Below are 57671 nucleotides of genomic sequence, written 5' to 3'. Positions count from 1 at the left end.
CGACTGCACGATCGAATCGAGCTTCGGCACGTTCCCAGCCCGCGGCAAGACCCAGGACCGCATCGTCGCCGAGTGGGCCCACGGTTTGCGAGGAACGATCGGCTTGGCGGGCGGCCCCACGGGCTGGGTCAATGTCGGCCCCGACGATGCGTTGCCCGACTTCGATTTCGAGCTGGTGACGCTGGGAATCGACGTGCCGATCGCCGACGCCGATCTGACGCGGTTCAACGGCCTGAGACATTTTGGCTCGCTGGGGATCAATGGATCGCCGATCAGTGATGCGGGCATCGCCAATCTTGGCAACCTGCCCGAATTGGCGGGCGTCTACATCGGCCAGAGCAACGTCGGCGATGAGGGCCTGCGAGACCTGGCCCGGCGCTTTCCGAAGATCCGCGTGCTGCACGCCGGAGCGACCAAAATCACCGATGCCGGCGTGCCGGCCATGCTGGCCTGGAAGGATTTCCTGGTACTGGGGTTGCCGAACCAGGCCATCACCGACAAGTCGATCGACACGCTGGCAAAGCTCAAGTACCTCCGCGCGGTGTGGCTCGGAGGGACAAGCATCACCCGCGCCGGCATCGAACGTCTGCACGCGGCGCGTCCCTATTGCGCGATCGTCTCCGATTTCGGGACGATCGCCGAGCCGCCCATCGAGGGTGCGGCCTCGCTGCGCTTCAACGGCATCAACGAGCACGTCGACATCCCCACGCTGCGCTACGACGCCAGCCATCCGATCACCATCGAGGCCAGCGTGCATCTCGAACCGCCATTGGAACAATACGGCGAGGTGGTATCGAATTTGATGACCGAGGAAGGCCCGCCCGGAACGGCGCTACGCTGGAATGCGGACAGCGGTTGGAACTTCGTCGTCAAGACACAAGACCACCGCTCGATCAACTTCCCGGAACCGGAGCATTCGCCGACGAAAATCGCCGGAGTATTGGACGGTCGGAAAATGTCGCTGTATTGCGACGGCAAGCGGGTTGCCGTCGCCGAGTACCAACCAGCGCCGAGCGACGCGAAGAAGGGCGGGCACTTCGTGATCGGCGCCACGCAGACCATCGACGGGCAGTTTCGGTTTTTTCACTTCCTGGGCGTGATCGACGAAGTGCGAATTTCCGACGTCGCCCGCTACGACGGCGATTACGAACCGGTTTCGCGGTTCGAGCCCGACGAGCACACGATGGCCCTCTACCACTTCGACGAAGGAGAAAGCCAGGTGCTGCACGACGCCTCCGGCCACGGTCATCACGGCAAAATCACCGGCGGGCTGTGGGTCAAGGCGCGGCCAGCATCTTCAAGTAACCTAGCTCCGACACAACCCAACGTAGCTCCGACACTCCGTGGCGGAGAAATGCCGGTCGCCCAAGGCGACCGGCTCTCGCACCCGTCCTCCCGGCGCGCCGGAACCGGGTCTATTTTGCAGCCGCCGCCGTTGGAAAAGTGGCTCGAAGGCCGCAAGCTGCTCACAGTTTCGCAGGACGGCCGCGGGCAGTTCAAAACCATTCAGGAGGCGCTCGACGCGCTTCAGCCCGGCCAGGCGGTCGAAGTGCTCGACCGCGGGCCGTATCGCGAGACGGTCGCCTTTGGAACAACCAGGAACTGCGGGCTCATCAGCCGGGCCGGCGCCGTCATCGAGCTGGCCGGCAAACGCAAACCGACCTGGGAAAAAGACGCCGCTGACAATCAGTTCTTCGATAGTCTCGACCATTTCCGGCTCAGCGGCCTGACCTTCGCCGCCCAGGACCTGAGCCAACATTTGCCCGCCAATCCCTGGTTGATGCTGGCGGCGGCGGGCGACCTGCTCGTGGAGCGCTGCCGCTTCATCGGCGGCGAGCCGAACAACGGCAATGTCGGCGTGCTCGTCTATTGGACCAACGGCGGCAGGTCCGAGGCTTCCTGCGTGGTGCGCGAGTGCCGGTTCGACACGGCCTTGAACTTCGGTTTCAACCCCTCGGCCCCGAACCGCAGGCAACGGGCGCTGATCGAACGAAATTGGTTTCGTTCGACTCCGCAGGAGGCCTGCCTGATCGTCCGCGGCGCAGGCGACACGTTGATCATTCGCCATAACCTTTCCGACGGAACACAACCGGGCGCGTTGCACCTGCTCGACACCGCGGGCATGGGTCGGTTGGAGATTTCCAACAACTCGTTTCTCAGCGGGGGGGTTCGCTTGTTCGGCAGCTTGAACGCGGCGGGCACGCGCGTTCGCAACAACTTTTTGCCGGAAGGCATCGGTGCTGAAGGTGAAGGTGCGGCCAAACTGGCCGAAGCGGCCCGTGCCTGGCAGGTGGGTGGCAACATCTACCTCGAAGGCCCCTCTGGCAGCGACGAGCTGCCGCTCGCGGCGACGGATTTCGTCGCCAAGCCGCAGTTTCTTTCTCGCGACGCGGCCAGTCCCGACTATCTGCGCCTGGCCTCCGACAGCGAGGATGCTCGTCGTGGCGCCGGCGGTGACTGGCCGAGATACGTCGGCGCCTTGCCGCCCGGCCCGGCGCCGGCCGAGGGCGACTGGCTGACGCGCTGGATCGACGCCAAATAGCCGCGAATTCGAAGTTGGCCAAACCCGACCCGGAACGGGTCGTATTCGATAGCCCAGGGTGGAGCGCAGCGGAACCCTGGGTTGCCGCCGGAAAAACCCAGTGTTGCACCCTCGTTGTTCTACACATCTCGCGAGTCAGCCGCGTAGCGGCGAGATGGTTTAGCCGTGGGGCGCAAGCCCACGGTACCAATGAGGTAGATTAGGCAAGCCGCGTAGCGGCGACAGGGGTAGGGCGCCGCGAGCTCTGTCGCCGCTACGCGGCTGCGCGATCGTTGGCGTCCATTTTCCGTGGGCCTGCGGCCACGGCTAAACTCGATCGTCCCTACGGGACTGGGGAACGCCACTTGTGTAGAACAACAAGGGTTGCACCCCGGGCTATCGAATGACGCCCGTTCCGGGCTGACGGCGGACAGGCCGGTTCGCGAAGGCGACCGGCTATCGCCCTCCGCCACGGAGTGTCGGAGCTACGTTGGTCGGCGGGCCGCCTACCCGTTTCGGAGGACCGCCTGGAACGCTTCCAGGGCCTGGCGTTCGCGGCGAAGCTTGCGGAGACGCCGTTTGCTGGATCTGGAAGCGGTTTGCGGCGCCGGCTCGCTCTTTGGAAGGCTGCCAACCGTTTCCAAGGCTGCCACGCTGGGCGGCGCGTCCCGCCGCGGTTCCACGCGCACCACGGCCGAATTTGGAAGGCTGCCAACCGTTTCCAAGGCTGCCACGCTGGGCGAGGCGTCCCGCCGCGGTTCCACCTGCGCCACGGCCGAATTTGGAAGGCTGCCAACCGTTTCCAAGGCTGCCACGGTTTCCACGCGAAAGCCCCAGAGCCACGGACCGCCCTGCCCGGCTTTGGTCGGGTGAAGTCCCAGCTCGGCGGCCGCCCGCCGCACCGTCCGTTCGGCAAGATGACAGAGACGGACTTCTTCCCACAGCCGCTGGGCCTCGATCGGACCCTCCGCGAGCAAGTCCAGGAGCCACTTGCCCGCCTGCCGCCGTTCCGGGCGATCGACGGTGCGGGCAGAGGCCGCCAGCAGGTCGTCGGCCGTCACCGGCCTTGGTTCCGTCTGCCACCGCAGGCGGTCGTCTTCGATCCGAAACGCCAGACTGTCGGCCGTGCGGCCCAAACGGTTCTGGGCGCATGCCGCCAGGCGAATCTCGGGGCGATACGGGTCGCGCGCCAGCAGCCAAACCAGCGGGGCCGCGGCCAGCAGGGACTCGAGCATCCGGTTCGTGCCCGCCCGGCCGCCTTTCTCCAGCGGCCAGACGACGACCACGGCAATCTGACGCCGTGCCGCCAGCTCGGCCAACTGGTCGAGCGCGTCGGCCGGCCCCTCGGCACGCGGGCCCGGCTGCCGCAGCCAGCCCCGCAGATCGTCGATCACCACCAGCGAGCAATCGGCGAGCTGTGCCAGCGCGCTTTCCAGCTTGGCGATCAGGGTTTCGGCGGGCGTGACGGCCTGGGGCGGTTCAGCGTCGGCATTGATGAGGGCCACTTGCCGGGGACCGGCGCCGGCCGCCATCAGCCGCCGTTTGACGACCGCGTTCAGGTGCCGGTCGGAATGGGCGACGACGACCGGGCCGGCGGGACCCTGGCCGTGCGCGTCGGGCCAGGCTGCGCCGTTCGATGCCCGCGCGGCGATGTCGGCGGCCAGCAGGCTTTTGCCGCTGCCGGCCTCGCCCGCCACGACGGTCACGTGGCCGACGGGAAGCCGGTCGGGCCAGAGCCAGCGTGTGTCGGCCCCGTCGATCTCGTCGAGCCGCAGCAGTTCGCCAGGGGCCGCGGTCAAGTCGCCGGTCACAGGCCGGCCGCCGTCGCACATGGTTTCGCATGACATGGATTTGTCTCCAAGTTTATGAATTGTTGTCGGTGTCCCGAAGTATACGGTATATATGAACATGATGTCAATAGGCGGCGGGTGACAACTTCGAAGGCGTCGGGCAAGTCGCTCCGACACTCCGTGGCGGAATAAGGTGCCCGCCTCGGTAGCCGGCTTTAGCCGGGCTTTTGACCGCTTGCCACCAGCTTTGGCTGGTGGTTGCCGGCACCAAAAGATCCCTCTGCCAGCCGGCTTCAGCCGGACTTCTCAACCCTGGCTTCAGCCGTGCCGGCGACGTAAAGCTTCGCCGAACCCGTTCCCATTTTCACACTAACCCGAAGCGCAAGCGAGGTTTTGCCTCCGTTTCACGTTCCTCGCTGGCGCTTCGGGTTGGTGTACGGCACCTGCGTACCGGGTTAGGCGAAGCTTTACCCGGCGACAGGTTTCCTCTCGGATTTCAGTGCGGTCGAGAAGCGCGGCTCAAGCCGGCCCAAGAATCCTTCGTTAGGCCCGCGAACCACCGGCTAAAGCTCGTGGCAAACGGGATGGCGGTCGCGCCACAAAACCAGCCTCGGCGTCACGGACCACTGGCAACATTTTTTTCCGCGGCGCGCAAGGTTTCGGCGGCCCGACTCGTACATGTTCATAGAAAGCGGAGAAGTAGTCCGGATTTACTTTGCTTTGCGATTTCCCGCTAGGTAAGCTCCGAAGAGCCTGCATTCGAACCTGGGAGACCAATCATGACGCGATTCACAGAATACCAGGCGGGTTTTTCTCGTCGATTCTTTTCCCGCAGGTGTACCTCGCTGCGGGCGAAGAGCGCTCGACGGCGAAATTCGCTCGGCCAAGAGCTTCGCCTGGCGCTATTTCAGCCGCTGGAGGAGCGGGTGATGCTCGATATCGGCGGGGCGAACAGCCTGCCGCCGACCATCGTGGTCGGCCGCACGCTCTCGGCCTACGACGTGCCGGACGTGCAGAACAACCAGGAAACGCTCACCTTCACGGTCTACAACCAGGCCGCCGACCCGATCACCGGCGTGTTGCTGACCGATACGCTGGAAAACGGCGTCACGTTTGCCAGCGCCAGTCAGTTGCCCGACCAGAACGGCCAAGAGCTTGCCTGGAGCCTGGGCACGATTCAGCCTTACGACCGGGCCAGCGTGACGCTCACGGTGTCGCTCGCCAGCCCCACGCCCACCACGCTCGACACGGGCGCGAGCACCTACGGCACGCTCGACGCGGGCATGGTCACCTGGACGACCGCGCCGGCCACGCTGCGAACCACGGCCATCGCCGCCGCTCTGTTGGCCAGCACGCCCGACGCCAATACGACCGATCCCTACGTGCAGGAGAAAGTGGCCGAGCTGAACTACGACCCAACGCAGATCTACAGCTTCCTGCAAACGCAGATCGGCTACAACTCTTACGTCGGCAGCTTGCGCGGCGCTCGCGGCACGCTGTGGTCGAGCGCCGGCAACTCCCTCGACGACGCCAGCCTGGGCGTTGCCCTGATGCGGGCCAGCGGCATTCCCGCACAATACGAAGTAGGGACGCTCACGACCGCTCAGGCCCAGCAGCTCATCCTCTCGATGTTCCCGGCCAGTTATCAAACGGTGGGCTACATCCCCACCGGCACGCAGACATCCGACCCGGCGAACGACCCGCAATTGCTGTCGGAGACGAAGGACCATTTCTGGTTTCAGTTCGACGCCGGCAACGGCATGAAAGACGCCGACCCCGAATTCGCGGGGCAGGCGACTGGCCAAGCAGCCACGGCCTCGACAAACAGCTTCACTGACGTGCCGCAGAGCCTGCGGCAGACGACGGAAGTGTCTTTGACGGCCGAGACCTATAACCAAGCGGTTGGTGCGTTTGCGCCGGGAGTCTCTCCGTTTACTGAAACCGTCGTCCTCGACCAGACCTTCAACGACGTTGACTTGGTCGGCGTCCCTGTCTCGTTAGGCAATTTCATTAGCGCGCAAGGGTTTACTGGTAGTCTGACCCACGCCACGTTTACCTATTCACCTTATGTTGAGCTCGGGGATGGCAGCACCCCCGGTTCCGATACGATTATTCGTGGCACCGACTATCAAGAAACGTACAATAGCTTTCCATTCGGAAGTGACGTGTTGACCGGCCTCTTTCTTAATGTCTCATTTCAATCCGCCGAGGTCAACGGACAGCGCCAGACCACGACAGAGAACAAAACGCTGTTCGACCGAATTGGATTTGCCCAGCGCCAGGCCGCTGGCCCTGTCTCTTTGAACCTGCCAAGCACGCCCGAGGCGGCTCTTTCTGCGCTCGACATCGTTACACTCGAGATTTCCGGCGAAACAGAAGACGACCACGAGGTTGGTTTTCAGATGACGCTTAGTCGACAACTCGCTACACAAAACATCGGACTCGCACAGAGTGTTGTTCAAGGCGGACCTGCCCCGGGCGGCGCATCCCTAAACCAACTAAATTCGTTGACCTCTCAAGTGGTAACGGAAACGAATGTGCTTTTGGGCCAAACCTTCCTCGCCGACTCTGATTTGGCCTCCGCAGGCATAGCATCGCCGCTCTTTACCACGGCGTATTATGATTCTCCCCGTGTCGTTGCCGTATCAAGTTCCTTATCATTCAACGAATCGGCCACTCAGGCGGCACTGAACTACAACCTCGATATTCTCGCTGACACTCCGGACGTTGTCGTTGCCCCAAACCAGTCGAACACCATGATTGTCGCGTTCCACTTCATGCATGGCATATCTGACAGCGTCATTGAGGGACACGTCATGAATGCGCTCCCGTCGAACGGCGGCGCACAATCGTTATCGGCAATGGGAGTAGTTCTTGGCTCTCTCGCGAGCGGTTCTAATTTGGTCGTGCTGAGTGGCGCGTCGGATACATCGAAGTTAAGCGCACTGCAGATTTCGGCAGAGTCAAAAGCTCGAATAAGCGCTGCGTTAAGTGCCGGACTAGCGGTCATCGTGCCCGCCTCCCCGGTGGTGATTGATGGTTCGCCGAGGACGGCATGGATTCAAGTGAATACCGTGACTGGCGACGCCGTAGCCGTGGCAGACGATGGTACGCATGGAGCTTCGGAGCAAAGCGCGGCATACGCACTTGCCGATGAGCTAGTCGATGCGGCAGTAGCCGCGGGCACGAAGGAGGCGGGCATCGAAGCCGGCCAGATAGCGGGCGATGATCTGGTGGAACTGGTCGTAAATGATGCCCGCGCGGCAAACGCGGGATTAGAAAAACAAGCGATGAAAGACGCGGTGCGTGAGGCAGTTAGCGACTTCGCCCAATACTTCGGCAAGCAGGCGGTTGCCCATTTGTCCAGTAGTTCGGACGTGATTGTTCCATTGCTCGATAGCTTTTGGAAGTATGTAGATGAATCTTTAAAGGTGGTACAAGCTGATCCACCGCTGGACGGCTTTACCGCCAACCCGACGGCGCCAATTTCTCGTATGGCAACCGTCACGTCCGATCCTACACCAGATCTCGCTGCTAGTGGTGTTGTAGAGGGGGCGGACGATGTCGTGGCCATGCAGGCGGACGGCGACCTTCGGGCGACGTGGACCGCGAGTGCGACGAGCACCGCCGATGTGCAGTCGGTTAGCGTAAGCGCCGGGGCGGTCGTGGCTGACGGTGGAGAGGCACTTGGAACCGGCACAGTCACGCTCAGCACAACCGAACCTGTTCAGGTGAGTGTGTCCGGACAAGGTCAGTACCAGATCAGCGGCAGAGGATTCCTTAGCCTCTACAGCCAAGCCGAACAAACGCTCGGCGTTGGCGGAGACTGGTCAGATTATTTGGCGACCGTCACAGGCAATCTTGTGATCACCCTGACGGTCCCAGGAGATGTTTTGAGTCTCAACGGCCAGAATCTCCCCGCCGGAACGTACAGTATTAATGCAAACTCCGCCAGTCTGTCGGGCAGCGGCACGACTACCACGCCAACTTTCGCCGGAACGGCTTCCATAACGGCGACGACCGGCGCCGTGGAGTTAGGGCCGGGCTCAGGCAATCTGAACGTTGGCGGGGACCCACTTAACACCGCTGACGAAACAACACTGACGGGCTACAACGGCACGATCAGCGTCTCTGCCAACGGGACCGACAGCGAGGCGGTGACACTCAGCGGGAACACCGCCAACTTGCTGACGCTTGCACCGAGCGTGGCGACTCTGACCACCAACCAGAATAGGGCGGTGTTGTTCAACGCGGGCGTGCAGACAAGCTTCGCGGATACGTACAATTTGACGGCCAACGCGCCGACGGGTTGGACGGTGACGATCGACGCCACGGGCAAAGTGACCGTCACGCCGACGCCGGGCACCCAGAGCGGCACGTATCCGATTCAAGTCATCGCGCAATCAACGACGAACCCCGACTTAGTTTCGCAGGCTACCGTCGAAGTGACCGTGACCTCGACGATGCCTGGCATGACGCTCGCCGTGAAGCCGGATCCACTTTTCACGGCGCCGTTTGACGGCGCTCAAGTTCCTAGCGCCTTCCAAGCCACGATCCAGAACACCGGGCCGTTGCCGGATACGTATAACGTAACGTTCGCGAACGTGCCCAGCGGTTGGACCATCGTCGACAGCGGAACGTCGGTCACCGTGCCCGCGGGAGAGACCGGAATTTTGGGAGTCTATTTGCAGCCGACGGGAACTTCGCTGCCGCCGCCGGGAACGAACCTGTCGTTCACGGTTACGGCGACCAGCGCGACGAATTCGGCGATTACGCAAACGGTCGATGTGACGTTCGTGATGCCGGCGATCGCGGCGGCGACGGTGACGAGCGATCCGGTTGAGTTGTCGACCACGCCGGGTACGGCCACGACGGCGACGATTACGATCACGAATGTCGGCAATGTGCCGTATAACGCGGCACTGGCGACGACGACGGATAGCGGATTGGCGATCAGCGGGCTGCCGTCGCCGGGCACGATTGCGGTCGGGCAGTCCGTGACCGAGACCGCCACGCTGACGCCCGATGCGAGCACGCCGCTGAATTCGACGCTGAATGCGACGGTGAATGTGGATCAGGCGGCGACGCAGAATGGGGTGTCGGTGGTCGAGGTGAATGCGAGCACAGCCGGGGCGGCTGTGCCACAGAACGGGACGGGCCAGGAGGTCCATCCTCCAGGCTTCGCCGTCGCCGGACAGAGCGTCGATGTAATGGCTGACGTGCAGAGCGAGGTGAGCCAGAGCGAACAAGGCGAGGCGTCGTTCACGGTCACGGATGCACAGGGCAACACGGTGTTTAGCTCGACGGCAGTGCCGATCACGCTCGACACGATCGGCGCGCTGGCCACGGTCGATTTGGGCACGTTTGACACGACCGGATTCGCGCCGGGAGAGTACACGATCAACGTGTCGATCGCCCAAAGCGGCAGCCCGCCCGTGCCCATCGCCGGGGCGACAGGTTCGACGACGTTGACCGTGGGCTTGCCCGTCTCGGCCAGCGTGTCGGTCGATAGTGATAATCAGACGCCGGGGCCGGTCACGAGCACCGAGACGCTGAACGTCACCAGTAACGCCGTTATGGGCAATGTGGCGATCGATAGTACGGCCACCAGCGTGGCCGTGAGTCCCGGTGCGCCGGGACTGGCCTACGTGGCCGGCACGCAAGATATCAGCGTGGTCGATATCAGCAATCCGATCAGCCCGAAGGTGCTGGGCACGTTCGGAAGCAAAGATATCAGTCAGGGCGGGTTCAACCTGGTGCAAGTGGCGAATGGCGAGCTGATTGTCGCTTCGCAACCGCCGAGCGCCGGCAGCGAGATCGCGCTGCTCGTCTATTCGCTGGCCAACCCGCAAGCGCCCGCGCTCCTGGGAAGCGCGTCGGTGCCGTACAACTATCTCAACGGTATGACGATCGAGGGCACGACGGCCTATCTCTCCACCTACGGCCAGACGTACGACGCCAACGGCGACGTGTTGAGCCAAACGGGCGAATTGGTGGCCGTCGATTTCAGCAACCCGGCCACGCCCGTCATCGGCGGCGCCCTCTATAACGACCAGCCCCAGCCCGCCGGACACGCCTCGTTCGTCAATGAATCGGCCGCGGTGAACCCGCAGACGCTGCTCGTGACAGGCTCGACTTCGACGGGAGCGAGTACGCAGACGGGTACGGGAACGGTGACGGTGGTGAATACGGGCGCCGGAGGCACTTTAAGCACGGGAGCGACGCTCACCATACCGGCCACGGTCGACGCGGTGGGCATCGCCATCGACGGCACGCACGCACTGGTGGTGGGCAGCACCGGAGGCTTGGTCAGTCCCTTTAGCGATCCGTCGCAAGTTGGGCTTTCGGGCAACGTCACGCTCACGCTGCTGGATATTACGAACCCCGCCAGCCCGACCGTCATCGGTTCAACGGTCATCACCCAAAACACGTTTCAACCGGTCGGCCAATTTCCGCTCAGCGCGCTCAATGTCATCGACCTGGGCAACGGTCAGTTCGCCATCAACGGCACGCTGTCGAATGGTTCGCCCACGTTGCTGCTGGTCGACGCCAGCAACCCAAACAGCCTGGCGACGAGCAATATGTCGACCAACGCCAACGCGGCGGGCCTGACGCTGGCCGACGGCCAACTGTTCGGCGCGGCGGCCGACGGGCTCACGATTTACCAGGCCGCGGCCCTGACCACCACGCCCACGACCGTGACCGTCACGGTGCCGACGAATGGCGTGAGCATCGTGCCCAATTCGTTCAGCCTCGCGCCGACGAGCACGTCGAACGGCACAAACAGCGAAACGTTGACGTGGACATTGAACCTGGCGCCGGGCGCCAACCAGCAGATCACCTGGCAAACGAATGTCGCTGATTTGCAGGCGGAGCAGGTGCAGCCGGTGGTGACGGCGGCGACGGTCGAGTTTACCTCGCCGGGATCTCCGCCACGGAGTGTCGGAGCTACTTTGGGCGGAGCTACTTTGAACCTCGCCGGCGTGCCGACGCCGATCAGCGTGACCATACCTGTTGAAGTGGCCGCGCCGGGCGTGCCGGCCATCGAGAACGCGGCCGTCGCGGCGCAAAACCTGAACATTCCGGGCCTTCCGCAGCAGCTCAACGATCTGGGCCTGGCGCTCACGAACCTGGTCGAGACGCCCACCAGCAACGTCTACCTGAGCCAGGCCACAGCCGCGCTGGCGAGCCTGATCACGCTGGTCACCAACGATCCGTTCCTTTCCGGCTATGCCGCCGGCTTGACGACGGCGCAAACGGAACTGTCCTCGGCGACGACGCCAACTCAGATTCAAACGGCCATCACGAACCTCGGCACGGCACTCGATTCGCTGGCGCAGGCGATCACCGACTACGCCTTGCACGGCTTCACGCTTTCGCTGGCCAGCAGCCAGGCGCTGGCCTTGCCCGGCGCGCCGACGCTCTACAACGTGCTACTGCAAAACACCGGCAGCCAAACCACGACTTACGACTTCAGCGTGAGCGGCCTGCCGACCGGCGTCACCGCCACGTTCAGCCCGACCTCGATCACGCTCGCGCCGGGTGCGTCGATTCCCCAGGGCACGACCACCGTAACGCTCAACCTCACGCAATCGGGCACTGCGCTCGTCGGCGGCAACTTCACGGTGACGGCCACCGCCGAAGGGGCCAGCGAGATCACACTCGACACGCCCGGCCAATTGACCTTGCTGGCCGAGTCGCTCACCGTGCCCGTGGTGACCGTCACGCCGCCCTTCACGCAGCCGGGCGGCATGGTCGACGTCACGGCCAAGATCGAAACGGTCGTCAATGAACCGCATACGCTCTCCGCATCGTTCACGGTGAGCGATCCCAACGGCAACGTAATCTACACCGATGCGAACCCGCAGACCGTGCCGCTGACTGACACCAGCGGCCTGACCACCGTCGATCTGGGGAACATCGATACGACTGGCTTCGCCGACGGGGTCGATACGGTGACGGTGACGGTAACGGACAGCTCTTCGCCACCGAGCGTGCCGGCTACTTTGCCCACGGCCACCGCGCAGGGCAATCTAACCATTGGCCTGCCGGTGAGCGCGAGCGTTTCGACCAACCCGCCGTTGTTGCCCGAAAACACGGTGCCATCGGGCCTGCTCAACGTCACCACCACCCTGTCGGTCGACGCCGAGACGCCCTTTCCTGATCCGTTGACGCTCGAGGCGCTTTCCCCGAGCACGATCGGCGCCACGGATGTGGCGCTCTACCCTGCGGCTGGCACGACCTATGCCTATGTGTCGGGCGGAAATGGCATCGACGTCGTGGATGTCACCAATCCGGCCGCGCCGATCGACGATGGCGTCTTCGGTACGAGCGACATTGTGAAAGGTGGTTTCACCAAGGGCGTCGTCGACAACATCGGCGGGACCGAGTATCTGATCGTGGGCACCACGGCCACACTTAACGCCAACCAGTTCACGCTGCTGTTCTATTCGCTGACCAATCCGGCCGCGCCCACGCTCGTCAGTAAAACGGCGTTCGATTACGAATTCATGAACGATCTGGTGATCGACGGCCCCACGTTGCTCGTGCCTACGAGCGGCCTTTACTTCTTCGCCGGCGGCCTCGAAGGCGAATACGGCACGCTGCTCTCGATCGACATCAGCAATCCGGCCGCCCCCACGCTGAACGGGGCGCTATACAACAACCCCGGCCCGCCCGAAGCCGGCGACACACTGCAGTTCGGCGGACTGGTCGTCAAGCCCGGACTGGCCTACATCGCCAGCTCGACCTCGACTTCCAGCGCCGACAGCATCAACCCCGGCGTGGGCCGCCTGCTGGTGGTCGACGACACCAACCCGGCCCAGCTCTCGGTCAGCAAGGAAGTCGACATTCCGGGCACGTTTCAGGCCATCGACGTTGCCATTCAGGGCAGCCAGGCGCTGGTGGTTTCCAGCACGGGGGGCCCGGCCGGCGACCTATCGAACTTTGGCGAGGTGAGCGGCCACCTGGCGCTCTCGCTGATGGACGTCAGCGACCCGACCAATCCTCAGTTGATCGGCACGACGCTGATCACCGCCGACAATTTCGCGACCTCCGTCCAGAACGGCGGCGCGGTCTCGGTTTTGTCGCTAGGCAACGGCCTGTATGCCGTGAGCGGGGCGATCTCCGGCGGCAAGCCCGTGCTACTCTTGGTCGACCCGACCGACCCCAACAACATCACCGTCAGCGCCACCACCATGCCCGTGCTGGGCAACGAAATGGCGGTGTCAGGCGACATTCTGTACGCCACCAGCTCGCAAGGGCTGACCACCTACCAGATCGGTTCGATCGCGCACACTTCGTATACCGCGTCGGTGGAAGTGCCGACCGATGCGAACACGAGTATTGTCAGCGGGTCGTTCAACATCCCGCCGACTTCGATTACGACCGGTACGAACTTCGACACGCTGACTTGGGTCCGGCAACTCGCCTTCGGGCAGGACCAGCCGACCTTCACCTGGCAAACACAAGTAGCCGACCTGGCGGCGAATGAAGTCCGGCCCGTGACACTCGGCACGTCGCTGTCGTTTGTCAGCCAGTCGACGCCCGGCTCGTTCACCCTGCCGGGCACGTCGGTGACGGGCGAGCCGGTGATCGAGGTGCTGCCGACTTCTGCCACGATTCCACCCGGCGGCACGGCCACCTTCGACGTGCGGCTGAGCAATCCACTCAATCAGACGGTCGACTACTATCTGCAATCCATCATCGGCTCGAACTTTACGAACAACGTGCCGCTCAAGGTCACGATGCAGCCCAACAGCACGGTCGATCTGCCGTTTCAGGTGACGGCCAAGATCAACGACGCCGCGAGTACCTGGCAAGAGTATATCATATTAAGGGGCTCCCTGCCGCCCAGCGACGAAGCCGGCTCGGGCGAGTCGGGCGAGGCCCCTTTTACCGTGACCATCGCCGGCACGCCCGTCATCCCCACGCCCGACGCGCACGGCGTGGCGATCAACCTGACGCCCGCCAAGGCCAGCGCCGGACCCGATGGCATCGCACAATACACCGTGCAGGTGACCAACACGGGCAGCGTCGAAGATTCCTTCGGCCTCGGTATCAGCGGTCCCGGCGCGCTGAATGCCAGCTTTCAGCTTCCCAGCGATTCGCTGTTCAATGAGTTCAAGATTCCGCCCGGCGCCAGCCGCGATGTCACGCTGACGCTTGCGCCGGCCGCGTTCACCACATCGCCCGGCGACTATCCCTTCACGGTGACTGCCACGGCGGCGTATGTCACTCCGCCGCCGTCCGCCGCGGCCAGCGGCACGCTCACGGTTTTGGGCCCAGGCGTGTACGTGAATTTGCAGCCCACCACAGCCTCGACGGCGCCCGGCGCGCCGTATCAGGTTACCGTGCTAAACGTCGGCACAACCAGCGACACGTTCAACCTGAGCCTGGCCGGCCCAGCGGCACAGATCGCCAGCCTGGCGGCCACGCAGACCATGACCCTCGCTCCGGGCAATTCGCAGAGGATCGACATCACCACCAGCGCGGCCGCTTTCGCCGACGCGGGCAAACTGCCGCTCACGGTCGTCGCCACCTCGCAGGCCAACCCCGCCGCGCAGGGCGCTTCGACCGCCATCTTGACGGTGCCCTCCACGCAGTCGGTCTCGGCGAGTTTCTCGCCACCCACGCAAAATCTGGCCGCGCCGGGCGCGACGTCGTTCTTGTTGCAAGTGAACAACACGGGCAACACCGAAGATCAGTATTCAGCGACGATCACCGGCACGACCGGCGCGATCACCGCCAGCCTGATCGGCCTCGACGGCCTGCCCGCCCAGAGCGTGCCGCTGTTTATCTTGCCCGGCCTGGCGCAAGGCGCGATCCTGCTCGATGTTTCGGGCGGCAGCCCCGGCCAGGGCACGGTGACCGTCACCATCCAATCGCTCACCAACAGCTCCGAGAATACGACGGCCACGGCCACGCTCAACGTCGCCTCGCCCGTGCAGATGCAACTGGCCTTGAGCGCCGACAGCGGCATTACGCCCGTCGAAGGCTCGACCACCACGATCGCCAGCAGCGTGCTCGATGCGTCGGTCGTCGGCGCCACGGTCGCGGCCAGCGGCATCGTGTATACAGTCACCTCGCTTCCGACCAACGGCACACTGCTGTTGAACGGCCAGGCCTTGGCCGCGGGCGGCACTTTCACCCAAGACGACATCAACAACGGCCGGCTGATCTACCAAACGACAGAGGAAGGCGCCGATTCGTTCGCTTTCAGCGTCGCCTCGACCAACGCCTTGGGCACCACCGGCACGCTGCAGATCGCGGCCAGCGACGCGCCCTTGACCATCAGCGGCGGCTTCAGCTACACGGCGACGGAAGGCGCCGCCGGCACGTCGCAGGCCGTGGCCACATTCAGCGACACCGGCGGCCCCGAGGCGCTGGCCGACTACGCCGCCACCATCAACTGGGACGACGGCACCAGCGCCACCGCCGGCACGCTTGCGGTCGATGCGAACACGGGCATCTTCACCGTCAGCGGCGCCCACACCTACGCCGGCGACGGCACGTTCGGCGTCACCGTCACCGTGACGCACGAAACCGCGCCCGCCGTCACCGCCACCAGCGCGGCCGACATTGGCGCCACGGCGGTTCCGGTGCTGACTCTGGTCAACGACAAACCGATCGCCACCACGGAAGGTTCTTCGGTAATCTTGACAAACTCGCTGCTCGAAACGACCGATTCCGACACTTCCGTTTCAGCTTCGACCATCCTCTACACGATTACCGCCGCGCCCACGCTCGGCACGCTCGCCGACGATGGAGTTTCGCTCACCACCGGCGGCACGTTCTCGCAGCAAGACATCAACAACGGAATCGTCACCTATCACTCCACCGAGGATGGCGCCGATTCGTTCGCCTTCAGCGTGGCCGCGGGCACGGCCGCGCCGATCAGCGGCACGCTGGCCATCACGGCGGCCGACGCGCCCTTGACCATCACCGGCGGCTTCACCTACGCGGCGACGGAAGGCGCCGCGGGCACGGCCCAAACCGTGGCCACCTTCAGCGATACCGGCGGCCCCGAATCGCTTTCCGACTACGCCGCCACCATCAACTGGGGCGACGGCAGCAGCGCCTCCCCCGGCACGCTCGCGGTCGATGCGAACACGGGCATCTTCACCGTCAGCGGCGCCCACACTTACGCCGGCGACGGCACATTCGGCGTCACCGTCACCGTGACGCACGAAACCGCGCCCGCCGTCACCGCCACTAGCGCGGCCGATATTAGCGCCACGGCGGTTCCGGTGCTGACTCTGGTCAACGACAAACCGATCGCCACCAGGGAAGGTTCTTCGGTAATCTTGACAAACTCGCTGCTCGAAACGACCGATTCCGACACTTCCGTTTCAGCTTCGACCATCCTCTACACGATTGCCGCCGCACCCACGTTCGGCACGCTCGCCGACCATGGAGTTTTGCTCACCACGGGCGGGACGTTCTCGCAGCAAGACATCAAGGACGGCATCGTCACCTATCATTCGACCGAAGAAGGCAACGATTCGTTCGCCTTCAGCGTGGCCGCGGGCACAGCCGCGCCGATCACAGGCACCCTGGCCATCACGGCGGTCGACGCGCCCTTGACCATCACCGGCGGCTTCACCTATACGGCGACGGAAGGCGCCGCCGGCACGGCCCAAACCGTGGCCGCCTTCAGCGACACCGGCGGGCCCGAGGCGCTCTCCGACTACGCGGCCACCATCAACTGGGGCGACGGCGCCAGCGCCACCGCCGGCACGCTCGCGGTCGATGCGAACACGGGCGTCTTCACCGTTTCCGGATCTCATACTTACGCCAACGGCGGCACGTTCGGCGTCACCGTCACGGTGACACACGAAACCGCACCGGCCGTCACGGCCACCAGCAGCGCGGCCATTTCCGCGGCGACCATCACCAGCCAAGGCGGCATCGCAGCCACCGCGCTGGCCGTGACGGGCTACGAGTTCAGCCCGCCCACGACGGTTGCCGTGGCCACGTTCACCGACGGCGACGGCTCACTGCCCGCCGGCGATTTCCGCGCCACGATCGACTGGGGCGACGGCGCGACTTCGACGGGCAGCGTGTCGGCGGCCGCGGCCGGCGCAGGCGGGACGCCCGCACCACAATATACGGTCGGCGGCGCGCACGAGTATCTGGACGAGGGACAGTACACGGTCCGCGTGAGCATCGAGCAGACGGCCGGGCCCGTGGCCGGCGTCACAACGGCGACCGTCAGTGCCAGGGCCACGATTCACGAGCAATTGGTGCCTAATGGGACGGTGGGGTCGCACGACCAGAATTACATTCAGGAGATTTATCGCGACGTGTTTGGCCGCCAGGCCGATCCGGGCGGCCTCGAATTCTGGGTCGACGAACTGACGCGGGGCACGCCGCGCAGCGAAGTCGCCTACCAAATGGTCCAACTGGCCTATCCGGAAGAGTTTCAGCGCGATACGGTCAAGTCGCTCTACCAGCAATACTTGGGCCGCGCCGCCGATCCCGCCGGCATGCAATTCTGGACCGCCTATCTCTACGACGGCGGCACCATCGAGGGAATGGCTCAGGCCCTGGTTGGCTCGCTGGAATACTTCCAGGTGCGCGGCCAAGCCACGGACGCCGGGTTCCTCGGCGCGCTGTTCCATGACGCCCTTGGCCGCGGGATCGGTTCCGCGGACCTGACCTATTTCGAGGGCCTGATGGCCAATGGCATGTCGGCGTCCGACGTGGCGGCCATCCTCTTCAACAGCGACGAATATCATCGCCTGCGGGTCGACGCGCTGTTCGAGCAGTTCTTGGGCCGCCCGGCCGATGCCGACGCGCTGCGGTACTTCGGCGGCGAGCTCGACGGCGGCGCGACCGACGAGCTGGTCATTTCGCAGTTGATCTCCTCAGACGAGTATTTCGAAAAGTCGCAGGTCTGAAATCCACCAAGTTCCCATAATACATCGTCACTCGTCACTCATTCATGTCCCAGGCTTTACCAGAAACCGAAGCCCAAGAAGAAGGGCGAGCGACTGACCACGTCGGGATACTGCCGCATGCCGCCCGGATGATAGGGACTGCGATAACCCCTGGCGCCATAACTTGCGGCGCCGCGGTCGAGCGCCCGCTCTCGTTCGTCGTAGAGTTGGCGTTGCTCCGTCTGCAGCGCCGCGATTCGGGCCTGGCGCGCCTGTTCCAGCCCCGCCAATTGAGACTTTGCCGAAGAACGTCGGCGCTCCAAGAGATCAAGTTGTTCGCGAAGCTGGGCGGGGGTCAGCTCCAGGATGTCCGGAAATTGCAAGTCCAGCTTTTTGCGGTAGGCGGGAGCGGCCGCGGCGAGGTTCGCCGCCACCCATCCCAAAAGGTCGCGTCCCTCCGGGCTTTGCACCATCTGCAGCTTCGCATCGAGATCGCGTTGGAATGCTTCGCGCTCGTCGGTCGACATCTTCTTTACGCGGCCGGCAAGCTGTTGCTTGAGCCGCTCGATTTGTTTTGGCCCGTAAGTCGTTTGCGTCGCGAACCACTCGTCGAGCCCGCCCAAGGTCTTCCGCCAGGCTTCGCTCGCCAGCATGGCCACGGGCGGCGATTCCGCGGTTTCTCGGTCGTCGCTTGGCGGCGACGGTTCATCGGCCCGCGGCGCCCCCGGCGTCGATGCCATCCAAACGGCCGCCGCCAGAAGAAGCAGCCCCCGTCGTTGATTTGCCGTCGGTTTGCCGTGGAGAATCATTGTTCGTCGCTCGCTTTCTGACGCACCATGCGCACCAGGTGATCGGGCAGCGGTTCACCGTCGATCTCCGCATGGGTGACCTGCCAGGTAAATGTGTCGGCGTCGTTGAAGGAATAGATATGGGTGCCTGTGGAACGGCTGCCGTCGGGGAACACGCTCTGGGTTTCCACAATCCAGTCGTCACCCTTGCGAAACCAGAGGCCGTCGCCATGTCCGCCTTCGGAATCGAAAGCCCACGATTTGATCTGCTTTTCTCTGGCGTCCCAGCCGATGCGTTGCGTAACGTGCAGGGGTCCGCGTTCAGAGAGATGCACGTCGATATCACGCAGCAGGAAGTGCTTGTCGTCGCTCCACGCGCAGGTGAGGCGGATGGTCTTGCCGCCGTCGTCGGAAGACCACTCTCCAATCATCCAGGCCAAATCGCGAAGGCGATCGCGGCGCGGCTCGGCCGGCGCCGCCAACTCGCGGACGCCGTCGAGCAGCCACGTGCCTTGCCGCCGTACCCAAATGGCCGTATAGCGTCGCACGACCGATGGGCCGACGGGAACCGTCGCGAGGCGGACCGTGCCGTCTTCGATGGCGACGTCCGGACTGACAAAGCGGACCGATTCAGCGGTGGGCGTCAACCGCGGTGACTCGACCTGCTGCTGGAGGCCCGGGCGGCGTTGTGCGGCCAATTGGCGGCCGTTGACGGCTTGGCCGGCGTCGTCGAGGTAATCGCCGTCGGTCGTCCAAAAGGCGGCGATTTCTTCGCCGTTTCCGCGTTCGATGGCGGCCAAATACTCTTTGGCCCGCCGTCGGATTTCGGCCTCGGCGTCCGATTGTGAGCGGGGCTCCGCGGCGAGGCCTCGACTACACGCCAGGCAGGCCACGACAGCCAGGGTCAACGGTACGGCGCCAAAACGTCGCCAAAGGTGCATTTCGATCGTCCTCGTCAGCGGTTGTCTGATACTATTCTACTCGCAATCGACGCGGTCTGCCTTTCCGGGTTCAAAAAAATCGGCTGCGGACTCGCTTTTTTGCCGGTTCGATGTTCTAATGACTTTGTTTGGAGCCGACATTCCCTGACCCGCGTCAAGGTTATCCGGCCGCCAGACCCCCGCCTCTACGTCCCGCCCCCGAAAGCCCAACGCTGTTTCACGCGGCCATGAGAATGTCCTGCCCCGATCACGGTTCGCGGCGACGGTTTCTGCCACGCGGCCTGTTGCCAGCCATCCTCTGCCTGGCGATATTGCCCCTGGCGGCAAGCGCCGCCGAGCCGAGCGTGAGCTTCGTCAACGAGATCGTGCCGGTCTTGACCAAAGCGGGCTGCAACGCCGGCGTGTGCCACGCCAAAGCGGGCAACGGGCAGAACGGATTTCAACTGTCCCTGCTGGGCTTCGAACCGCTCGAAGATTACGAGCAACTCGTGAAGAAAGCCCGCGGCCGGCGGTTGTCGTTCGCCTCGCCCGACCATAGCCTGATTCTTCTTAAAGCCTCGGCCCAAGTGCCGCATGGCGGCGGCCGGCGCCTCGGTCCCTCGTCCGAAGGCTACGCTCTGCTCCGCACATGGATCGCCCAGGGCGCGCCTCTGGGCAGCGATGCCGAACCGCGGCTTGAATCCTTCGAGGTGCGGCCGGCGCGCGGTTCCATCACCCGCGGCGGACAGCAGCAGCTCAAGGCGCTGGCTCACTACAGCGACGGCAGTGTCCGCGACGTGACGGGCCTGGCGCTCTATGAGTCGAACAACACGGCGATGGCCGAAGTCGCCGACCGTGGGTTGGTACGCATTCACGATATTTCGGGCAACGTGGCGGTGATGGTCCGCTACCAGGGCCGAGTGGCCGTGTATAGCGCCTCGGTGCCGCTGGGGGCGCCGGTTGAAAATCTGCCCCCGGCAAAGAACTTCGTCGACGAGCACGTGTTTGCCAACTTGAAACAAGTCGGCATCCCTCCCTCGCCGGTCTGCGACGACGCCACGTTTCTCCGCCGCGTCTCGCTCGACATTGCCGGGCGTCTGCCGACCGAGGACGAGGCGACGGCCCTTTTAACGAGCAGCGAGGCAGACAAGCGCGACAAGGCCATCGACTTGCTGCTGGCGGGTCCCGATTACGCCGACTACTTCGCCAACAAATGGACGGCGCTGTTGAAGAACCGCCGCGACGTCGAAAGCGACAAGCCGGCCAACTTCGCCTTCCACGCCTGGGTGCGCGACAGCCTGCTGGCCAACAAGCCCTACGACCAGTTCGTGCGCGAGCTACTGGCCGCCACCGGCTCGGTGAGCGGCAATCCGCCGGTGGCCTGGTACGGCCGCGTCACGGAACCGAAGCAGCAGGTCGAAGACGTGGCCCAGCTCTTCCTGGGCGTCCGCGTCCAGTGCGCTCAATGCCATCATCATCCGTTCGAGCGTTGGAGCCAGGACGATTATTACTCGCTCACGGCGTTCTTCACGCGGATCGGCCGCAAGCCCGAAAACAGTTCGGGGGCAGCACGCGGCGAAGTGATGATCTTTCACAAGCGCGGTATGGCGGTGGCGACGAACGTGAAGACCGGCGCATCGTTGAAGCCCGCGGCCCTGGGCGACGCCATGCCGCCGATCGCGGCCGACGAAGATCCGCGGCTGCGGCTGGCCGACTGGATGGGCTCGAAAAACAACCCGTTTTTCGCCAAGGCCCTGGTGAACCGCTACTGGAAGCACTTTTTCGGGCGAGGGCTGATCGAGCCGGAGGACGATATCCGCGACACCAACCCGCCGACGAATCCCGCCTTGCTGGCCGCCTTGGAGCAGCAGTTCGTTGCCAGCGGCTTCGATCTCAAGGAACTGGTCCGCGTCATCACCCGTTCGCAAGCGTATCAGTTGAGCGAAACGCCGAACGAATACAACATCACCGACACGCAGAACTACTCGCGATATTATCCGCGGCGGCTGCCGGCCGAGGTGCTGCTCGACGCCATCGACCGGCTGGCGTGTACGCAGACCGATTTCGCCAATTTGCCGCCCGGCACGCGAGCGGTCGCCTTGCCCGACAACAGCTACAATCGCTCGACGCCGTTTCTCAAAGTGTTCGGCCGGCCCGAAGGCGAAAGCGTTTGTGAATGCGAGCGCGTTCAATCGTCGAGCCTCGCGCAAAGCCTGCACCTGATCAACGCGTCCGACATCAAGTCGAAGCTGGCCAGCCCCAACGGCCGCGCCGAGCGGCTGGCGAAATCCGGCGAACCTGTCGAGCAGAAAGTCCGCGAGCTGTATCTGGCGGCCTTCGCCCGCGGGCCGCGTCCGGAGGAACTGAAGATTGCGGCCGACTATCTGGCCGAACCGCGCGTCGGCGCCGACGGCAAGCCGGTCGATGCCCAGCGGGCCAGCCGCGAGAACTTCCAGGATTTGATCTGGGCCTTGATCAACACCAAAGAATTCCTGTTCAATCATTAGGTGTATGATGACAGACACCGTTCGTTATGAAGTCCCGGAGGGACGGCTAAACCCCGTGGCCGCTTCGCGGCCGGCAACCACGACTCGATGCGTGTTTCTGGCGCTGGCTTTTACGGCACCGCTCTGTGCCGTAACCTGCTACGCTCCGCCCGCCTTCGCGCAATCGGTGGGCCTGCCCGCTCCGCGGCTGCTGACCACGATGCCGATGGGCGGAAAGGCGGGTTCGCAAGTTGAAGTCACGATCGGCGGCGAGAATCTCGACAACGCCGATGAATTGGTGTTCTCCGATCCACGCATCACGGCTGCCTCCAAGCTCAACGCGGCGGGCATGCCCGAAGCCAACAAGTATTTCGTCACCATCGCCGACGATTGCCCGGTCGGCCTCTATGAAGCACGCATGATGACGCGGCTGGGCATCTCCTCGTCGCGAGCGTTTTCCGTCGGCTCGCTCGACGAAGTTGTCCGCGTAAAGCCCAACACCTCGATGGCAACCGCAATGGAACTGCCGCTGAACTCGCTCTGCAACGCGTCGACAAGCCCGCGGTCGGTCGATCATTATTTGTTTGCGGGCCGCAAGGGGCAACGCATCGTCGTCGAGTGCGCCGCCAAGCGCATCGACTCCAAGCTTACTCCGGTATTGATCCTGGGCGACGCACAGGGCCGCGACCTGGTGGTCGAGCGACAGGGCGGCGTGCTCGACTTTATTGTGCCCGAAGACGGCAAGTACGCGATCAAAGTCCACGATCTGACCTACAATGGTGGAACAACGCACTTTTATCGCCTCTCGCTGCGGGAACTGTCGGCCGGGGCGCCGATCACACCGCACCCATCGACGGAGACGGTCAATTCGTTCTCCTGGCCGCCGCCGGGGTTGCCCGAACGAGCAGCGACCGCGGAGGCCGAGCCCAACAACGATCGTTCGCATGCCCAAAAAATTTCGCTGCCGTGCGACATTGCCGGCAGCTTCTTTCCGGCGGCCGACGTCGACGTGTTCGAGTTCGACGCCAAGAAAGGCGACGTGTGGTGGGTCGAAGTGGCTTCGGAGCGGTTCGGCTTGCCGACCGATCCGGCCATCGTGGTGCAGCACGTCAGCGGTTCGGGCGACGCGGAGAAGTTGACCGACGTCGCGGAATTCAGCGACATTCCCAGCCCGGTCAAAGTTTCGAGCACCAATTACGCCTACGATGGGACGCCCTACAACGCCGGCTCGTCCGACAATTTGGCAAAGTTGACGATCCAGCAAGAGGGAGTTCATCGTCTACGGTTGAGCGATCTATTCGGCGGCACGCGCAACGATGCGCGTAACGTCTATCGGCTGGTGATTCGAAAGGCGGCGCCCGACTTCGCGCTCGTCGCTTGGGCGCTGCACATGGAGCTGCGCAACGGCGACCGCAACGCCCTGAGCAAGCCGATGGCCTTGCGCGGCGGCGCGACGATGGCCTTGGAAGTGGTTGCCCTGCGGCGCGACGGCTTTGACGGAGAAATCGAGCTGGCGATGGACGGTCTGCCCGAAGGCGTGACGGCACGCGGGCTGAAGATTCCGGCCGGCCAGTCGCACGGCGTCATGCTGGTGACGGCGCATCAGGACGCGCCGCGCGGGCGCCGTTCGGCGACATTCACCGGCACCGCCCAGATCAACGGCGCGGCGGTGACGCGGCCGGTGCGGCTGGCCTCGATGGCCTGGCCCGTCCGCGACCATTGGCAAGAAACGCCTCAGCCGCGGTTGCTGGCCGACGTGCCGGTCTCGGTCAGCGGTTTCGAGTATGCTCCGATCACGATCGCTCCTGCGTCCGGCGAGGTGTTGGAAGTTACGGCCGGCGAAAAGCTGACCGTGCCGCTGGTCGAGACCCGCCGCAGTGAGTTCTCGGGCGCCACGATGACCTTGAAGACCTTCGGCGCCGGCTTCGAGCGCGTGCCGCCCTTCGAGGTGTCGCTCACCGCCGACGCTTCGCAGGCGGTGCTCGATCTGGCCGCCTTGAAAACGCCGCCGGGCGATTACTTGATTGGTTTTTACGGCAGCGCCGTGGCAAAATACCGTTCTAATTTAGAGGCGGCCAAAACGGCCGGAGCGTCGCAGCCTGCCGATATTGTCGACATCGTCGTTACCGAACCCATCGCCATTCGCGTCAAGCCAGCGGAGAAAAAATGAGCCGTTCTCTCAATGCTTCGTCGATCGATCATTGTCCCGGACCTCGTGGCAGCCACGGCCGGCGGGCTTTTTTGCAGGCCGGTCTGGCCGGCTTCGCCAGCTTGAGCCTGCCGGGCATTCTGAAGCTCCGCGCCCATAGCCCACTTTACGCCGGCGAAGCAACCGCCGCCGGCCGAGAGAAGACCGCGGTGATCATGGTCTGGCAGCCGGGCGGGTGCTCGCACATCGACAGCTACGACCCCAAGCCGGACGCCGGCAGCGAGTATCGCGGGCCGTTTGGAACGATCGCCACCAAGGTGCCCGGCGTGCGGTTCACGGAGTTGTTGCCGCGACAGGCCAGCATCGCCGACCGCTTCACCGTGCTGCGGTCGATGCACCAGGCGGCCGGCGGCCACCCGGCCGGTTCGATGCAACTGCTTTCCGGCGACCCCGACACGCGCGACAAGCCGAAGCCGCGTCTGCCCGACTGGATGTCGGTGACCAATTATCTCCGCTCACAAGAAGGTCCGCGTCGCAATCCGTTGCCGGCCTACGTCGGCATCAATCCGCCGCTGGAGTACAACGGTCCCGCCTACCTGGGAGACGCTTATTCGCCGTTCACCGTCAGCGGCGATCCCAGCAGTCCGAGTTTCTCCGTGCCCAACATCGGTCTTTCCGACTCCGCCGAGGTCAATCGGATCGACCGGCGATCGGGCCTGCGCCGCAAGCTCGATCTGCTCGACCGGGCTTTCGATCGGGCGGGCGAACTGGCGGCGCTCGACGAATTCGAGACGCAGGCCATGACGCTGCTGACCAATCCCAAGACCAAGGAAGCGTTCGATCTGAGCCGCGAAGACGACCGTACCCGCGACCGCTACGGCCGCAACTCCTGGGGACAGCAACTGCTGTTGGCGCGTCGCCTGGTGGAAGCCGGCGTGGAAGTGTTGACCACCAGCTTGAACGGCCCGCTCTGCGGACGCGTGCATAACTGGGACGACCACGCGGTCAACCACCATGTGTTCAATGCCATGCGGTTCCGCGCCGAGGTTTACGACCAGGCGGTTTCGGCGCTGATCGAAGACATCTACGAGCGCGGGCTGGATAAGCGGGTGCTGGTCGTGGTGACCGGCGAGTTCGGCCGCACGCCCAAGATCAGCTATGCGGCCAGCACCGGGGCGGGCGACGCCAGCGCGCCGGCCGGCACGCAGCAGCCGGGCCGCGACCATTGGCCGCGGGCGTTCTCGAACCTTTGGGCCGGCGGCGGCATTCAGACCGGACGCGTGATCGGCGCCACCGACAAGCGGGGCGAAGACGCCGTCGAACGCATCTGCGGTCCCGGCGACTTCCTGGCGACGATCTATCATCACCTCGGCATCGACTCCGCCAACACGGCCATTCGCGATTTCAACGGACGCCCGACGCCGATCGTCGATCACGGACGGCCGATCCCCGAATTAATGGGCTAAAGAGATTGATCGACTGGGTTCAGACACAAACAGGTACTCGATGCAAGAGCAGCGAACTCGAAACTTTACGGAAAGCGGAACGGGCATCATCGACATCGACGGCGTCAAGCTGCACGCCCGCTGGCGAATGACGGGCACGCAGCAGTACCTGGCCGGCGCCGGGACCTCGATCGACGGCGGGCGCCACGACATTTCCCTCACCGTTTACTTCGACAAGCTGCCCCACGAACGATCGACGGTCGACGAATTGCTCGGGCGGATCACGGCCGATCCGCGGCGGCCGCTGGCGGTCGACCTCGGGCGCACCGGTCATCCGGCGATGTACTGTCACGAGACGCGGGCCGACCAGAGCGGCAATCCAAGCGCGATCACGCTTGCCGACCAGCCGGCGGCCGAAGCGCCGTGATCGTCGAGGGATGGATGTCGCTCGTTCGCAAAAGTAGAATGTGGAGAGGTCCTTTTGGATAGAGTGCCAGACCATGCCTAGTCGGTTTCCGGGCGTCGACCCCTACATTGAAGGCTGCGGGCTTTGTCCTGACTTCCATCACGAGTTCATCACCGCCTGGCGCGGGGCGCTGCGCCGCTCGCTGCCGAAGCACTACCGCGCTCGTCGCTCGGGCCGAGCGTCCGGGCGTTTGCGAGGTACGATCGTGGAACCTTCGTGACCGGCTGCCTCGCTTGGAGATTCCCTTGAAGTCGCCCGATGCCGATACCGTGGTCGATCTGCAAGACGCTTTTGACTGCGCGTTTGACCAGGGCGGGTATGCCGAGACGGTTGACTACGAAGAACCGCCGTCGGTGCCGCTTTCGGAAGCCGATTTGAAGTGGGCGGCGGAACGCGCGCGGTCAAGCCCCGCTTAGTAGGGCAATCAACCAATGCTAGAAGAATCCGACACCTACCTGATGATCCTGGAGAAGGGTGAGCAGCGGGCCGCGGGACGAGACATTCTGCTGGTTGGCGAGGAACGCCTCGGCACCGCGGATGAGCCGGTGCGTGGGCAGTTCGCGAGCATTACGGACGCCGAGCGGCTGGTACGGATGCTCCGCCGGGCGGCGACAGCCGCGACTTGGCAAGAGATCCTAGACACCCCCTCACGGCGCAGCGTTAGTCATGCGAGAAGTTCCGGACGTTTCCAGCAATTCGCAGCCGCTTCGCAGCCTGTGGAATGGCACGCGGCTGCGGCCCAGCCGAACCGGTTGCTTGCCAGAGTTGCTCGGTCCCGCCGAGGTTAGATTGGGTATGGGTGTCTTGCCAGAAGCTGGCGTTGCGGAAGTAGCGCGTGGCCAAGACGCCGACGCAAACGGTCAAGGCGCCGGAAATCATGACCCTGGAACGGATGGACAACTTCCTTCATACCGCAGTTTCAAGATGGCGGAAGCTGTGCTCACGTCTCGACGACCGAATACGGCGGGCGTTGAAGAACGATACCTATCTCGTGGTTGGCTCGTCGCTTGTTAGGCAGTGCGGCTTTTTTGCCTGCCAGACAGTCCCGGTTCGCTCCATACAAGCTTGGACCATCTGCCACGAAATGGTCTTTGATATTGTCGACATTACGCTATCGGACGAGACGGTTGTGCGGTGGACCGACCGCGATGGTTCGCTTATTAAGCTTCTCGAGGAGCATGCATCCGCCAAGCGCTCGCCCAAGGCTGACAACCGCTAGACGACCGCCGGCTCGTATCAGCAAGGACGGGAACTGAAAACTCGGGCGTTACTTGCTTTGCCACAAAACGTCCTCGCAGCCGCCGGCGTGATTGGCTGCACGAGCCAGCACAAAGAGCAGATCGCTCAACCGATTCAGGTAGATCAGGCATTCGGAGGCGATCGGCTCGCGTTCCATGAGCGTCACCAGGCGTCGCTCCGCGCGGCGGCAGACCGTGCGGGCCAGGTGCAACAGGGCCGCCCCGCGCGTGCCACCCGGCAAGATGAACGCCGTCAGAGGTGGAAGACCGCTTTCGTGTTGGTCGATGGCCGATTCCAGGGCCGCGATATGGTCCGCCGTGATGCGCCGCGTGTCCATGCGGTCGGGCCGCGGCGACGCGAGCTGCGCGCCGAGATCGAACAACTCGCTTTGGATCCTCGCCAACAATGAGTCGATGCCGTCGCCGAGTGCTTCGCTCCGCGCGATGCCGAGCACCGCATTCAATTCGTCGACGTCGCCGAACGTCTCGATGCGCGGATCGTCTTTCCGGACGCGCGGCCCGCCGAATAGGCCCGTCTCCCCGGTATCGCCGGTCTTGGTGTAGATTTTCATGTTCGTAGCCCGCTCGCTCCGCGAGCGGAACGGCTCTCCAATGGTTTGGATCTTCAGTCAGGGAGTCGTCAAAGATCAACAACGCCCTTCCGCTTGCGGAGCAAGCGGGCTACCTCGCTCGCCGCTGCGGATCCGCAGCAAACAGCGCGTCGACCGGTTGGCCCTTGCCGTCTTCGGTGACATAAAACGGTCGCTTCTCCACGACGAAGCTCGCCTTCGGCGAAATGCCCATCGCCGTGAGGATCGTGGCGTGCAAGTCGGTGATCGACACGGGGTCTTTGGTCGTCAACAGCGGCCGCTCGGGCGCCGTCTCGCCATACAAAAAACCGCGCTTCATGCCGCCCCCGAACAACAGCACCGACCCGGAACCGGTAAAGTGCCGGTGCAGACCGTAGTGGACCATCTCTTTCATGACGTCGGTCCGGGCACGCGACTGGTCGCTGGCGGTGCTGCCCGGCACGCCTTCGATCATCATGTCGCGGCTGAACTCGCTGGCCACAATCACCAGCGTGCGGTCCAGCAAGCCGCGCTGTTCCAAGTCGAGCACGAGCTGGGCAATCGGGCGGTCGATCTGCTTCTTCATTTCGACCAGCGTGGCGTGCCCGTTCTCGTGTGTGTCCCAGTGCAAAAACGGCACGTACTCGGTCGTGACCTCGATAAACCGCGCCCCCGACTCGACCAGCCGGCGGGCCAAAAGACATCCCAGCCCAAACCGGCCCGTGTTGTACTTTTCGACGCTTTCGGGCGGCTCTTTCGTGAGATCGAAGGCGTCTCGCTCTTTCGCGCTGAGCAGCCGGTATGCGTTGCCCAGTGCCCGCAGCATCGACTCCTGATGGTAGTCGCTGGCCAGATTCTTGGCCGGGCTTTCGTCGACCAGCTTTCGCAAGAACCGCTCGCGATTGGCGAACCGGCCCGGCGTCATGCCCTTGGGCGGCTGTACGGCGGCGATGGCGTCGTTGGGAAACGGCAGGTTGAACGGCCCGAATTCGCTTCCCAAAAAACCGGCCGTGGTAAACGCTTTCAACTCTTCAGCCTCGCCCACGCCGTCGAGCCGCTGGCCGATGTTGATGAAGGCGGGGAGGGCGGGGTTCCGCGGTCCCAGCAGCCGGGCGATCCAGGAGCCGATGTGCGGCGCGGCCACGGTCTGCGGCGGCACGTAGCCGGTGTGCCAGTGATACTGATGCCGCGAGTGCAGGATGTTGCCGAGATCGGCCACCACGTGCGATCGGACCAGCGTGCCGCGGTCCATGACGCGGGCGACGTTCTCCAGTCCCTGCGAAACCTTGATGTGGTCGACGGCCGTGTCGATGGCCGGAAACGTGCAGAGAATCTGTTCCGACGGCACGCCGACCTCAAAGGGCGTGTATCGCTTGGGATCGAAGGTTTCCGGCGCGGCCATGCCGCCCGCCATCCAGAGCAGGATGCAGGCGTCGGCCGTGGGTGCCGGGGTCGGCAGCGACTCATCGGCCAACAGCCGCGGCTCGCCGGAGGCCAGCGTGGCCAGCGTGGCGGCGGTCATCCCCTGGACGAACTCGCGGCGTGACAGGGAGTGTTGAATAGGTTTGTCGTCGTTCATCGTTGTCGCCGTAAGGTGGGACAAGGGAGCTTGCGACCGCTGGCCCACCGTGAGAGATCTGGATTTTCAACTCGGCTTCGTTTTTTGAGTGTGTTCCTCACTCGTTGGCTGCGCGGCAAACGGTGGGCCGGCGCTCGCAAGCTCGCTTGTTCCACCTTACGCCCGGCTCACTGAACGCTCACTACTCGACGTCGCCCCACTCCGGCGCGTCCCAGTCGGGCGTTGGATCGGTGCCGCCCCACTCCAATTCGTATTCCCCCAAGCTAACGAACCGGTGAAACGACGACCAGCGCCAGTCCTGGACGCGTTCTACCAGTTTATGCTTTCGCGGGTTCCAATGCACGTAGTCGACGCATCGCTTGAGATCGTCTTCGTCTTCAACCGTGTGCTCCCAGTATCGCTTGTGCCAGACGCCACGTTGGCGATGTCGCTTACGCGAAGTTGACTGTGGTAGTTCGCCCCCGCCGCCCTCCAGCCATGCCTTCGTAAACTCCTCCTTGATCCGCAACCAGCGGAGCGGATAGCGAGCGTCGCCGGGCGGAAGCGACCAGACCGTGTGCCAATGGTCGGGCAAGAGCACGATGGCCACCAGGTCGAACGGGTGGTCGCGCTGGACCGTTTGAATGGCCTTGCGCAAGCAGTTGCGCGCCAGAGGCGTGGTCATGATCCGCCACCGCCGAAGAGTGAGGCAGGTGAAGAAGTAAGTGCCGCCGGGAACATAGTAGCGACGATAGTTCGGCACGGGGAAGTCTCTGGGTGCTCTCTCGTTTTTAGCGGTGGGCCGGCGCTCGCAAGCTCGCTTGTCCCACCTTACGGCTGAGCGCGGCTCACAACTCATCTCATCTTATCAACTGGAACTCCGGCAACATGAACAGCACCCAGAGCAGGTCGGCCAGGCCGTCCTGCGTTGGCGGCGAACCGATCAGCTCCAGGGCCGCGGCCAGCTCGCTCGGGGTCGGCGGCCGCGACAATGCCTGCAAGTAAAGCCGGCTGACGATCGCTTGAGCGTCGGAAGACGAACTGTCTTTCAACAAGTTGGCGGCGCCGCGCGCCAGCGTCTCGGCGATGGCCGGCCCGTTCGTCAGATCGAGCGCCTGCAAGGTCGTCAGCACGTCGCCGCGCGTCGTCACCACTTGCTCGCGGTTCGGCCGGCCCAGCGACCGCATCAGCTCATCACAGAACAACAGCGATGCGCGCACAAACCGCTGCTCGCTCGGCGTATCCGGCGAAAAATCGGCCAGCGCCACCGGAGCCACCGGCTTGCCTTGCGAAGTTCCGGTGATCTGCCACACGGCGTCGACAAATTGCTCGGCGGTCATGCGTTTCACTTCCGGCCCGCGGAAAACATAGTCGTCGCCGCTCGACTCGCTTTCCACCGCCGCGCACTGCGACTGATAGGCGCCTGACGTGACGATGTGCTCCAGCAACTTCTTCAAATCATAACCCTGCTCGACCAGGTAGTTGGCCAGGTAATCGAGCAGGTCTTCGCTCCAGGGACGATTGGCCATCACATCGACCGGATGGACAAGCCCGCGGCCCATGAGCCGCTGCCACAGACGGTTGGCGATGGTGCGTGAAAAACGGCCGTTTTCCGGCTGCGTCACCAGTTCGGCCAGCCGCGCCAGCCGGCCCGCTTTCGGCAATGAGGCGTCGATCTCGCCCAGCTCCGGCCACAGGAACTTCGGCGAGGCCATGCGGCCGGTCGCCGTGTCGCAACGGCGAATCTCCAGCGGCGCGTCGGCCACGATGGCCGCCAGGCCGTAAGCATCGTCGAGCTTCCAACGGTCGATGAAGCTGTCGTGGCAGGAGGCGCATTTCATATTGATGCCGAAAAACACCTGCGACACATTCTGCGAAAACTGCACTTGCGTGGTCTGGCTGGCGTTGGTCCGGCCGCGCCACTTGATGCCATACACAAAACCTTCCGAGTCGCCGTTGGGGCTGATCAACTCGCGGACAAACTGATCGTAGGGCTTGTTGTCGACCAGCGATTGATAGAGCCACTTGGAAATCTGCTTGCGTCCGCCGTCGATGTAGCCCGTGCCGCGGTAGTCGTTCCGCAACAGGTCGTTCCAGAACGTAAGCCAGTGGTCGGCGTACGCCCGGCGGTCGTCGAGCAGCCGGCGGACGAACCGCTCGCGTTTGTCCGCCGAACCGTCGGCCAGGAACGACTCCAGCTCCCCTTCCGCAGGCAGCAAGCCGACGACGTCGAGCGACGCGCGCCTCACAAACGCCGCATCGTCGAGTCTTGGCGGCGGTGCGACTTCGTGCTCGGCGAAGTAGGCCGCCACAATCCGGTCGATCGGATGGGTGGCGCCGTCGCGTGCCGGCGGCAGCTCGACCTGTCTCGGCCGGAGCGGCGCGACGTAGCGGTCGGTCTTGAACGTAAAACCTTCTTCCCACGGCAGGCCCTGCTCGATCCAGGCGGTGAAGATCGCGATTGGCTCGGCCGCCAGCGGCGGGGCCTTGGCGGGCATCCGCTCGTCCGCATCAGCGGTGATGAGGCGTTTGATGAGTTCGCTCTCGCTCGGTTTGCCCGGCACGGCGGCCTTGGCTTTCAGCAACTCCTCGCGCGTATCGAGCGAGAGCGATCCCTCGGCCTTGCCGTTGGTGTGGCACTTGCCGCAGTGCGTCTTGATCAGCGGAGCGATGTCATGGCTGAAATCAATCGGCTTGGCCGGCTCAGCGGCCGAAGAGGCCGCCGCGGACAGGATCAAGACAACAAGGAAGAGGCTGAGCGATCTGTCAAACATCGTGGATGTAAAATTAAAATGACGTCGTGGTCTACGCAACATGTACCGCCGTGTTTGTCGAGCCATGATGGCGTTTCCTCGAAACCGTCGGCGTTGGTCGCCAGATCTGAGTTTAAGCTCGCACTGGCGGAATGGAAAGAACTGGCTCCAGGGTCTGCAACTACCGTTGCTCGCCGCCGGATGCCTGACGCCTTGCGCCTTCTCAGCGGGCGACGACTCTCTATGCTAAGACTCCATGAACGTCGTCGTCATGGTCATCGATCGCTTGCACTCTGGTTTCTTGGGTTGTTACGGCAACACCTGGGTCGCCACGCCGCACTTCAATCGCCTGGCCGCGGAAGGATTCTTGTTCGACCAGGCGTTCGTCGACCAGCCCGACTTGCAAGAGCTTTGCCGAAGCTGGTGGTCGGGCACGCACCGCCTCGAGCGCCAGGCGGCCGACTTGCCGCCGCGTCCACCGCTCGCCGAGCGGTTCGCCAACGAGGGCTTTATCACCACGTGCATCACCGATGAACCGCTCGTCGCCGGCCATCCGCTCGCCGGTCGCTTCGGGGAAGTCCTGCGGCTCGGCGCGGCGCCGTGTGCGGAACAGGCCACGCCGGGCGACTCGATCGACCAGACGCATCTGGCCCGGTTTTTTGCCTCCGCCCTGGCGTGGCTGGAAGGCGCACGCGAGCCGTTCTTTCTATGGCTGCACAGCCAAGGAATGTCGGCCCCCTGGGACGCCCCGGACGAGTTTCGGCTGCAATATGCCGACGCGGACGAGCCGCCGCCGTCTCGCATGATCCAGCCACCCTCGCGCGATCTTGCGCTGGGCCACGACCCGGACGAGTTGTGGGGCATCTGCCAATCTTACGCCGGGCAAGTGACGCTGCTCGACGAATGCCTGGGCGGATGGTTGGAGGCGCTGGAAGCCGAGCAGCTTCTCGCCGACACCTTGCTGGTCGTGCTCGGCGCGCGGGGCTTTCCTCTGGGGCGGAACGGCCGCTTGGGCGACGTCGACCAGGCCCTGTTTGGCGAGCTTGTGCAAACCCCCTGGCTGATGCGTTTCCCCGACGGGCTGAACGCCGCCGGCCGCAGTGCCTCGTTGGCGCAGTCCTGCGATCTGGCACCCACGCTGCTGGAGATCGGCGGGCTGGTCGCTGCGGCGGGCGGGGCCGGCCGCAGCCTGATGCCGGTGGTCCGCGAAGAGGCCGTCGCGCTTCGCGATCGTATCTGCCTTGTGGGCCGAGATGGCGAACGGGGCTTCCGCACGCCGATCTGGTATTTGCGGACGCCGCCCCATCGGATGCCCGCCGAGCCACCGACGATGCAACTGTATACCAAGCCCGACGACCGCTGGGAGCAAAACGACGTCGCCGACCGTTGCCCTGAGATCGTTGCCGCCCTGGCTTCCGCGCAAGACGAGTTGGCGGCCTGTTTCGCGTCCGGCGCCTGGGCCGAGCTTCCATCGCTCGACGACTCGCTGGTCAACGATCTGCGCTAGGATGGAATAGGCCCACTTGCGGCACCCATCGGCGTGTGGCATATTTTGATTTCCTGTTCCGACTCTTCGTCTGTGGGGAGTTCCATTCACGATGCAGATCTGGCCGGCGATAGACCTGCGCGGCGGCAAGTGTGTCCGCCTGCAGCAGGGCGACTACCAGCGCGAGACGGTGTTTGCCGACGAGCCCGTGGCCATGGCCCGGCACTGGGTGGCGCAAGGCGGCGAACGCCTCCACCTGGTCGATCTCGACGGCGCGCGCGACGGCCGTCCAGTCAATGCCGCCTCGGTCCGTGCGATTCTCGAGGCGGTCGGCGTGCCGTGCGAATTGGGCGGCGGTGTCCGTGACGAAAAGACCATCGCCGATTGGCTCGATCTGGGTCTCGAGCGCCTGGTGATCGGCACTCGCGCGTTGGCCGAGCCGGACTGGTTTCGGCGGATGTGCCGCCGTTTTCCCGGCCGGCTTGCGCTGGGTCTCGACGCGCGTAGTGGCCGGGTTGCCACCGACGGATGGCTGGAAACCAGCGACGTGGCCGCCACCGAGTTGGCCGCGCGCTTTGCCGACGAGCCGATCGCCGCCATCATCTACACCGATATCGCCACCGACGGCATGTTGGGGGGGCCGAACCTGGCGGCCCTGAAAGAGCTTCGCGCCGCCGTCGACCTGCCGATCGTCGCTTCGGGCGGCGTCACGCGCTCCGCCGACATCGCCGCCCTGGCGGCCCTGCCGGTCGAGGGCTGCATTATCGGACGCGCGCTGTATGAAGGCGTGCTCACTTTGCCCGACGCGATCGCCGCGGCCCGCCAAAACGCCGCCGGCATGAAGGAGTAGTTCCGACGTAATCCTTTGTTCTTCTGGTCATCCACGACAACGAAAAGGAAGCTTTATGCCGCTACGCAACGTTGAAGACATTCGCAACCTCGCTTTCTGTGGCCACGGTTCGGCGGGAAAGACGACGCTCGTCGATAAGATCCTGACCAAGACCGGCGCCATCAAGCACCCGGCCAGCGTCGATGACGGCACGAGCGTCTGCGACTTCGACGAAGAAGAGAAGCACCACAAATACACGATCGAGGCCAGCGTCGTCCATTTCGACCATGCCGGCAAGCTCTTTCAGGCGATCGACACGCCGGGCTACCCCGACTTCATCGGCCAGACCATCGGAGCATTGCGGGCCGTGGAAACCGCGGTGATCGTGATCAACGCCCATTCGGGCATCGCGGTCAATACCCGCCGCGTCTTTCAAGAGGCGCATAAGGCGGGCCTGGCGCGGATGATCGTGGTCAGCAAGCTCGACGACGAGAACGCCGATTTCGTGAAGTTGCTCGGCAGCATCAAAGAGCTGTTCGGCCCGTCCTGCCTGCCGCTGAACGTGCCGTTGGGCAGCGGCCACCACTTCCGCGGCGTGACCAGCACGTTGAAGCCGGCGGCCGACGTCAAAGATGCCGTGGTCAATCCGGCGGAAATCAACACGGCGCTCATCGAGGCGATCATCGAGCATGACGAAGAGGTGACGGCCCGCTATTTCGATGGCCAGCAACCGACCGAAGAGGAAATCTCGCGGCTGATCGTGGAAGCGGTGGCCGACGGGAGCGTGATACCGGTGTTGTGCGTGGCCGCCAAGAGCGATCATGGCGTCGCCGAGCTGCTCGACGCCCTGGCCCTCTGCGCTTTGCCGCCGACCAAAGTCGTGCGCACCGCGAAGAGCGCCGACGGCGGCGAGCTGGAAGTCAAGCCCGACCCGGCCGCTCCGCTGATCGCGCAGGTGTTCAAGACCCGCATCGATCCCTTTGTGCAAAAGTTGAGCTTCATTCGTGTCTTTTCGGGCACCTTGAAAAAGGACGACACCGTACACGCCTCGAAGGTCCGCAAGGGCGTCAAGCTTTCGCAGCTTTACCGCGTGCAGGCCAACCACACGGAGCCGGTCGATCAGGCCGGTCCGGGCGACATCGTGGCGGTCACCAAAACGGAAGACCTGCACACCGGCACCAGCCTGGGCGACTTCGAGTTGCCGCCGATTCCCTTTCCCACGCCGATGGCCGGGTTGGCCGTGACGCCCAAAAGCCGCGGCGACGAAGGCAAGCTCTCGACCGCCCTGCACAAAATCGTCGAGGAAGACCTCACCCTGCACCTCGACCGCGACGCGCAAACCAAAGAGCTGGTGATGACCGGCATGAGCGAGCTGCACTTGCAGATCGTCCGCGAGCGGCTGAAGCGGCGCGACAAGGTGGAGGTCGACGTCAAGGAGCCGAAGATTCCCTATCGCGAGACGATCCAGGCCAAGGCGGAAGGCAGCTACCGCCACAAAAAGCAGACGGGCGGACGCGGGCAGTTCGGCGAGGTCCACATTCGCATGTTTCCCTTGCCCCGCGGCACCGACATTGAAACCTATGCCACGAAGGCGAATTTCGCCTCGATGCGGGATTCTCATTACGATCCGGCCAATAATTTCTTGTGGATCGACTCGGTCGTGGGCGGCACCATTCCCAACAACTTTTTGCCCGCCGTGGAAAAAGGTTTCAAAGAACGCATGGAGCGCGGTGTGATCGCCGGCCACAAGGTGCAGGATCTCTGCATCGAGGTCTATTTCGGCAAGCACCATCCGGTGGACAGCTCGGAAGCGGCTTTCAAGACCGCCGGCTCGATGGCTTTCCGCAACGTGTTTCAGCAAGCCAAGCCGTCGCTGTTGGAGCCGATTGTGACGATGCACATCACGGTGCCCAGCGACAAGCTGGGCGACATCAACAGCGACATGTCGGGCCGCCGCGGCCGAGTGTTGGGTATGGACTCGGCGGGCGGCGACTTGCAAACGGTCACCGCCGAGGTGCCGCTGGCGGAGGTCACCACGTATGCCCGTGCCTTGTCGAGCATGACGGGCGGGCAGGGGAGTTTCACGATGGAATTCAACCGTTATGAAGTGGTGCCCGGCAACGTGCAGAAAGAGATCATCGAAAAGGCCGTGCTGCACCCGGAGGAAGAAGAATAGCCGCCTAGCGGAATTCGTGAGAATTCTGGCAGCGCGAGGCCGTTTGACTTGGTTGGTGGTTGAGTCCCGCGTCTCGCAAGGCATTCGCCGCGGACCTCGTTGGATGCGACACGCGTGCCGCCTGCGCTCGGGTGAGACAAGGGGCCCCGGTGGTGACGCAGCCGGGGCATCGCCGCGACGAAGCTTTTCTCAGAATCCGCGCCTGTCGCGCGGCTCTGCCCCAGTCACCGCTTTGTCCGGAGCGACCACCGCGCGAGGCGTGGCATTGCCGGTTATGACCTCCCCAAACCTCGCACCTTGCGCGGTTGCTTCACCCCGCGTCTACGGAAAGCCTTGTTCAAGCGGTGCCGCTCCGGCAACCGATACACCACAAACGGCACGCGATCGACTGCAAAAACGGCGCGGACGCGGTCGAATTTGCCGGGTGCCCAAAACGGATCGGCTTCAATTCACAACATTCCGCGGGAACGGACTCCATGCGGCAGGTCTGGTCGCGAATCTTGGTGGTTACGCTGGCGGCGTGTGCAACGACCGCCGGTGCGGCCGCCGCTCCGCCTAAAGAGCCGACCTATACAACGTACACCGACTTCGAGGTGCCGTTTTCGTTTCCGGCTTCGCAAGCCAACGGCGATCCGCCGCGGGTCGTCGAGTTGCACGTTTCCGCCGATCAGGCACGAACGTGGGAGGTTGCAAGTCGCGCAAAACCGTCGGAGGGGCGCCTTGTTTTCAGGGCTCCCAAGGACGGCGAATACTGGTTCATGCCCAGGACCAAGTACGCCTCGGGCCGCTATTTGCCGGAAGGCCCACCCATCGCCCAGCTTAAGGTGGTGGTCGATACGGAGCCGCCGCAGCTCGAGCTTGACGCGCAACACGGCGGCGGAGGCGAACTGATCGTCCGCTGGCACATTGCCGACGCCCACCTGCTGCACAAGTCGTTCAAACTCGAATACCGGCTATCGGGCGCGACCGAAAAGTGGCAGCACGTGGCGGTCGATCCGGCCGACGCCCAGACCCCGCCTTTCGAGCGCCGCGGCGAGACCACATTGGTGTTGCCGCTGGCCCAGCAGGACGCCGACCTGGTGGTCCGGGCGGAGGTGATCGACGCCGCCGGCAATCACAGCATCAAAGAGCAACCCGTGTCCTCCGGCGACCCGCCGCTGTTTGCATCGCCGGCCGGTTCCATCGAGCGCACGCCCGCGATGCCCGCGTCCTATCCTCGCACGGCCACGCCCGATTGGCCGGCGGAAGAAGGCGAATCGCCGTTCGGCGATTCCAACAACGAAGGGGCCGGCGACGATCATCCACCCTCCCGATCGCCGGTGCAGCGCTTGCCCGATCTTTCCTCGACGGCGGCCGGCGCCGCCGCGGCTGACGGTGCGCTCGTGCCGCCGGGCGTCAAGCCCCAGATGGTCAACAAGCCGCGCTTAGAGTTGCTGTACGACGTCGATGCCATCGGCTCGGCCGGCGTGGCCCAGGTCGAGCTGTGGATCACGACCGACGGTGGCCGCACGTGGACCAGCTACGGCCTCGATGAAGACTGCCACAGTCCGATGCTGGTGCAGGTGGAGGGCGAAGGCGTGTATGGATTTCGGGTCGTGGTCGAAACGACGACGGGGCTGCGAAGTCCGTTGCCGGTTGCCGGCGACCTGCCCGACGTCTGGGTCGGTGTCGATCTGACCAAGCCCGACGCGAACTTGATTTCGGCGGTGCAAGGCGAAGGCGACGAGGCCGACCGGCTGATCATTTCGTGGCAGGCCGCCGATCGAAGTCTGGCCGTGCGCGGCATTTCGTTGTTCTGGTCGCAGACGCGTCAGGGGCCGTGGTCGACGATCGCTTCGGGCCTGGAGAACACCGGGCGTTATGCCTGGCGGCTCGACCAGCGTTTGCCCGGCGAGGTCTATCTGCTGCTGGAGGTCCGCGACGACGCCGGCAACGTGGGCACCGACTCGTTGCCTGACGCGATCTCTTTGGAGCGGATTCGCCCCCTGGGCCGCATTCTCCAGGTCCGGCCGCTGAGCGCGCTGCCGCCCGGCGGCGAACTGCGATAAGGTCGATCTGCTATAATTGTCTTGGGCAATCCATCGCATCCCACTCCATCCGGGGAATCTGACAGAAAAATTACCAGACATAAAAAATGGCGATTCTGTAGGGAACGGACTCCGTGCCGTTCCGGGAAGTGCGGACCAAAGCATTTTTCTGTCTGGTAATTCTTCTGTCAGCCAACCTTCGACGCGGCAGATTGACATGACCTCAGATGACGACCATGTTCCGGGCGTCCAGCTTGCTGGCCAGAGGTGAATGATTTCGCCTTGCCGCTCCGGCGTGCCATAGACCAGCATTGCGGCGGCGGTGGCCGCGGCGCGTCGGTATCGCTCCCGGATCGCGGGGCGCCCGATCAGGTTCGAGACGCCGGTCTCATCCTCCAGCGTGACAAACGTGGTGCTTCGCGCGCGGCGACGCCCGCCCTCCGCAGACGGGCGCGGGGCGGAGTCCCTTTCGTTGCGGCCGGTTTTCCTTCAAAATGAGGCACCGGCCCACGACCAGCGAACGAACACGTATCAACCTCCAGGAACGATTGCCCGATGCTGTTGGCCCCGCCGGATGAGCATAACCAGTTGCTCGTCGAGCACGCTCATCCGAGCGACTGGACGAACCCCTCGCCCGAGGGCGCCTATAACCTTGTGGCCATCGGGGGCGGCACGGCCGGCATCATTGCCGCCCTGGGCACGGCCCGGTTGGGTGGCCGAGCGGCCCTCGTCGAGCAGAACCTGCTCGGCGGCGATTGCCTGAATTACGGCTGCGTGCCCAGCAAGGCCCTGCTGCGCGCGGCGCGGGCCGTGCATCAACTCTCGTTGGGCGAACAGTACGGTTTTCGTTTGCCGGGTGCGCCCAACAGCGACTTCGCGGCCGTCATGCAACGCGTGCGGCGGCTGCGGGCACAGATCGGCCAGCACGACAGCGCCCGCCGGTTCCAAGCGGAAGGCGTCGATGTCTATTTCGGGCATGCTCGATTCACCGGCCGCGACCGCCTCGACGTCGAGGGCCGCGAGCTGCTGTTTCGCCGGGCCGTGATCGCCACCGGCGGCAAGCCCGCGTTGCCGGCAATTCCCGGCATCGAAGCCATCGACTGTCTCACCAACGAGACGGTTTTTTCGCTGACCGAACTTCCTCGGCGGCTGGTCGTGATCGGCGGCGGCCCGGTGGGCTGCGAGCTGGCCCAGGCGTTCCGCCGCTTCGGCAGCGAGGTACACCTGGTGCAGCGGCCCGAGACGCTCTTGCCCAAAGAAGAGCCTGCGGCGAGCCGGCTGGTGCAAACGCAGTTCGAGCGGGAAGGAATTCACCTGCACCTGGGCTGGACGACCGATGCCGCCGAGCCGGTGGGCGACGCCAAGAGCATCGTCCTTCAGCGCGGCGGCGAAAAGAGGAAACTGATCGCCGATGCAATTCTGGCCGCCGCCGGACGCTCGCCCAATCTCGACGACCTCAGCCTCGACGCGGCGGGCGTCCGCTGCACGGAAAAGGGCGTCGAGGTGAACGACTGTTTGCAGACATCGAACCCGGCGATCTACGCGGCGGGCGATGTTTGTTCGTCGTACAAGTTCACGCACGCCGCCGACGCCATGGCCCGACTTTGCCTTCGAAACGCCCTGTTCTTCGGGCGCCGCCGGGTGAGCCGCCTGGTCATTCCGCGCTGCACCTACACCGATCCGGAAGTGGCCCAGGTCGGCCTCACCGCGCGCGAGGCGGCCGAGCGCGGCATCGAGTTCGACACCTATCGCGTCGATCTGGCAGAAATCGACCGGGCAGTCCTGGACGGCGAACAGGAAGGCTTCGCGGCCATCCATACGCACCGCGGCACGGGCAAAATGCTGGGCGCCACGATCGTCGCCGAGCATGCTGGAGAGATGATCGGCGAGGTCGCTTTGGCAATGACCAAAAAGCTGCCGCTGTCGGCCCTGGCCGCGACGATTCATTGCTACCCGACGCAGGTGGAAGTGCTGAAGCGCATCGCCGACAACTATTCACGCACTCGGCTGACGCCGCTCGTGGCGACGCTGGCCCGCAAGTGGCTGGCGTGGCGGAGGTGACGCGGTATGACACCGCAAGAATTCGTCGCCAAGTGGAAACGGGCGAACCTCTCTGAGCGGAGCGCCTGCCAGCAGCACTTTCTCGACCTGTGCGACGTGCTGGACCAGCCCAAGCCGGCGGCGGCCGACCCCGAGGGCGCTTTCTACACCTTTGAGCGCGGCGTCAGCAAAACCGGCGGCGGCAAGGGCTGGGCCGATGTCTGGTTCCGCGGCCATTTTGGCTGGAGATTCACACCAACTTCACGGGCACGGCCAAAAAAGTCTACGCCTTCGACCTCGACCAGCTCGCCGAGCCGGCCCATCTCGACGTGCTCCGCAAGCTGTTCATCGAGCCCGAGCGGCTCAAGCCGGGCGAAACGGCCCGCGGCATCACCGAGCAGGCGGCGGAGCGGTTCGGCCTGTTGGCCGACGGCATGCGGCTGCGGGGCGTGCCCGCCCAAACGGCCGCCCACTTCCTGATGAAGCTGATGTTCTGCATGTTTGCCGAAGACATCGGCCTGTTGGGCACGCGCGACAACAAGCTCTTCAAAAAGATCATGCTCAGCGCCAAAGACGAGCCGCCGCGGCTGGCCGAGCATTTGCGGGGCCTGTTTCAGGCGATGGCCACGGGCGGCTACTTCGGCGCCGACCGCATTCTGCACTTCAACGGCGGCCTGTTCGCCGACGCCGACGCGATCGAGCTGCGCCCGCGGGAGATCGACGAGCTGATCCTGGTCAACGAGCACGACTGGGCCAGCGTCGAGCCTTCGATCTTCGGCACGCTTTTCGAGCGCACGCTCGACCCGGCCAAGCGTTCGCGGATCGGCGCCCACTACACCAGCCGCGCCGACATTCTCACGCTGCTCGAGCCGGTGGTCATGGCCCCCTTGCGCCGCGAATGGTCCGACGTGAAAGCCAAGTGCGATGGCCTTTGGGACAAGCTTTTGGAGAAGGACAAGAGCACGGGCGGGGGCCGGCGGACCGCAGCAAAAGAGTCGAAGCCCCGCAGGGACCACGACAAGCTGCTGCGCGACTTTGTGGAGCGACTGGCCCACATCACGATTCTCGACCCGGCCTGTGGTTCGGGCAATTTTCTTTATGTGGCAATCAACCTGTTGCTCGACCTGGAGAAGGAAGTGATCGCCTACGCCGCGGCGCACGGCACGAGCTTGTTGCCGCAAGTTCGCCCGACGCAACTGCACGGCATCGAGATCAACGCCTTCGCCCAGCAGTTGGCGCAGGTGGTAATCTGGATCGGCTTTTTGCAATGGAAGCACGACAACGGCTTCCCCGCGCCCCGCAACCCCGTGCTCGACCCGATCGAAAGCATCCACCCCAAGGATGCGATCATTGACGTTAGCGAACCCGAACATCCCAAGGAACCGGTCTGGCCGTCGGCGGATTACATCGTCGGCAATCCACCATTCTTGGGCAACAAGCAGATGCGCTCGGCACTGGGCGCGGAATACGTCGAACCGCTTTGGGCGATGTACGGTGATCGTCTACCGGCGACTGCCGATCTTTGCTCGTATTGGTTTGAGAAAGCGAGACGAATGGTCGGTGAAGGCCGAGCGCGTCGCGTCGGTCTACTGGCCACGACGGCGATCAAGCAGGCAGGCAGCCGACGCGTATTGGAGAGGATTGGGGAAACGGCGCGTATTTTCTGGGCGATTTCCGACCGCGACTGGATCCTCGATGGGGCCGAAACCAGAATCTCGATGATCGGCTTTGGACCGAGCGACACCGCGGATCAACCCAAACTTGACGGCCGGAACGTCGTCACGATCAACCCGGACCTAAGCGTTGGCCTGGACGTCACGCGGGCGCAGCGGCTGCACCCGAATGCCGGCCTGTGTTTCATGGGCACAACGAAGGTCGGTGATTTCGACATCGGCGCCGAGCAAGCGGAGGCAATGCTGCGCCAGCCGAACCCTGATGGGCGGGCCAATAGCGACGTGCTTCGGCCCTGGCGGAATGGCAGCGATTTGGTCCGACGCTGTTCCGGAAAGTGGATCATTGACTTTGGCCCTGGCATGGCCGCAGAAAACGCGGTCCGGTACGAGTCGCCCTACGAGTACCTCGCGGAGCATGTTCGGCCGGCGCGGGCGACAAACGGCAGACAAACATATCGCGAAAAGTGGTGGATCCACGCGGAGGCGAGGCCGGGTTTTAGGCGCGCGGTCAGCGCCCAGCGGCGCTACGTCGCCACCGCGCGTGTCGCAAAGCATCGACTCTTTGTTTGGCTAGACACCGTCGTTATCCCCGACTCGAAGGTCATCGCAATCGCCTTCGACGACGATTTCCACTTCGGCGTGCTCCATTCACGTGTTCACGAGCTTTGGACGCTGGCCACCTGCGGCTGGCATGGCGTGGGCAACGACGCGACCTACAACCCGACCGCGTGCTTCGAGACGTTCGTTTTCCCGCAGCCCACTGACGCGCAGTGCGCGGCGATTGCCGACGCGGCCAAGGAACTCGACCAGCTTCGCTCGAACTGGCTGAACCCGCCGATGTGGACGCGCGAGGAGGTATTGGAATTTCCAGGGTCGCTCAACGGGCCTTGGACGCGGTACGTGGAGAACGCCGACAGCCGCGGGATTGGCACGATCCGCTGTCCTCGGCTGGCGGCGAAGGACGAGGAGTGTGCGAAGCAGCTTGCCAAGCGGACGTTGACGATACTTTACAACCAGCGTCCCGCCTGGCTCGACCACGCCCATTGCCGCCTCGACGCCGCCGTCTTTGCCGCCTACGGCTGGCCAGCGGATCTAACGGACGATGAAATCTTGGCTCGCCTTCTCGAACTGAACCTCTCGCATAACGGCGCGCGGAAGTGAGCGTGTCAATTCCCGTTGTCGACTGTTACCCTCGCGCGCCAGCCGCTATAATTCTTAGGCAGGCCAAGTGCCTGCCTTGCTATCGGGTGAAGAGGTCGGACCCGCGAGGCGCGACGGTTTGGCGTAACGGCGAGTACTTACGGCATTCTCTTTCAAGTTCTTGGGGCGTTTAAGGGGGCGCGACCGAGTGCGCGAACTGGTGCTGGCCTACCATACGACGGCATCCGCTCGGGCGAAGCGGAAATCCGGCGCAAAGGGCCGCAGGGGCGGCGGGGCGGCGGACCCATTTGATCGTAGCGCCCGAATTCGCTAAAATGGCTTTCGCTGGAGTCGTGCAGCAGGCTTCGCGTTCGAGCCGTCGATGGAGAACTGAACGTTCGTTTGACTTTTTTTGCGTCACGGAGTGATAATGATCTACCCAGCGAAGGAACTTGAGGGCAAGACGCTTCCGGGCGGCTGGGTCGTCGAGACATTGCTGGTCCCGCGGCCAACGGCAACGGGAGGGCATTTTTCTACTGGCTACCACGTGCGGAATGTACGAGACGGCCGCGAAGGCTTTCTCAAGGCGATGGACTATTCTGCGGCGTTCAGCGCCTCAGATACCATCGATGTCATGAAGCACATGGCCGAGAGCTACACTTTTGAGCGGGACATTTGCTTGAAATGCCAGGCGTCCGGGATTAGCCGGGTTGTACATGCGATCGACCACGGCACATACGAGGGCGATCCCGGCAGTCCACTAGGGAAGTTTCTAAAAGTTGAATACTTGATATTTGAACGCGCGGATGGCGACATACGAAGTTACCTTGATCAACAGCAGTCATTCGATGTAGCATTTGCGCTCCGAACGCTGCATGGTACTGCCGCGGCCTTACAGCAATTGCACCACGCCGCGATTGCTCATCAGGACCTGAAGCCCTCGAACGTGCTCGTGTTCGCGGTGGAAGGCAGATCTAAGCTTGGGGATCTCGGCCGCGCCTGGGCAAAGGGACTCCGCGCTCCGCACGACGATTTTAAATTTGCAGGTGACATGGGCTATGCTCCTTTTGAGCTTCTTTGCGGGGCGGCCGTCGACGAGAACACGAAGCGATTCGGCTACGATATGTATCTGCTTGGGAGCCTCGTGGTGTTCTTCTTCACGAGAGTGCATATCAACGCATTACTTATCAAGTATCTTGATAACACATTTGAACCATGCAATCCCGCAGTTACATTCGCCGACGTATTGCCATACCTGCAAGCAGCGTTTCCGAAAGCTGTAGCTGAGTTTTCGACGCATGCTCCGGAAGCGATCCGCGAGAAACTGTCGAGAATCGTGACGGAGCTTTGCGACCCGGACCCGGCGCTGCGTGGGCACCCCATGAGTTTTAGGGCGCACCGCTACGCGCTAGAACGATATGTTTCCGCCTTTGACCTGCTCCGGTTCAAGGCCGAACTTCATTTACGCGGCAAAAGCTGACGAATGGCACTTCTTCTCGAAGATAGGCGGCGGCAAGTCGTGCCCCGATGGCGCCACTCCGACGACACTCTTGGTCGCGGCGAGCTTATTCCTATTGGCGGGGCCGGTCAACCTCGATTCACCGAGGAGGCCGTCGCAATGCAGTTGCACGATTGGAAACAGTCGCCCACTCTTTCCGTCGCTTCGGACCTAGTTTCGGTAGCGTTAACTCTAGGTCTTGACCAAATCGCGATAGAGGCGGCTAACTACGTTGTAGGTCATCCGTTAGCTCCAGACGCTGCTCGTAGCATCGCGTTAATCTATCTCGGTAGCCCCACCGCTAACGCTCTTGCGGAGTTGCCGGGACTTGGTTCGCCGGTTGGCGCGTTCGATTCACCACGACTGTTAACCGAATCTGACGGCAAGACTTTTGTGCAGATACATCGTGTTCGCAAACTTCTGTCCGATTATCCTCGGAATCCGATTCAATGGTGCAACTTAGCTTTGCTGTACACGTCCTTCGGCGTGCTCGACAAAGCGGAGCATGCAATGAAGGTGGCGCTGTCCCTTGCACCACAGAACCGTCTTATCCTTCGGTCTGCGGCGCGCTTCTTTCTACATGACGAGCAGGGCGACCGGGCGCATCGGATTCTTGTTGCGTCACCACTAGTTCAAAACGACCCCTGGATTCTCGCGGCCGAAATAGCGACGGCGGATGCGATGAACCGGACATCGCGCTTGATTAAGCGTGCAAAAAGACTTCTTGAGAACGGACGCTTTTCAGATTTCCACGCTTCGGAACTCGCCAGTGCCGTTGGAACGATCGAGTTGTCGGCGGGGAAGATTCGGAGCGGACGCCGACTTGTTGAAGCGTCCTTACGGGAGCCGTCGGAAAATGCGGTCGCACAGGCGGCATGGCTCTGCCGGAATGTCGTCAGCCTGACCGTGCCACAATTGCAGCTTTCTCCTGAAGCTGCCGCTTTCAGAAGCTGGGAGCGAGAGGACTGGGTTGCTTCCATTGAAAAGACTGAAGAGTGGCAGCGGGACCAGCCCTTTTCGAGCCGGCCTGCTATCCACGGATCGTTCATCGCCACCACAGCGTCCGGAGACCTAGAGCGCGCATTAGCATTTGCGGAAGTCGGCTTGAGAAGTAATCCCAACGATTACACGCTCCTTAATAATTACGCTGTTGCGGCGGCGATGAAAGGCGATGATCAACGTGCAGAAGCCACAGTTCGTCGCATCCGCGTAACGTCGCTTAACGCCGGCGAACGAGTCGCATATATCGCAACAAAGGGTCTGATCGCGTTTCGTGCCGACAGTCCTGAGCTTGGCCGCGTTCTTTATTTGGAAGCGATTAGCCTGGCCCGGGCGATTCGGGATACAAATCGGGAGGCTATCGCTAAGGTCTACCTTGCAATGGAAGAGGCTCGAAACGGGTCACCCGGCGCCGGGGACCGGTGTCGTGAAGCGATCGACTTCGCCTCATCGCGGCTGCCTGGGCCCTTAGTCGCCGCCCTGCGGCTTCAGGTGCGTCGTCGTCTGGAGCAAACCAAATTCGCTGAGTAGACGTTTCCTCGGTAGCACGTTGCGCTTACCCGCCGCCCTCGGTCGGCCGACCGAGTTTTGGACGGAGCGAAGGATTGTCCATGATTGATGAAGCCGTCTTCAAAAACATCGAGAGCGTCGAGTTGGCGGCAACTCTCACGTTCGCCAGCAACCTGCGGACGTTTCTGCGCGCCGCCCGATCTCAAGCGGCTTTCCGGTCGCTGGTTGTGGCAGTTGAAACTGGCGGCGCCGGGAAACTCATCGAACGCCTCTCGAAGCTGCTCGTCGTCGAATTCGATGATGGATATCGACATCCCGACGATGCGGCCGTGGCGGTCTATCTCTACGTCTTAAATGGCATTCACGACAATGCCCCCAAAGCGTTCGCCAGTGAAATCCACGACGACCAGCACGGCTCGTGGTGGTGGGCCCGGCAAATGGCCAGGTTCGTCCTGGATCAAAAAGTGCCGGCCCGAAACGCCAGACTTCGTGAGGAGGGGCTTCCGCTTCGGCTGGCAAGCGATGCCACCTCGGTCTACCACTCCTTGCGCATGCCGATTCGGCACCTGGCGACAGGCTCGCACTACGAACGGTCGCTGTCCATCCGGCTGCCTGATATTAAGTTGGTGAAATGATCGAGCATATCTGGACCTTTCTGTGCCGAGGCTCAGCGGTTGATCGTGATTCGAACAGCTTGAGCATCTTCGATATCGTCGAGCAGTTCTCGCTAGTGCCTGTGGACCAACAGCCGCATCCACAAATGATCCCCTTGTTTTTCGAGCTGGTGTCGGTCTGGGCGCGACAGAATCCGGCCGAACCGTGCAGGGAATTTGCACGCGTGGAGTTGTCGCAACCGGACAATACCACCTTGCCGATAACGGAATACGAGGTGGATCTGATGGAGTTCGAGCGTTCTCGCATTCGCGGTCGGCTCCCTGGCTTTCCAACGAACATGCCGGGACGCTATTTCGTCCAGGTCTCCCGCCGACCGACGGAGGACGATCCATGGGAAGTCGTCGCCAGAGTGCCGTTGACCATCGTCCCTCCGCAAGCTTAGGCCGGTCCGCCCCGCGTAGCCGGCATTTTCGCGTCGGTCATTGCGGTGCTTGCTCCGGCCATCCGACACCCCTAATATCGAAGGCAGGCAGCGATTCCCGCTGCCCGAACCGAAAGAAGGCAGTCTGCATGGCCAGCCACACAGCAAGCACGAAAAAGAAGACGCCCGCGGCAATCGAGGTCGCGTTCTGCGCGGCGGGCCTGGTGCCCGAAAAAATACCGATCGGCCAGCTTGCGCGCGTGCTGCGGGCTTTGCAGCGGCTGGCCGCGGGCGAAGAGGCCGAAGACGACGAAGACGAGCAGAGCGAAGTTGCGGCCGGCGGTTCGCCCTTGGGACTGGTGGGCATCAAGCGCGGGTCGGCGGTGTTTCAGTTCGCGACCCCCAATCCAGCGCAGGCGCTGACCCATTTGCGACAGACCGGAGCGATTCTCGCGTCCCCGGAAGAGATCGGAGAGAACGAATTCGTGCTCCATCCCGTGGAGGAGCTGAGTGCCGTCGCGCGGTCGCTGGGGTGCAGCATCGTGCTGCGCACCCCGGACGACGGCGAGCGGTTGGCGGAGCTCACGGCCGACTCGTTCAAGACGATATCGACCAGGCTGATCATTGAAGGCGAGACGTCGATTTCGGGTGTGGTCGCGCGGGTCGGCGGCGCCACGGCCAATCGCTGTGCCTTGCGCGTCTCTTGGCAGCCGCGGCTGTTGTATTGCGACGTGGAGTCGACCGAAGTCGCGCGCCGGCTGGGGCAATATCTCTACGAGAACGTCGTCGTGCATGGCGCCGCGCGCTGGCTGAAGACGAGCTGGCGCGTCGTCGGCTTCACGGTGGCCGACGTCCAGCGACCCGAAATAGGTTCGGTTTCGGAGGCGATGCGGGCGCTGCGTCGCGCAGGCGGCAGCGCCTGGGACGTAGTCGATGATCCGGCCGCGTACCTCGCCGAGCTCACGGGGGAGTCATGAGTGCGGCGATTGACGCCATGGTCCTGATGTGGGCCATGCGGGCGCTGAGCACGGCGCGTCCGAAGTCGGCCACCGACGACGACCTGGCACTTCAGCAACGCGCATGGATGCTGCTGGAAATGCTCCACGACGAGAAGCGGCAGATCGTGGTTCCCACCGTCGCGGTCGCGGAACTGCTCGCCGGCATTCCGCACGCGCAACACGGGCAGTTCGTGGCGGAAATGCAGCAACGCTTCTTCATGCCGCCCTTCGACATTCGCGCTGCAAGCGTTTCGGCAAAGTTGTGGCAAGACCATCGCGGTTTGCCCAAGGCCGACCAGTTGTCCAGGTCGGTGCTAAAAGCTGACGCCTTGATTATTGCGACGGCGAAGGTGGCGGGCGCGACCGATTTCTACAGCCACGAGCGCAAAGCCCGCCGGTTGGCGGAGCTTGCGGGGCTCAGCGGCAAGGATCTCCCGGTCCACACGGGCAATTTCCTGCACGAACTGGAGTGGAAAGAGCGGCTCGAGGCGGCGCGGAAAGCGGGAACTTAACCCCTGGACGCGAAATTGCCATACGAACTGTTTTCCGGTCTCCATGAGCGAACAATGATCGACGCAACCGACGAGTTTCGCGAAACAACGCTCCCAAAATCGTTGCGGCCGCTGACGCGCTTGGCACCCGACTGGGATGACGACGGCTCCGACCCGCCCAACGACGTGGCCCTCCGCGCCGCAGCCAAGGTCCTCGAGTGCCTTTCGACGGATGACGTGCCTAAGCCCGACGTTAGCCCGTCGGTCGAGGAAGGAGTCTGCATTTCGTTTTGGCACCGAGACCGCTATGCCGACATCGAATGCTTTAACACGGGCGAAATCGTCGCCGCCGTGATGGACGAGCAGCGGCGGCACAAAACGTGGACTGTTCGCCGGACGGCCAGCGACGTCCTCGCTGCCGTTTCCCAACTCAAGAAGCGCCTAACCGAGTCTGCGATTTAGTCGAGAGCGACGATCTTTCACGGTTCGACGACGATGCTGGGGCTAGACCCAAAGCTGGCAAGGCGCGCCGTGTATCCGGTGCAGCAATTTCGTGCGTCACCTGCGCCGGGATGCGGCAAGCGTTCCTAAGGCCGTCCGCGTGGCATCAAGAAGCGCATCGAGCCAACTGCGCCGGCCAAAACTGGCATTCGGGCGCCGAAAGAAAACGACGATTTCTCCATACTCGTTTGGTTCATTTCCAGTCAGGGCCTCTAAACGGTGCGCAATGTCCTCCCACCTGCCCAGCTTGCTGGTCCATCTTGCGTCGGGAAGTTGCCGCGCCGCGTGCGTGGGCGCGCCGTCCTTGGCGAAAAGAGCCACTTTTTCGAAGCCGCGCTGGAATCTCCCGTCCCCGCACCCCTCATAACCGAGGCTGGCATACAGTTCGGCGAACGCGCGCACGCTGGCATCAGCCATAATGCCTCTCGGCCAATCGTGCGCCACCGGCCACCAAAAATGTGCCATGTCGTTTGCCGACCAGGCGATGCAGTTGTAGCCAAAATCGATGTTGCTCGTGATTTCCTATTCACCGGCGCGAAGCCTCGAAAACCACGTTGCCAGCCGCGCTTCACGGTTGTCCACGCAGTGACCTTCAATCTGCGCATTCCGGGCCTGCAGTTCGTTGGGGTCGGCAAGCAGTGCCCGTAGCTCGTCCGTTGAAAGCCGTTCTTGAAGCAGGGCCAGCAAGTCGCTGACCCGCATCCGGCTATAGGTAGCCATGCGTCCGGCCCCAGCCGAGTCAGGCCGCCGTCATGGCGGCCATGTTGCCCTCGGCTCCCGCTGGAATCGGATCCTCGCCCGTGATCGCGGCCAGCGCAGAGAACCAGTGGTCCGGCTGGCGAGCAATCTCGCGAAACAGATGGGGAAGCGCTGCGCGGCCCAAACCGATGATTTGCAGGTATAGCCACCCAAGCCAGTTGAGCGGTAAAATGGTCGGCCCCAACGGGCAAACGAACGCGCTGGCAGAAGCCCCGACCAATGGGTTACGAGATGCCAAAATCCCTCGTGTTTTGCGGCCCTTGCAAATTTGCAAGAGCCGTCGAGCGGACCTGCGTTAGGAACGTGATCCAAGCCACTTTCTAGGGAGGCTGGGGATGGGTCCAGCAACTTCCGGCCGACGTGGACGCATCCCAAGCCACTCGCGGCGGAGACTTGGGTGAAGCGGTCGGCCCTGGGAACGCCAACCGGGCCAACGCCCGCCGCAGCCCCGCTAACGGGGTAAAAGATGGCGAAATCCCTCGTGTTTTCCCGTGAGCGCAAATTTGCGCTCGCGGCTGCCGCGCCTGGCAAAGAGGCGCTCAAGGGCGCCCGGCCAATCTGCTGGGAACGCAAACCGTTGGAACGTCGCGAAGCCATGCCAAGCCACTTTGCCCGCAGACTGAAAGAAGTGACCGCTCGAGCCCAAAAAAGATACCACCCTGGAACTACGAGATGATGAGATCCTTCGGTTTTTTCTCGTTCGTGCAAATTTGCACGAACGAGAAAGTTTTCCTTGGAGCCGGCGATCTGCAAGGCCACGAGAAGCCCGGCTAAAGCCGGCTCAAGATTGGTTGGGTAGGGTCGCCAACCACCAGCTAAAGCTGGTGGCAAACAGGGTCCGCACTGATCGCCCCTGAGGCCGAACCGGCCGAACCCCAACCCCCAACCCCCAACCCCCTCATCCCTCATCAAATGTCCGAACCAAACGACAAACCGAAACGCCAGCGCAGGCCCCATGCGCCCAGCGACCGCGATTGCCGCATCTACGAGCGGCATGTGCTCGAAGGCGAGACGCAAGACGTCGTCGCCGCCGATTACAAGCTCACGCGGCAACGCGTGGCACAAATCGCCGGCGACGTCGAAGGCTGGATCTCCGGCCATCCGGAACACCCGCTGGCCAAGAGCATGCGCGTTCGCTGCACGCGGCGCTGGGAATCGCTGTGGGCCCAAACCATGACCGGCTTCGATCGCAGCCGCGAAAACCGCGAAGTCACCATCGAACGCACGTCGCGCGACCAAGTGCCGGACAGCGACCGCCCGCCACGCGTGACCGTCGTTCACGAGCGCACCGTACGGCAGCATCCGGGCGACGTGCGGTTCCTGCAGGTCGCCGTGCGCGTGGCCGATCGCCAACAAAGGTTGTGGCCACGAGTGGAGGTCGTTGACAAGGAGAACGTCGAGATCGCACGTGACGGCCTGGGAAGGCCATCCTGCAGCGCGGCAACGCGGTTTCCGTTTCTGCCGGCCGGGCTGTGCGACCTGGCCGACCTGGCGCGGGGCATGCGGAACGGCACAGAGTCCGTTCCCTACAGAGTCGCCGACGGCGAGAAGCCGATATCGTGTTTGTTCGAGACACGCTGCGCCGATGCCTTTCGCTGCCTGGGTTTCACGGTCAGAGAGCTCGGCCAAGGTTGCGGACGTGTGGCCGATTGTCTGGCGCTGGCCCCGGCCGACCGCTTCGGCGTGATCCTCGACGCCAAGGTCCGCCGCGACGGCTACACGCTGGGCACCGACGACCGACAATTCTGCGACTACGCCACGCGACACAGCCGCGAGCTGGCACAGTCGGGCATCGACCGCGTCTATTTCGCCGTCATCGGCAGCGGCTTTCGTCAACACGACCTGGAGAACCTTGCCCAACATATGGCCGCCGAACCGATTCGCAGCGTGTGCTTTCTCGAAACACACGCCCTGATGCGCCTGGTCAACGACAGCATCCACCAGCGAGATACCTTTCGCCTGTCGGAGATCGACCGACTGTTGTTCGGCAACAAGATTATTGAGGCGTAGACATTGGCTTGCCTAAACGAATGTTGGTGCGCTGGCACGCGGCGGCAAGTTGGCGGGCGGCAACCGCTTGGGGCGCGGCCACGAGGAGGCAGGGCCTTGTTTTCCGCAAGCGCTTGCCGCCGCCGAGTTCGATCAGGCTTGGTTGTCGCCCCAAAGTATCCGGCGTAGGATGGACGCATGAAATGCGCCGCACCTTTCGATTCACCGACGCGACCGACAAACAACTTGTCAAGGGAGCCAGCGCCACTTTGTCGAGCGAACTAGCGCACCTGGAACTGCTGGCCGACGTCGACTCGCTGATGACCGAGATCGACGCCTGGTCGCGGCAGGCCGATGATTGGCCGCCTGCCCGCCAGGTGCGTGCCCTCGTTCGCCGGCTTTCGGAGCGCACCGACACCCTGCGTGTGCGGCTCGAAGCGCCGCTGGTGATGGCCACGCTGGGCGGCACCGGAACCGGCAAGAGTACGCTGGTGAATGCCCTGGTTGGCGGAGAAGTATCGACCGCCGGACGGCAACGGCCCACCACGCGGCAGCCGATCCTCGTCTGCCGCGACGATCTCAAACCGGAACAGCTTGGCATCGCCGGCGAGAGCGTGCAGGTGGTCCATCGCAATTTGCCCATGCTGCGAGATTTCGTGCTGCTCGATTGTCCCGATCCCGACACCACGGAAGACGAAGAGGCGCCGGGCACCAATCTCGCCCGGCTGCGGGAGCTGCTGCCGCATTGCGACGTGCTGCTGATCGCCACCACGCAGCAGAAGTATCGCAGTGCCCGCGTGGCCGAAGAGCTGGCCGCGGCGGCCGCCGGCGCCCGGCTGGTCTTTGTGCAGACCCACGCCGACACCGACGACGACATCCGCGACGATTGGCGGCGGATCATGTCGGAGGAATATGCCACGGGCGAGATGTTCTTCGTCGATTCGGTGGCCGCGCTGGCCGACGCCCGGCAAGGCGTGCAGCCGCGGGGCGAGTTTGCCCGGCTGCTGGAGTTTCTTTCGCACCAGTTGACCGGCACGGCCGCCAAGCGCATCCGCCGGGCGAACTTCTTGGACCTGACCGCCGAGACGCTGGCCGCCTGCCGCGATCGGCTGGACGCCGGTTTGCCGAAGGTCGAAGAGTTGGAAATCGGCATCGCCGAGCAGCGGGCCAAGCTGGCCACCCGCCTGTCTGCCGAGATGCGCGAAGAGCTGCTGGCCGGCCGCCGCTCCTGGGAGAACCGCCTGCTGAACGAGGTCACATCGTGCTGGGGCTTCAGTCCGTTCTCGTGCGTGCTGCGGCTGTATCAGGGCATCGGCGGCCTGCTGTCGAGCGCGGCGCTGTTCCGCGTGCGAACGCCGGCACAGCTCGCCTTATGGGGCGCGTTCGAGGGCGGTCGCCGCTGGCGCACGCGGCGGCAAGAAACCGCGGCCGACGAAGCCTCCGCGCGTGCCGTCGCGGCAAGCTGGGACGAAGGCGAGCTGCGCACCGCGGCGATCATCATCGACGGCTACGCCGCCGACGCCGGCCTGCCGCGCCGCGAGACGCAGGTCGCCGCCGTCGAGCGCGAGGCGGCGGCGGCCGGCAAAATGTGGATCGCCGTGGCCGGCACCGAACTGCAGCAGGTCATGGCCCGTCTGGCTCAACGGCATACCGGCTGGTGGGTGCGGTTGCGATACGAGTTGGCCTTCGTGCTGTTGCTGGTCGTCTTGCTGTATCGTTTCGGGCGAAACTTTTTCTACGACTCGTGGCTGGCGGTCGAGCTGGGCCTGCGGCCGCGGGCCGAGCCGGTGCTGGGCACCGACTTCTTTCTCGGCGCCAGCTTCACGCTGCTGTTGTGGTGCGCGTTTCTGATCTGGCTGTTCAGCACCCGCTTGCGGAAAGGCGTGCGCGGCGAGATCGAGCAGCTCGCCTCCCGCTGGAACAACGCCAAGTTGATGTCGACGGTCTTTGCCGACTTGGAGAACGACTGCCGCGTCATTCACCAATATCGTGGCGAATTGGAGCGGACCGAGAACCGCGTCGCCCAGCTTCAACACCGCCTGGCCACTCCCGACACCCGCCTGGGACACCGCATCGATGTCGACCAACGATGACACTCGGCCGCCGCTCGCCGGTCAGCGGGTGGCGTTCGCCGGCAAGCTGGCCGGCATGGCCCGCCGCGACGCGCAAGAGTTCGTGCGCGCCCACGGCGGCGTGCCGGTCGAGAAGCTCGACGACAACGCGCAGCTCATCGTCGTGGGCGAGGGCGATTTTCCGCTGGGCGACGTGGCCGACTGGTTCGAGCGGCACGAAGAGCAGCGTCGCGCGGCCGAGCGCGGGCAATGCACGGTGATCACCGAGACACAGCTTTGGCAGCAGCTCGGCTTCGTCGATGCCGAGCGGAACATTCATCGGCTTTATACGCCGGCCATGCTGGCCGACCTGCTGGGCGTGCCGGTGGCCGTGATTCGCCGCTGGCACCGCCGCGGGCTGATCGTGCCGGCGCGCGAGGTCCGCCGCTTGCCCTACTTCGACTTTCAGGAGGTCGCCACGGCCCGGCGGCTGGCCGAGTTGATGGCCGCCGGCAATTCACCGCCGCAGATCGAAAAAAAACTCGCCGCACTGCACCGGCTGGTGCCGGGCGTCGAACGGCCGCTGGCCCAGCTTTCGATCTTGGTCGAGGGCAAGGAGCTGCTGCTGCGGCAAGGCGACGGCCTGATCGAACCGGGCGGGCAGCTTCGCTTCGACTTCGAGCCGCCGGAAAGCGAAGCTCCGCCCGCGGCACTGCCGTTGGCTTCCGTCCACACCGCCGGCAAGCAACCGACGATGTCGGCCGAAGAACTGCGCGAATGGGCTGCCAGGAAGGACGACGAGGGCCAGATGGAAGTGGCTATCGAGCTTTATCGAGCGTCGCTGATGTCGGGCGGGCCGAACTCAGAAACCTGTTTCGCGTTGGCGGAGCTGCTGTACCGCGTCGGCGACGCGTCGGCCGCCCGCGAACGCTATTACATGGCCATCGAGCTCGACGAGAGCTACGTCGAGGCGCGGGCGAATCTCGGCTGTGTGTTGGCCGAGACGGGGCAGCACGAGTTGGCCGTGGCCGCCTTTCAAGGTGCGCTCACCTATCATCGCGATTATCCCGACGTTCACTATCATCTGGCCCGCGCTCTCGACGACCTGGGCCGCCGCGACGAGGCGGAGCTGCACTGGCGGATCTTTCTGGACCTTTCGCCCGACAGCCCTTGGGCCACGACGGCCGCGGAGCGGTTGGGGCTGGAGCACGGGGACCATTAGCGAATTCCAAGCGGTCGGGCCGGGAAGCTTGGTGTTGATCGATGGAACGACCAGCATGGCCGGCACCGTGATGGGGTCGGACGGCATGCGGCGCGCAAGTTCGCGCTCTCCCCGCCGTGAAACTGCCCGAGCGCTAAGCGGAGGCTGGATCAATTGGCCAACGGCACAACACGCGCCCCGAGGGAATCGCCGAGCCGTTCTTTGCCCGTCGCCAGCGCGGCGAACTGCCGGAGCTCGATCTTGGGAGCTAGGCGCCGCGAGCCGGGTCGATGGCCCTGAAAGCGAAAAACGGCCCGAACGACTGGCACGCTCCCTCTCCGTCCCTCCGGGGCGCGCAGGCGGGCGCCCCGGGGCGGAGTGAGGGCCTTGGCGCCGCTTTCGATTCGATTCCCGACAACCGCCCCAATGCACCGCGAAACCATCGCCCGAAACAGTTTGCCGTCTCGGCAGAAAACCGCGGTTCGATGCGCGTGCCGGCGGCGCAGCAGCGGCCGCCTGTGTAGCAGCGACCGCCTGCGTTTTCATCGGGCACCGGGATGAACCAGCCTGTCAAGCGTCGCAGCGCCAGAAAGGCGGCCGACGACCGCACGGGCCGGATTGCATGGCCCGCAACGATCCGACTAAAGTATAGGTGCCTTGAATTGTCTTCCGAGTTAGCCGTCTGATGTGACATGAGCACGGTCTTGCCCGACCAAGATAAAGTCCTGACCGCGATTCGGACGGCGGCGCAGTCGCTCGGTCGCCCTCCATCGCGTTCTGAGTTCATGCGTTACGTAAAACGACCGGCTCTAGACTTACGTCAAAGTAGTGTTACCTAAGTCTGAAAGACTAATTCAACACGACTTGTCAGGACACTTGGTCGCGCCAATCCTTGGTCAGCGGCGACCCGTTGTTGGTCACCCACCCTCGCACAAGGAGTGTCCTCATGTCGTCTCGGAAAGATCGTCCACGCCCGGCCCCGCGCGAACCGGGCCAAGTGGCTCAAGCCGGCAACGTCGAATTGCGCAGCTACGACGTCGGTGCTTTGCCGCTCATCAATCACATTCTGGAGAAGATGCGGTTGGAAGAGTTCTTCAGCGAACGCCTGCCGCCCGACGACCCACGCGCCGAGCTGCCCACGGCCCAAGGGCTGCTGGTCATGGTCCGCAACGTGCTCGTCTCACGCCAGCCGATCTACGGCGTGGGCGAATGGGCCGCGCGGTTCGGCCCCGACCTGTTCAACCTCTGGGAAGCGGAACTGGCCTTGCTGGGCGACGACCGGCTGGGACGCAACATGGTCCGTGCCCATCAAGGGGTGACGCCGCAGTTCGTGATCGACTTCACCCACGAAGTGTCCGGCACATTTGGACTGCGCGACGACGAGTTTCACAACGACTCCACGACCGTCTCCTTCTACGGCACGTATTCCGGCGCGGCCGAGGAGGGCGAGCGCGGCGGGCGGCCCACGCCGGCCATCACCTGGGGACACAGCAAGGCCCGCCGCCCCGACCTGAAGCAACTGCTCTATACGCTGACGATCAACGAAGACGGCGGCGTACCGGTGTTTTTCACCACCTCCAGCGGCAACGTGACGGACGACACCACGCACATCGACACCTGGGAGCGCGTCTGCCAGTTGACGGGCAAGCGCGACTTTCTCTACGTGGCGGACTGCAAGCTGGCCAGCAAGGAGAATCTGGCCCA

At 63.7% G+C, this 57671-nt stretch carries 37 protein-coding genes (1 of these 37 running past the window's edge); 26 read left to right on the top strand and 11 right to left on the bottom strand.

Annotated elements, in window-relative coordinates; genetic code table 11:
• Positions 1–2542 carry the 3' portion of a protein kinase gene (locus VNH11_16995; GenBank protein ID HVA48070.1) on the top strand. Its footprint begins 2048 nt before the window's first position, so only the last 2542 of its 4590 coding nucleotides appear in the window; the start codon falls outside the window, past its left edge; it ends in the stop codon at positions 2540–2542.
• 485 nt (positions 2543–3027) lie between these two features.
• On the opposite strand, the gene VNH11_16990 is transcribed toward VNH11_16995, so the two are convergent.
• The gene (locus tag VNH11_16990) at positions 3028–4368 is read right to left on the bottom strand and encodes an AAA family ATPase (protein ID HVA48069.1); all 1341 of its coding nucleotides are present in this window, start codon (positions 4366–4368) and stop codon (positions 3028–3030) included.
• 722 nt (positions 4369–5090) lie between these two features.
• Here VNH11_16990 and VNH11_16985 point away from each other — a divergent pair.
• A complete protein-coding gene (locus VNH11_16985; GenBank protein HVA48068.1) occupies positions 5091–18212 on the top strand; it encodes a cadherin-like domain-containing protein in 13122 nt (4373 codons plus the stop codon).
• 56 nt (positions 18213–18268) lie between these two features.
• Here VNH11_16985 and VNH11_16980 read toward each other — a convergent pair whose 3' ends face one another.
• Both VNH11_16980 and VNH11_16975 read right to left on the bottom strand, forming a co-directional pair.
• Positions 18269–19000: a hypothetical protein gene (locus tag VNH11_16980; GenBank protein ID HVA48067.1), complete on the bottom strand. Its 732-nt coding sequence runs from the start codon at positions 18998–19000 to the stop codon at positions 18269–18271.
• Positions 18997–19920, bottom strand: a complete 924-nt coding sequence (locus tag VNH11_16975) for a nuclear transport factor 2 family protein (protein HVA48066.1) — start codon at positions 19918–19920, stop codon at positions 18997–18999. The genes VNH11_16980 and VNH11_16975 overlap by 4 nt, the downstream gene beginning before the upstream one ends.
• Before the next feature lie 233 nt (positions 19921–20153).
• On the opposite strand from VNH11_16975, the gene VNH11_16970 reads away from it, so the two are divergent.
• The 7 genes from VNH11_16970 to VNH11_16940 all read left to right on the top strand — a co-directional run bounded on the left by VNH11_16970 (position 20154) and on the right by VNH11_16940 (position 27664).
• Positions 20154–22406, top strand: coding sequence for a DUF1549 and DUF1553 domain-containing protein (locus VNH11_16970; protein ID HVA48065.1), 2253 nt, complete (start codon positions 20154–20156; stop codon positions 22404–22406).
• A 4-nt stretch (positions 22407–22410) separates the two neighbouring features.
• Positions 22411–24555: a serine protease gene (locus VNH11_16965; protein HVA48064.1), complete on the top strand. Its 2145-nt coding sequence runs from the start codon at positions 22411–22413 to the stop codon at positions 24553–24555.
• Complete coding sequence (locus VNH11_16960; protein ID HVA48063.1) at positions 24552–26000, top strand: DUF1501 domain-containing protein; 1449 nt, start codon at positions 24552–24554, stop codon at positions 25998–26000. The genes VNH11_16965 and VNH11_16960 overlap by 4 nt, the downstream gene beginning before the upstream one ends.
• Positions 26001–26040: 40 nt before the next feature.
• Positions 26041–26406, top strand: a complete 366-nt coding sequence (locus VNH11_16955; GenBank protein ID HVA48062.1) for a hypothetical protein — start codon at positions 26041–26043, stop codon at positions 26404–26406.
• 73 nt (positions 26407–26479) lie between these two features.
• Positions 26480–26665 (top strand): DUF4058 family protein, encoded by a 186-nt coding sequence (locus tag VNH11_16950; GenBank protein HVA48061.1) that lies wholly within the window; start codon positions 26480–26482, stop codon positions 26663–26665.
• A gap of 4 nt (positions 26666–26669) precedes the next feature.
• Complete coding sequence (locus tag VNH11_16945; protein ID HVA48060.1) at positions 26670–26861, top strand: DUF4058 family protein; 192 nt, start codon at positions 26670–26672, stop codon at positions 26859–26861.
• Positions 26862–27280: 419 nt separating this feature from the next.
• Entirely contained in the window at positions 27281–27664 is a 384-nt protein-coding gene (locus VNH11_16940) for a hypothetical protein (protein HVA48059.1), read from the top strand.
• A gap of 48 nt (positions 27665–27712) precedes the next feature.
• On the opposite strand, the gene VNH11_16935 is transcribed toward VNH11_16940, so the two are convergent.
• The 4 genes from VNH11_16935 to VNH11_16920 all read right to left on the bottom strand — a co-directional run bounded on the left by VNH11_16935 (position 27713) and on the right by VNH11_16920 (position 32584).
• Complete coding sequence (locus tag VNH11_16935; protein HVA48058.1) at positions 27713–28255, bottom strand: cob(I)yrinic acid a,c-diamide adenosyltransferase; 543 nt, start codon at positions 28253–28255, stop codon at positions 27713–27715.
• Positions 28256–28364: 109 nt separating this feature from the next.
• Positions 28365–29831 (bottom strand): DUF1501 domain-containing protein, encoded by a 1467-nt coding sequence (locus VNH11_16930; GenBank protein ID HVA48057.1) that lies wholly within the window; start codon positions 29829–29831, stop codon positions 28365–28367.
• A 181-nt stretch (positions 29832–30012) separates the two neighbouring features.
• Positions 30013–30573, bottom strand: a complete 561-nt coding sequence (locus VNH11_16925) for a transposase (GenBank protein ID HVA48056.1) — start codon at positions 30571–30573, stop codon at positions 30013–30015.
• Positions 30574–30670: 97 nt separating this feature from the next.
• Entirely contained in the window at positions 30671–32584 is a 1914-nt protein-coding gene (locus tag VNH11_16920; protein HVA48055.1) for a PSD1 and planctomycete cytochrome C domain-containing protein, read from the bottom strand.
• 235 nt (positions 32585–32819) lie between these two features.
• On the opposite strand from VNH11_16920, the gene VNH11_16915 reads away from it, so the two are divergent.
• The 13 genes from VNH11_16915 to VNH11_16855 all read left to right on the top strand — a co-directional run bounded on the left by VNH11_16915 (position 32820) and on the right by VNH11_16855 (position 49928).
• Positions 32820–34070: a sulfatase-like hydrolase/transferase gene (locus tag VNH11_16915; protein ID HVA48054.1), complete on the top strand. Its 1251-nt coding sequence runs from the start codon at positions 32820–32822 to the stop codon at positions 34068–34070.
• A gap of 91 nt (positions 34071–34161) precedes the next feature.
• On the top strand, positions 34162–34899 hold the full coding sequence (hisA, locus tag VNH11_16910; GenBank protein ID HVA48053.1) for a 1-(5-phosphoribosyl)-5-[(5-phosphoribosylamino)methylideneamino]imidazole-4-carboxamide isomerase: 738 nt from the start codon (positions 34162–34164) through the stop codon (positions 34897–34899).
• A 55-nt stretch (positions 34900–34954) separates the two neighbouring features.
• Positions 34955–37054: an elongation factor G gene (locus VNH11_16905; GenBank protein ID HVA48052.1), complete on the top strand. Its 2100-nt coding sequence runs from the start codon at positions 34955–34957 to the stop codon at positions 37052–37054.
• A 476-nt stretch (positions 37055–37530) separates the two neighbouring features.
• Positions 37531–39102, top strand: a complete 1572-nt coding sequence (locus VNH11_16900) for a hypothetical protein (protein ID HVA48051.1) — start codon at positions 37531–37533, stop codon at positions 39100–39102.
• A gap of 534 nt (positions 39103–39636) precedes the next feature.
• Positions 39637–41142 carry a mercuric reductase gene (locus tag VNH11_16895; protein HVA48050.1) on the top strand — a complete coding sequence of 502 codons (1506 nt, stop codon included), beginning with the start codon at positions 39637–39639 and terminating at the stop codon, positions 41140–41142.
• 308 nt (positions 41143–41450) lie between these two features.
• Positions 41451–43955, top strand: coding sequence for a DNA methyltransferase (locus VNH11_16890; GenBank protein ID HVA48049.1), 2505 nt, complete (start codon positions 41451–41453; stop codon positions 43953–43955).
• A 409-nt stretch (positions 43956–44364) separates the two neighbouring features.
• Positions 44365–45414 (top strand): hypothetical protein, encoded by a 1050-nt coding sequence (locus tag VNH11_16885; protein HVA48048.1) that lies wholly within the window; start codon positions 44365–44367, stop codon positions 45412–45414.
• 138 nt (positions 45415–45552) lie between these two features.
• Positions 45553–46962 carry a hypothetical protein gene (locus VNH11_16880; protein ID HVA48047.1) on the top strand — a complete coding sequence of 470 codons (1410 nt, stop codon included), beginning with the start codon at positions 45553–45555 and terminating at the stop codon, positions 46960–46962.
• An 80-nt stretch (positions 46963–47042) separates the two neighbouring features.
• Positions 47043–47576: a hypothetical protein gene (locus VNH11_16875; GenBank protein ID HVA48046.1), complete on the top strand. Its 534-nt coding sequence runs from the start codon at positions 47043–47045 to the stop codon at positions 47574–47576.
• A complete protein-coding gene (locus VNH11_16870) occupies positions 47573–47998 on the top strand; it encodes a hypothetical protein (GenBank protein ID HVA48045.1) in 426 nt (141 codons plus the stop codon). Before VNH11_16875 ends, VNH11_16870 begins: the two co-directional genes overlap by 4 nt.
• Before the next feature lie 128 nt (positions 47999–48126).
• Positions 48127–48954 (top strand): hypothetical protein, encoded by an 828-nt coding sequence (locus tag VNH11_16865; protein HVA48044.1) that lies wholly within the window; start codon positions 48127–48129, stop codon positions 48952–48954.
• Entirely contained in the window at positions 48951–49487 is a 537-nt protein-coding gene (locus VNH11_16860) for a PIN domain-containing protein (GenBank protein ID HVA48043.1), read from the top strand. Before VNH11_16865 ends, VNH11_16860 begins: the two co-directional genes overlap by 4 nt.
• A gap of 54 nt (positions 49488–49541) precedes the next feature.
• The gene (locus tag VNH11_16855; protein ID HVA48042.1) at positions 49542–49928 is read left to right on the top strand and encodes a hypothetical protein; all 387 of its coding nucleotides are present in this window, start codon (positions 49542–49544) and stop codon (positions 49926–49928) included.
• A 96-nt stretch (positions 49929–50024) separates the two neighbouring features.
• Here the strand turns inward: VNH11_16855 and VNH11_16850 are convergent, their stop codons facing one another.
• The 3 genes from VNH11_16850 to VNH11_16840 all read right to left on the bottom strand — a co-directional run bounded on the left by VNH11_16850 (position 50025) and on the right by VNH11_16840 (position 50910).
• The gene (locus tag VNH11_16850; protein ID HVA48041.1) at positions 50025–50384 is read right to left on the bottom strand and encodes a hypothetical protein; all 360 of its coding nucleotides are present in this window, start codon (positions 50382–50384) and stop codon (positions 50025–50027) included.
• Between the two features lie 105 nt (positions 50385–50489).
• Positions 50490–50687 carry a hypothetical protein gene (locus VNH11_16845; GenBank protein HVA48040.1) on the bottom strand — a complete coding sequence of 66 codons (198 nt, stop codon included), beginning with the start codon at positions 50685–50687 and terminating at the stop codon, positions 50490–50492.
• Between the two features lie 19 nt (positions 50688–50706).
• Positions 50707–50910 carry a hypothetical protein gene (locus VNH11_16840; protein ID HVA48039.1) on the bottom strand — a complete coding sequence of 68 codons (204 nt, stop codon included), beginning with the start codon at positions 50908–50910 and terminating at the stop codon, positions 50707–50709.
• A 728-nt stretch (positions 50911–51638) separates the two neighbouring features.
• Here VNH11_16840 and VNH11_16835 point away from each other — a divergent pair.
• From VNH11_16835 to VNH11_16825, 3 genes are all read left to right on the top strand, one after another.
• The gene (locus tag VNH11_16835) at positions 51639–52736 is read left to right on the top strand and encodes a hypothetical protein (GenBank protein ID HVA48038.1); all 1098 of its coding nucleotides are present in this window, start codon (positions 51639–51641) and stop codon (positions 52734–52736) included.
• 182 nt (positions 52737–52918) lie between these two features.
• Positions 52919–54808, top strand: coding sequence for a GTPase (locus VNH11_16830; GenBank protein ID HVA48037.1), 1890 nt, complete (start codon positions 52919–52921; stop codon positions 54806–54808).
• A complete protein-coding gene (locus tag VNH11_16825) occupies positions 54792–55988 on the top strand; it encodes a tetratricopeptide repeat protein (GenBank protein HVA48036.1) in 1197 nt (398 codons plus the stop codon). The genes VNH11_16830 and VNH11_16825 overlap by 17 nt, the downstream gene beginning before the upstream one ends.
• Before the next feature lie 149 nt (positions 55989–56137).
• On the opposite strand, the gene VNH11_16820 is transcribed toward VNH11_16825, so the two are convergent.
• Positions 56138–56296, bottom strand: a complete 159-nt coding sequence (locus VNH11_16820) for a hypothetical protein (protein ID HVA48035.1) — start codon at positions 56294–56296, stop codon at positions 56138–56140.
• Between the two features lie 617 nt (positions 56297–56913).
• On the opposite strand from VNH11_16820, the gene VNH11_16815 reads away from it, so the two are divergent.
• The coding region (locus VNH11_16815) for a DUF4277 domain-containing protein (protein HVA48034.1) at positions 56914–57671 on the top strand (758 nt) is incomplete at its 3' end.

This window comes from Pirellulales bacterium (genome assembly GCA_035533075.1).
GTDB lineage: Bacteria > Planctomycetota > Planctomycetia > Pirellulales > JAICIG01 > DASSFG01.
Note: the sequence above shows the minus strand (reverse complement) of the source record. Positions and strands in the feature narration are given on the sequence as shown.

Coding starts and splice junctions, on each gene's coding strand:
- VNH11_16845 (HVA48040.1), bottom strand. CDS start 50,687: ATGGCTACCTATAGCCGGATGCGGGTCAGCGACTTGCTGGCCCTGCTT.
- VNH11_16870 (HVA48045.1), top strand. CDS start 47,573: ATGATCGAGCATATCTGGACCTTTCTGTGCCGAGGCTCAGCGGTTGAT.
- VNH11_16825 (HVA48036.1), top strand. CDS start 54,792: ATGTCGACCAACGATGACACTCGGCCGCCGCTCGCCGGTCAGCGGGTG.
- hisA (HVA48053.1), top strand. CDS start 34,162: ATGCAGATCTGGCCGGCGATAGACCTGCGCGGCGGCAAGTGTGTCCGC.
- VNH11_16920 (HVA48055.1), bottom strand. CDS start 32,584: ATGTTTGACAGATCGCTCAGCCTCTTCCTTGTTGTCTTGATCCTGTCC.
- VNH11_16880 (HVA48047.1), top strand. CDS start 45,553: ATGCAGTTGCACGATTGGAAACAGTCGCCCACTCTTTCCGTCGCTTCG.
- VNH11_16930 (HVA48057.1), bottom strand. CDS start 29,831: ATGAACGACGACAAACCTATTCAACACTCCCTGTCACGCCGCGAGTTC.
- VNH11_16895 (HVA48050.1), top strand. CDS start 39,637: ATGCTGTTGGCCCCGCCGGATGAGCATAACCAGTTGCTCGTCGAGCAC.
- VNH11_16975 (HVA48066.1), bottom strand. CDS start 19,920: ATGCACCTTTGGCGACGTTTTGGCGCCGTACCGTTGACCCTGGCTGTC.
- VNH11_16965 (HVA48064.1), top strand. CDS start 22,411: ATGATGACAGACACCGTTCGTTATGAAGTCCCGGAGGGACGGCTAAAC.
- VNH11_16915 (HVA48054.1), top strand. CDS start 32,820: ATGAACGTCGTCGTCATGGTCATCGATCGCTTGCACTCTGGTTTCTTG.
- VNH11_16875 (HVA48046.1), top strand. CDS start 47,043: ATGATTGATGAAGCCGTCTTCAAAAACATCGAGAGCGTCGAGTTGGCG.
- VNH11_16960 (HVA48063.1), top strand. CDS start 24,552: ATGAGCCGTTCTCTCAATGCTTCGTCGATCGATCATTGTCCCGGACCT.
- VNH11_16985 (HVA48068.1), top strand. CDS start 5,091: ATGACGCGATTCACAGAATACCAGGCGGGTTTTTCTCGTCGATTCTTT.
- VNH11_16860 (HVA48043.1), top strand. CDS start 48,951: ATGAGTGCGGCGATTGACGCCATGGTCCTGATGTGGGCCATGCGGGCG.
- VNH11_16885 (HVA48048.1), top strand. CDS start 44,365: ATGATCTACCCAGCGAAGGAACTTGAGGGCAAGACGCTTCCGGGCGGC.
- VNH11_16935 (HVA48058.1), bottom strand. CDS start 28,255: ATGAAAATCTACACCAAGACCGGCGATACCGGGGAGACGGGCCTATTC.
- VNH11_16865 (HVA48044.1), top strand. CDS start 48,127: ATGGCCAGCCACACAGCAAGCACGAAAAAGAAGACGCCCGCGGCAATC.
- VNH11_16990 (HVA48069.1), bottom strand. CDS start 4,368: ATGTCATGCGAAACCATGTGCGACGGCGGCCGGCCTGTGACCGGCGAC.
- VNH11_16905 (HVA48052.1), top strand. CDS start 34,955: ATGCCGCTACGCAACGTTGAAGACATTCGCAACCTCGCTTTCTGTGGC.
- VNH11_16855 (HVA48042.1), top strand. CDS start 49,542: ATGATCGACGCAACCGACGAGTTTCGCGAAACAACGCTCCCAAAATCG.
- VNH11_16835 (HVA48038.1), top strand. CDS start 51,639: ATGTCCGAACCAAACGACAAACCGAAACGCCAGCGCAGGCCCCATGCG.
- VNH11_16955 (HVA48062.1), top strand. CDS start 26,041: ATGCAAGAGCAGCGAACTCGAAACTTTACGGAAAGCGGAACGGGCATC.
- VNH11_16830 (HVA48037.1), top strand. CDS start 52,919: ATGCGCCGCACCTTTCGATTCACCGACGCGACCGACAAACAACTTGTC.
- VNH11_16980 (HVA48067.1), bottom strand. CDS start 19,000: ATGATTCTCCACGGCAAACCGACGGCAAATCAACGACGGGGGCTGCTT.
- VNH11_16950 (HVA48061.1), top strand. CDS start 26,480: ATGCCTAGTCGGTTTCCGGGCGTCGACCCCTACATTGAAGGCTGCGGG.
- VNH11_16970 (HVA48065.1), top strand. CDS start 20,154: ATGTCCTGCCCCGATCACGGTTCGCGGCGACGGTTTCTGCCACGCGGC.
- VNH11_16900 (HVA48051.1), top strand. CDS start 37,531: ATGCGGCAGGTCTGGTCGCGAATCTTGGTGGTTACGCTGGCGGCGTGT.
- VNH11_16850 (HVA48041.1), bottom strand. CDS start 50,384: ATGGCTGATGCCAGCGTGCGCGCGTTCGCCGAACTGTATGCCAGCCTC.